At 51.5% G+C, this 57,032-nt stretch carries 46 protein-coding genes, 2 tRNA genes and 1 rRNA gene (1 of these 49 only partly in view); 12 read left to right on the top strand and 37 right to left on the bottom strand.

Annotated features, from left to right (window positions below; genetic code table 11):
- From BMX22_RS11645 to BMX22_RS11545, 21 genes are all read right to left on the bottom strand, one after another.
- Positions 1-295, bottom strand: a 16S ribosomal RNA gene (locus BMX22_RS11645); the annotation flags it as partial.
- A 274-nt stretch (positions 296-569) separates the two neighbouring features.
- The gene (locus BMX22_RS11640) at positions 570-938 is read right to left on the bottom strand and encodes a DUF3592 domain-containing protein (RefSeq protein ID WP_074742608.1); all 369 of its coding nucleotides are present in this window, start codon (positions 936-938) and stop codon (positions 570-572) included.
- Between the two features lie 10 nt (positions 939-948).
- Entirely contained in the window at positions 949-2,211 is a 1,263-nt protein-coding gene (locus BMX22_RS11635) for a dockerin type I domain-containing protein (RefSeq protein WP_143055524.1), read from the bottom strand.
- A 117-nt stretch (positions 2,212-2,328) separates the two neighbouring features.
- Positions 2,329-3,234 (bottom strand): ornithine carbamoyltransferase, encoded by a 906-nt coding sequence (gene argF, locus BMX22_RS11630; protein ID WP_074742606.1) that lies wholly within the window; start codon positions 3,232-3,234, stop codon positions 2,329-2,331.
- A gap of 21 nt (positions 3,235-3,255) precedes the next feature.
- Positions 3,256-3,744, bottom strand: coding sequence for a hypothetical protein (locus BMX22_RS11625; protein WP_074742605.1), 489 nt, complete (start codon positions 3,742-3,744; stop codon positions 3,256-3,258).
- A gap of 3 nt (positions 3,745-3,747) precedes the next feature.
- Entirely contained in the window at positions 3,748-4,923 is a 1,176-nt protein-coding gene (locus tag BMX22_RS11620) for an aspartate aminotransferase family protein (RefSeq protein ID WP_074742604.1), read from the bottom strand.
- A gap of 148 nt (positions 4,924-5,071) precedes the next feature.
- A complete protein-coding gene (gene argB, locus BMX22_RS11615; RefSeq protein WP_074742603.1) occupies positions 5,072-5,938 on the bottom strand; it encodes an acetylglutamate kinase in 867 nt (288 codons plus the stop codon).
- Between the two features lie 96 nt (positions 5,939-6,034).
- Entirely contained in the window at positions 6,035-7,333 is a 1,299-nt protein-coding gene (gene argJ / locus BMX22_RS11610; RefSeq protein WP_074742602.1) for a bifunctional ornithine acetyltransferase/N-acetylglutamate synthase, read from the bottom strand.
- Positions 7,334-7,346: 13 nt separating this feature from the next.
- Positions 7,347-7,787, bottom strand: coding sequence for a GNAT family N-acetyltransferase (locus tag BMX22_RS11605; protein ID WP_074742601.1), 441 nt, complete (start codon positions 7,785-7,787; stop codon positions 7,347-7,349).
- Positions 7,788-7,809: 22 nt separating this feature from the next.
- Positions 7,810-8,763, bottom strand: a complete 954-nt coding sequence (gene argC / locus BMX22_RS11600) for an N-acetyl-gamma-glutamyl-phosphate reductase (protein WP_074742600.1) — start codon at positions 8,761-8,763, stop codon at positions 7,810-7,812.
- Positions 8,764-8,798: 35 nt separating this feature from the next.
- Positions 8,799-9,074 (bottom strand): hypothetical protein, encoded by a 276-nt coding sequence (locus tag BMX22_RS11595; protein WP_074742599.1) that lies wholly within the window; start codon positions 9,072-9,074, stop codon positions 8,799-8,801.
- A 3-nt stretch (positions 9,075-9,077) separates the two neighbouring features.
- Positions 9,078-10,463 carry an argininosuccinate lyase gene (gene argH, locus BMX22_RS11590; protein ID WP_074742598.1) on the bottom strand — a complete coding sequence of 462 codons (1,386 nt, stop codon included), beginning with the start codon at positions 10,461-10,463 and terminating at the stop codon, positions 9,078-9,080.
- Positions 10,464-10,512: 49 nt separating this feature from the next.
- Complete coding sequence (locus BMX22_RS11585) at positions 10,513-10,833, bottom strand: four helix bundle protein (RefSeq protein ID WP_207645882.1); 321 nt, start codon at positions 10,831-10,833, stop codon at positions 10,513-10,515.
- Positions 10,834-10,906: 73 nt separating this feature from the next.
- On the bottom strand, positions 10,907-11,350 hold the full coding sequence (locus tag BMX22_RS11580; protein WP_074742597.1) for a nucleoside deaminase: 444 nt from the start codon (positions 11,348-11,350) through the stop codon (positions 10,907-10,909).
- Between the two features lie 59 nt (positions 11,351-11,409).
- Complete coding sequence (locus tag BMX22_RS11575) at positions 11,410-12,495, bottom strand: hypothetical protein (protein ID WP_074742596.1); 1,086 nt, start codon at positions 12,493-12,495, stop codon at positions 11,410-11,412.
- A gap of 43 nt (positions 12,496-12,538) precedes the next feature.
- On the bottom strand, positions 12,539-13,771 hold the full coding sequence (locus tag BMX22_RS11570; protein ID WP_074742595.1) for an argininosuccinate synthase: 1,233 nt from the start codon (positions 13,769-13,771) through the stop codon (positions 12,539-12,541).
- Positions 13,772-13,977: 206 nt separating this feature from the next.
- Positions 13,978-14,376 (bottom strand): DUF2809 domain-containing protein, encoded by a 399-nt coding sequence (locus tag BMX22_RS11565; protein WP_074742594.1) that lies wholly within the window; start codon positions 14,374-14,376, stop codon positions 13,978-13,980.
- A complete protein-coding gene (gene hydF, locus BMX22_RS11560; protein WP_074742593.1) occupies positions 14,373-15,575 on the bottom strand; it encodes a [FeFe] hydrogenase H-cluster maturation GTPase HydF in 1,203 nt (400 codons plus the stop codon). Before hydF ends, BMX22_RS11565 begins: the two co-directional genes overlap by 4 nt.
- Positions 15,576-15,654: 79 nt before the next feature.
- A complete protein-coding gene (locus BMX22_RS11555) occupies positions 15,655-16,602 on the bottom strand; it encodes an L-lactate dehydrogenase (RefSeq protein ID WP_074742592.1) in 948 nt (315 codons plus the stop codon).
- Positions 16,603-16,772: 170 nt separating this feature from the next.
- Entirely contained in the window at positions 16,773-17,576 is an 804-nt protein-coding gene (locus tag BMX22_RS11550) for a tRNA lysidine(34) synthetase (protein WP_074742591.1), read from the bottom strand.
- A gap of 443 nt (positions 17,577-18,019) precedes the next feature.
- On the bottom strand, positions 18,020-19,609 hold the full coding sequence (locus BMX22_RS11545) for a vWA domain-containing protein (RefSeq protein WP_074742590.1): 1,590 nt from the start codon (positions 19,607-19,609) through the stop codon (positions 18,020-18,022).
- Between the two features lie 388 nt (positions 19,610-19,997).
- On the opposite strand from BMX22_RS11545, the gene BMX22_RS11540 reads away from it, so the two are divergent.
- The gene (locus tag BMX22_RS11540) at positions 19,998-22,544 is read left to right on the top strand and encodes a carbohydrate-binding protein (protein WP_074742589.1); all 2,547 of its coding nucleotides are present in this window, start codon (positions 19,998-20,000) and stop codon (positions 22,542-22,544) included.
- Between the two features lie 101 nt (positions 22,545-22,645).
- Complete coding sequence (locus tag BMX22_RS11535) at positions 22,646-25,291, top strand: cation-translocating P-type ATPase (protein ID WP_074742588.1); 2,646 nt, start codon at positions 22,646-22,648, stop codon at positions 25,289-25,291.
- Positions 25,292-25,373: 82 nt separating this feature from the next.
- Here BMX22_RS11535 and BMX22_RS11530 read toward each other — a convergent pair whose 3' ends face one another.
- Complete coding sequence (locus BMX22_RS11530; protein WP_074742587.1) at positions 25,374-25,745, bottom strand: hypothetical protein; 372 nt, start codon at positions 25,743-25,745, stop codon at positions 25,374-25,376.
- A gap of 249 nt (positions 25,746-25,994) precedes the next feature.
- Between BMX22_RS11530 and BMX22_RS11525 the strand changes: the two genes are divergently transcribed.
- On the top strand, positions 25,995-28,754 hold the full coding sequence (locus BMX22_RS11525; RefSeq protein ID WP_177173024.1) for an RICIN domain-containing protein: 2,760 nt from the start codon (positions 25,995-25,997) through the stop codon (positions 28,752-28,754).
- Between the two features lie 59 nt (positions 28,755-28,813).
- On the opposite strand, the gene BMX22_RS11520 is transcribed toward BMX22_RS11525, so the two are convergent.
- Positions 28,814-29,788 carry an aldolase catalytic domain-containing protein gene (locus tag BMX22_RS11520; RefSeq protein ID WP_074742585.1) on the bottom strand — a complete coding sequence of 325 codons (975 nt, stop codon included), beginning with the start codon at positions 29,786-29,788 and terminating at the stop codon, positions 28,814-28,816.
- A gap of 604 nt (positions 29,789-30,392) precedes the next feature.
- Positions 30,393-34,238: an endo-1,4-beta-xylanase gene (locus BMX22_RS11515; protein ID WP_074742584.1), complete on the bottom strand. Its 3,846-nt coding sequence runs from the start codon at positions 34,236-34,238 to the stop codon at positions 30,393-30,395.
- A 518-nt stretch (positions 34,239-34,756) separates the two neighbouring features.
- On the opposite strand from BMX22_RS11515, the gene BMX22_RS11510 reads away from it, so the two are divergent.
- The 9 genes from BMX22_RS11510 to BMX22_RS11470 all read left to right on the top strand — a co-directional run bounded on the left by BMX22_RS11510 (position 34,757) and on the right by BMX22_RS11470 (position 41,840).
- Complete coding sequence (locus tag BMX22_RS11510; protein ID WP_074742583.1) at positions 34,757-35,443, top strand: vWA domain-containing protein; 687 nt, start codon at positions 34,757-34,759, stop codon at positions 35,441-35,443.
- 68 nt (positions 35,444-35,511) lie between these two features.
- Positions 35,512-36,039 carry a GNAT family N-acetyltransferase gene (locus BMX22_RS11505; RefSeq protein WP_074742582.1) on the top strand — a complete coding sequence of 176 codons (528 nt, stop codon included), beginning with the start codon at positions 35,512-35,514 and terminating at the stop codon, positions 36,037-36,039.
- 72 nt (positions 36,040-36,111) lie between these two features.
- The gene (locus BMX22_RS11500; protein ID WP_074742581.1) at positions 36,112-37,749 is read left to right on the top strand and encodes a hypothetical protein; all 1,638 of its coding nucleotides are present in this window, start codon (positions 36,112-36,114) and stop codon (positions 37,747-37,749) included.
- Complete coding sequence (locus BMX22_RS11495) at positions 37,746-39,374, top strand: protein kinase domain-containing protein (protein ID WP_074742580.1); 1,629 nt, start codon at positions 37,746-37,748, stop codon at positions 39,372-39,374. Before BMX22_RS11500 ends, BMX22_RS11495 begins: the two co-directional genes overlap by 4 nt.
- Position 39,375: 1 nt before the next feature.
- Positions 39,376-40,269 (top strand): SEL1-like repeat protein, encoded by an 894-nt coding sequence (locus BMX22_RS11490; protein WP_074742579.1) that lies wholly within the window; start codon positions 39,376-39,378, stop codon positions 40,267-40,269.
- 10 nt (positions 40,270-40,279) lie between these two features.
- On the top strand, positions 40,280-40,948 hold the full coding sequence (locus BMX22_RS11485; RefSeq protein WP_081349187.1) for a CPBP family intramembrane glutamic endopeptidase: 669 nt from the start codon (positions 40,280-40,282) through the stop codon (positions 40,946-40,948).
- 8 nt (positions 40,949-40,956) lie between these two features.
- Positions 40,957-41,508: a flavodoxin family protein gene (locus tag BMX22_RS11480; RefSeq protein WP_074742578.1), complete on the top strand. Its 552-nt coding sequence runs from the start codon at positions 40,957-40,959 to the stop codon at positions 41,506-41,508.
- Positions 41,509-41,655: 147 nt separating this feature from the next.
- Positions 41,656-41,732: transfer RNA gene (locus tag BMX22_RS11475), tRNA-Met, on the top strand.
- A 33-nt stretch (positions 41,733-41,765) separates the two neighbouring features.
- Positions 41,766-41,840: transfer RNA gene (locus BMX22_RS11470), tRNA-Glu, on the top strand.
- A 148-nt stretch (positions 41,841-41,988) separates the two neighbouring features.
- On the opposite strand, the gene xerC is transcribed toward BMX22_RS11470, so the two are convergent.
- The 13 genes from xerC to BMX22_RS11405 all read right to left on the bottom strand — a co-directional run.
- Complete coding sequence (xerC, locus tag BMX22_RS11465) at positions 41,989-43,233, bottom strand: site-specific integrase (protein WP_074742577.1); 1,245 nt, start codon at positions 43,231-43,233, stop codon at positions 41,989-41,991.
- A 126-nt stretch (positions 43,234-43,359) separates the two neighbouring features.
- The gene (locus BMX22_RS11460) at positions 43,360-43,554 is read right to left on the bottom strand and encodes an excisionase family DNA-binding protein (RefSeq protein ID WP_074742576.1); all 195 of its coding nucleotides are present in this window, start codon (positions 43,552-43,554) and stop codon (positions 43,360-43,362) included.
- Positions 43,555-43,643: 89 nt separating this feature from the next.
- Complete coding sequence (locus tag BMX22_RS11455) at positions 43,644-44,966, bottom strand: relaxase/mobilization nuclease domain-containing protein (protein WP_074742575.1); 1,323 nt, start codon at positions 44,964-44,966, stop codon at positions 43,644-43,646.
- Positions 44,966-45,277 carry a plasmid mobilization protein gene (locus BMX22_RS11450; protein ID WP_074742574.1) on the bottom strand — a complete coding sequence of 104 codons (312 nt, stop codon included), beginning with the start codon at positions 45,275-45,277 and terminating at the stop codon, positions 44,966-44,968. The genes BMX22_RS11455 and BMX22_RS11450 overlap by 1 nt, the downstream gene beginning before the upstream one ends.
- Before the next feature lie 298 nt (positions 45,278-45,575).
- Positions 45,576-46,706, bottom strand: coding sequence for an AAA family ATPase (locus BMX22_RS11445; RefSeq protein WP_143055523.1), 1,131 nt, complete (start codon positions 46,704-46,706; stop codon positions 45,576-45,578).
- A gap of 769 nt (positions 46,707-47,475) precedes the next feature.
- Complete coding sequence (locus BMX22_RS11440) at positions 47,476-48,258, bottom strand: hypothetical protein (protein WP_074742572.1); 783 nt, start codon at positions 48,256-48,258, stop codon at positions 47,476-47,478.
- A gap of 141 nt (positions 48,259-48,399) precedes the next feature.
- Positions 48,400-49,512 carry a nucleotidyltransferase family protein gene (locus BMX22_RS11435; RefSeq protein WP_074742571.1) on the bottom strand — a complete coding sequence of 371 codons (1,113 nt, stop codon included), beginning with the start codon at positions 49,510-49,512 and terminating at the stop codon, positions 48,400-48,402.
- Positions 49,499-51,220 carry an ABC transporter ATP-binding protein gene (locus BMX22_RS11430; RefSeq protein WP_074742570.1) on the bottom strand — a complete coding sequence of 574 codons (1,722 nt, stop codon included), beginning with the start codon at positions 51,218-51,220 and terminating at the stop codon, positions 49,499-49,501. Before BMX22_RS11430 ends, BMX22_RS11435 begins: the two co-directional genes overlap by 14 nt.
- Complete coding sequence (locus BMX22_RS11425) at positions 51,217-51,657, bottom strand: S24/S26 family peptidase (RefSeq protein ID WP_074742569.1); 441 nt, start codon at positions 51,655-51,657, stop codon at positions 51,217-51,219. Before BMX22_RS11425 ends, BMX22_RS11430 begins: the two co-directional genes overlap by 4 nt.
- Positions 51,650-51,910 carry a PqqD family protein gene (locus BMX22_RS11420; RefSeq protein ID WP_074742568.1) on the bottom strand — a complete coding sequence of 87 codons (261 nt, stop codon included), beginning with the start codon at positions 51,908-51,910 and terminating at the stop codon, positions 51,650-51,652. Before BMX22_RS11420 ends, BMX22_RS11425 begins: the two co-directional genes overlap by 8 nt.
- A 5-nt stretch (positions 51,911-51,915) precedes the next feature.
- Entirely contained in the window at positions 51,916-52,665 is a 750-nt protein-coding gene (locus BMX22_RS11415; RefSeq protein ID WP_074742567.1) for a hypothetical protein, read from the bottom strand.
- Positions 52,631-54,010 carry a radical SAM protein gene (locus BMX22_RS11410; RefSeq protein ID WP_074742566.1) on the bottom strand — a complete coding sequence of 460 codons (1,380 nt, stop codon included), beginning with the start codon at positions 54,008-54,010 and terminating at the stop codon, positions 52,631-52,633. The genes BMX22_RS11415 and BMX22_RS11410 overlap by 35 nt, the downstream gene beginning before the upstream one ends.
- 255 nt (positions 54,011-54,265) lie before the next feature.
- Positions 54,266-57,032, bottom strand: partial view of a hypothetical protein gene (locus BMX22_RS11405; RefSeq protein WP_143055522.1) — the final stretch only. It continues 4,157 nt past the right edge of the window; only the last 2,767 of its 6,924 coding nucleotides appear in the window; the start codon falls outside the window, past its right edge; it ends in the stop codon at positions 54,266-54,268.

Below are 57,032 nucleotides of genomic sequence, written 5' to 3'. Positions count from 1 at the left end.
TCCGGCTACTGATCGTCGACTTGGTGAGCCGTTACCTCACCAACTATCTAATCAGACGCGAGCCCATCTCTGAGCGATAAATCTTTGATAACAAAGTCATGCGGCTCCGTTATGTTACAAGGTATTACCATCCGTTTCCAGAAGCTATCCCTTTCTCAGAGGCAGGTTGCTCACGTGTTACTCACCCGTCCGCCACTAAGTTAATCTCAGTAAACCAAAATTAACTCCGTTCGACTTGCATGTGTTAAGCGTGCCGCCAGCGTTCGTCCTGAGCCAGGATCAAACTCTTTATTAAATAGTATATATCAGTCACTCTTTCAAGTAACCAAAATATCTTAATCCTGTTCAATAACGCTTGCGTTATTACTGCGTTTTTTTAGTCTTCTTACTTGACTTTCTTTGCTCTCGCAAAGGAATCTCAAGGGTCGTTACTTTTTCTTAGCATTGTTCAATTTTCAAGATGCTGTGCCGTCACACTCTCTCGCGGCGACTTAATTATTATAGCACGCTATTTGCGGTTTGTCAACTAAAAGAAAATCGTCTTTTTCATTCTCTTTTTGTGCAATATGCTACAAGACAAGAAACCTCATAACAAACGTCGCTCCCATGAGCGCCAAAATGCCGAACCCTATCAGGCTTAGATTCACCTCTTTCAGCGATTTACAGCGCTTCGGTTCGCTCCTCTTATATATCAGCGGAAGCTCCGAACCGCTGTCGAGCGGTCTCTCATAGGCATCGCTGTCCTCACTGATGACCTCCGCGCCGTCCGCCTGATACGCTACCTTGTGGATAAACCTGCCCTTGCTGTCCTGACGTGCCGATATGACACGCCCGACTGCCTGCTCTCCGCCAAGTCTGAAAAGAAGTGTGCGTATGAACATCACAAGTCCGATGACTCCGACTGCCGCTCCTAAAAATCCTATTATCGTGTTTTCCATTGAGCCTCCGTTACCTCTGTACGCCTTTGATGCTCGATTCTATGGGTCTGAACAGCCACAGCCAGCCCGCGTATGAGCCGTTGTTGCCGACCTCTATGCTGTATGCCTGTCCGTCTATGACGACCTCGGCGCGGAAATGCTGATTCGTGCCGTCGGGGTTGAGCCACATCTCCAGCATATACACGTCGTAGCCCATATACGCCAGCATTTCGGCAAGCGCGCCGTTGTATTGCAGGCACTGCCCCTTCTTTTTGACAAAGCAAGCCGACACCCAGCTGTCCGAAATAATGTCGTTGTAGAGATTGCCGCTCGCATAGGTGACGTTCTTGTTCAGCCAGTCCCACGTGTACTCTATCTTGTCGTAGTTCGACATATCCGCGGTGAAATGCTCCGCCGCGAAGTCGTCGAGTATCTTCTTGTCAGCCGCACTGACGTAATATGTCGCCTTGTATGCGGGCGGGCTCACCTTGATATTGTACAGATTATACGCGTCGTGCGGCGTTAGCTTCGCGTTGTTGACTATCAGCGGGAGCGTATCAAGTGCCGCAGATGACACATTCGACGCCGTGACCTCCACGCCGCCTATCTTGTAGTGTCCGCGCACCTCGACCCTGTATGTACAGCCCTTGGTCTCGATGTTCTGCGGAAGCGCCGCGCTGAATACGTCGCAGGGCTCGCGGTACTCCTCGCCGTAGAATCTGTAAACGCGCTCGCCTTTGCTTATCTTACGCACCGTCTCGGTGCTGACAAGCTCGCTTTTCTGCGTACCGTCAGCGTTTTCGCTGTTCCTGTATATGCTCACCTCATACGCGCAGGATGCCGCTCCCTCGTGATATTGCTGTTTGATATACTCGTCCGCGGAAATGTCGTTCGCCTTGATATTCACACAGCCGTTCCCCACGCGGACTTCAATATTGCTGTAGTAGCTGAAATCGCCGAAGCCTTTTGTCCTGTATTCCATGTATTTCTCGGGCGTCATCTCCGAACCCGTCGAAACTGCCGAATAATAGCTCAGGATGTACGATGCGTCGGTGGAATCGACCTTGCTGTCGCCGTCCATATCCGCGAGCCTGACTTTGGCGCTCGCCCATACGTCACCGCCCGTGGAGAGTGAGGAGTAGTATTTCAGCACGTCGGTCGCGTCTGAGGCATTCACCATTCCGTCGCTGTTGCAGTCGCCGAGAGATGCAGCCTCAGCCGCACGCGCGGAAGTTCCGTATACAGCCGAAACCGTCAGGATAAAAGCGGTCATGACCGCCATTGTTTTTCTCATAAAAGCACCCCCAATTGCTTCTTTTCTATAATTGTAGCACTCCCCCGAGACGTTGTCAAGCGCGCGGACGGCTTTGACGCGAAAAAAGGCAGTCTGAAGACTGCCTTGATATGTATCTTACGCCATCAGCTTTACCATTACTGCCTTCTGAGCGTGGAGACGGTTCTCTGCCTCCTCGAATATCTCCTTCGCGTGAGCCTCGAATACCTTCTCGGTTATCTCCTCCTCGCGATGTGCGGGCAGACAGTGAAGCACCATTGCATCTGCCTTCGCAACTGCCATGATGTCGTCGTTCACCTGATAGCCTGCGAACGCCTTTCTGCGCTTCTCAGCCTCTTCCTCCTGTCCCATGGAAGCCCATACGTCCGTGAGGATAACGTCTGCGTCCTTGGCTGCCTGTGCGGGGGATTCCGTCATCTCGAACTTGTCGCCGTATCCCGCCGCAAAGTCGAGTATCTCCTTCGGCGGCTGATAGTCATTCGGGCACGCGATAGATACGCTCATGCCTGTTTTGAGTCCGCCTACGATAAGAGAATTCGCCATGTTGTTGCCGTCGCCGATGAAGCACATCTTCAGTCCGTCGAGCTTGCCCTTGAACTCACGGATAGTCATAAGGTCCGCAAGTACCTGACAGGGGTGGCAGAAGTCCGTCAGTCCGTTGATTATCGGGATATTGCCGTACTTGGCGAGGTCCTCTACCTCCTTCTGCTCGAAGGTGCGTATCATGATGCCGCTGAGATAGCGCGAGAGCACGCGGGCTGTATCCTGTACGGGCTCGCCGCGGCCTATCTGGAGGTCGTTCGACGAGAGGAACAGCGGATAACCGCCGAGCTGGTACATTCCTGTCTCAAACGAGACCCTTGTGCGTGTGGACGCCTTCTGGAATATCATTCCGAGCGTCTTTCCCTTGAGGTGGGGATGCGGTATGCCGTGCTTGAGCTCGTACTTGAGCTGGTCGGCAAGGTCGAGTATCTCTGTTATCTCTTCTGTGCTCAGGTCGAGCATTTTAAGTAAGTGTTTCATATTTTTTGTCCTTTCAGTTCGTTATTTGCTTCTGTTCATATTGCCGAAGGTCAGGTCGACCGCAACGGCAAACAGCGGGATATAGTCGTCAAATACCTTGTCCTCTATTTCGATCTCATATTGCAGCTCGCCGCCGACTGTCAGGCGTACCTGCATCCTGCCGACGTTCAAGTCGTCCTTTAAAAGCTGGAAATCTCTGTGGTCCTTGCTCGCGATGGAATAGTTTATCTTTGTCCCCGCCGTATCCTTGCCCGAAACGGTTATGGTCGGGTCAAGAAACAGCGACTTGCAGTCGAGTTTCATTATTGAGACATCATTGTGCGTTATCGAAAATGTGGGCTTCCTGTCATCGCTCGTCTGAACGATGGTATACAGCTGATAATTGCTCGCGTCGAGCAGAACATATCTTCCGCTGCTGAACGCCTTCTTCTTTATCGTATAGAGAAGCCTTTGCTGCTTTTTATCTGTAACTGTAAATTTATTGCCCTTTACAGAGATCATCAGCTCCATTGATCATTCCTCCAGTATCTCAAACAGCAGGTCGAGCCCTGCATCTATCTCACTGACCTCAATAGTCAGCGGCGGAAGGAGCCTTACCTTCTCCTTTGCCGTCAGCACGAGCAGCCCCTTGCCGAGAGCTGCCTTTGCAACATCTGCCGCTTTCTTCGATTTGAGAGTAATTCCTATCATCAGTCCGAGGCCGCTGACTTCGGCGACCTCGCTGCATTTTTCAAGCCTTTCCCTGAAATGCTCCGCCTTGGCGCTTACGCTGTCAAGGAAGCCTTCGCTCTCTATCCTGTCAAGGACTGCCAGTCCGCCTGCGCAGGCAACGGGGTTGCCGCCGAATGTCGAACCGTGCGTGCCCGCTGTGAGCACGCCTTCCAGCTTTTCGTTCACGAGGCACGCTCCCATGGGGAGTCCGCCCGCTATGCCCTTGGCAAGAGTCGTTATATCTGCCTTTTTGCCGTAATGTTCGCCTGCAAGGAACTTGCCTGTCCTGCCGACGCCTGTCTGTATCTCGTCCGCGATGACGAGGATATCCTTCGGAGCACAGAGCTCGTATATCGCGTCAACGAAGTCTTTATCAAGCTTGTTTACGCCGCCCTCGCCCTGTACGTACTCTATCATTACCGCACATACGGTATCGTCAAGCTTTGCTTTCAGGTCTGCGATATTGTTTGCCTCGACGTTGATGAAGCCCTCAACGAAGGGGAAGAAGTAATTGTGGAAGACGTCCTGACCCGTAGCCGACAGCGTTGCTATCGTCCTGCCGTGGAAGGAGTTGACGAGGGTGATGATGTTGTGCCTGCCCTTGCCGTACTTGTCGAAGCTGTACTTCCTCGCGACCTTTATCGCGCACTCGTTTGCCTCCGCGCCGCTGTTGCCGAAGAATACCTTGCTGTATCCCGACACCGCGCAGAGCCTCTCTGCGAATTCTGCCTGAACGGCTGTATAGTAGTAGTTGGAGTTGTGCTGGAGAGTTCTTACCTGTGCGCAGACCGCATCAGCCCATTTTTCGTCGCAGTAGCCGAGGCTGTTGGTACCGATGCCGCTTCCGAAGTCGATGTACTCCCTGCCGTCCTCGTCCTTGCAGCGCCTTCCCGAGCCCTGCTCCATAACGAGCGGGTACCTTCCGTAGGACTGCATAACGTGCTCATTGAACTTTTTTATGGTATTCTCACTGCTCATAAGTATCTCTCCTTATACCATACTCCACAGATACCGTTACATTATATATTATAGCGCTGTTTTGTATGTAAAATCAATAATCATTTTAGTAATTCAGGGTAAATTTTTTGTTTACAAGTAAACTATTTTTAATAATTATGCCGAGCTATTATGTAAATTGTGTACCAATGCCCTCGTTCGACAGTATTTCTATCAGGATAGAGTGCGGTACGCGCCCGTCAATTATGACGGCTCTCGGGACGCCGCGTCTGACGGACTCTACACAGCAGTCTATCTTAGGTATCATTCCGCCCGAGATTATGCCCTGCATCTTCAGATACGGCACCTCGCTCACGTTGACCGAGGGTATGAGCGTCGACGGGTCGTCCTTGTCGCGAAGAAGTCCCGCGATATCGGTCATAAGTATCAGGTTCTCGGCACCGAGCTCCGCCGCTATGCGGGCTGCTGCCGTGTCGGCGTTGATGTTGTAGGTGTTGCCGTCATTGTCGGTGGCTACGGTCGCGATAACGGGGATATTGCCGTTTTCAAGCGCGTCGAGGATAGGCTTGGTGTTGACGCGGGTTATCTCGCCTACCCAGCCGAGGTCCTGTCCGTCGTCGGTGGTCTTCTTCTCGGCAACAAGCATCTCGCCGTCAATGCCGCAGAGTCCGACTGCGCTGCCCTTATGCTGGGCGAGGAGCTGTACGAGCTCCTTGTTGACCTTGCCCGCAAGCACCATTTTTACAACATCGACTGTTGCCTCGTCGGTGTAGCGCAGACCGTTGATGAAGCGGCTCTCTATTTCAAGCTTCTTCAGCATATCGCTTATCTCGGGTCCGCCGCCGTGTACGAGCACGACCTTGATGCCGACGAGCGAGAGAAGCACGATGTCGGTCATGACTGCGTCCTTCAGCTCCTTGTTGGTCATCGCGTTTCCGCCGTACTTCACAACGACTATCTTGTTGCTGTACTTCTGTATGTACGGCAGCGCGTCTATAAGTATCTGCGATTTATCCTGATTTGAAATCTTTTCCATATCTATCTCTCCTGTTTATCAAACCGTAGGGGCGGCGTTTCGCCGCCCGCAAATAGTCAAAGCCGACACGGGCGAGCGGAACTCGCCCCCTACAAATCAGCTTCTGTAATCACCGTTTATCTTGACGTAGTCGTAGGTGAGGTCGCAGCCCCAGCATACCGCCGTTCCGCTGCCCTCGCCGAGAGATACGATTATCTGTATCTCGTCCTCTGCAAGCACACGCTTCGCAACTTCTTCGTCAAACTCGGTCACGCAGCCCTGACGTCCGAGAGCAATGCTGCCGCCCTTTGATGCCATGTCTATGTCGACCTTGCTGATGTCGAATTCGGCGTCCGCGTAGCCTACCGCGCAGTAGATACGTCCCGCATTGGCGTCCTCACCGAATATCATCGACTTTAAGAGGCTCGAGCAGATGACGGACTTCGCGACTGTCTCGGCTGTCTGCTCGTCCTTTGCTCCCGTAACGGCGCACTCGATGAGCTTTGTCGCGCCTTCGCCGTCCTTCGCCATCATTCTTGCAAGATTGAGGAGAACGTTGTAGAGAGCATTGGAGAATGCTCCGAAATCTGCGTCCTCAGCCGTTATCTCCGCATTTCCTGCCGTGCCCGATGCCATTACGCAGACCATGTCGTTCGTGGAGGTGTCGCCGTCCACGCTCGCGCGATTGAGAGTCACCTTCACGTTGTCGCTGAGTGCGCGCTGCAACATCTCCGCGGAGATATTGGTGTCGGTCGTTATGAAGGTGAGCGTTGTTGCCATGTTCGGGTGTATCATGCCGCTGCCCTTGAGCATCGCGCCCATTACACAGGTCTTGCCGCCTACCTCGAACTCTACAGCTACTTCCTTGGGCTGGGTATCGGTGGTCATTATCGCTTCGAGAGCGCTCTTGTTGCCGCCGTAGTTCAGTCCCTCAACAAGAGGCTTGATGCCGTTTGCGATGGGCTCAATGGGGAGAACCTGTCCGATGACGCCCGTGGAAGCAACGATGACGTCCTTCTCGTCTATGCCGAGTGCATCAGCCGCGAGCTGACACATCTTCGTTGCCTTCTCGTAGCCGTCGGGATTGCAGGTGTTGGCGTTGACAGAGTTCACGATGACGGCTCTTGCCTTGCCGTCTGCGAGGTGCTCCTTCGTCACAAGGATAGGAGCTCCCTTCACCTTGTTCGTTGTATATACAGCAGCAGCCGTACATTCGGTGTCTGCCACTATCATCGCGAGGTCGTTTTTCTTTTTTGCTGTGGGGATAGCGTTGTTTGCCGCAGCATTTGCCTCTGCCATCTCCCCGAGCGGCTTGTGGGCGAGTCCGCACTGAACGCCGTTAGCCTTGAAGCCTCTTGCGGCACATACGCCGCCGTATACGAATTTTACGTTGCTTCCGATTTTTTTCAGATCCATGACCATTTCCTCCTTAGGTGTCTATTCTTACGAGCTCACGCAGAGCTAAATTGCGGTAGTTGAGGTCTTCCCTCACCGTGAAGCCCATTGCCTCCCAGAATTCGTTGCCTGTCTCGTTGTACTTGAAAACAAGCAGCGCGACCTTGCTTATGCCCTCAGCTTTGAGAGCATCCATGCAGGTCTGCACGAGCTGAGTGCCGATGCCCTGACGGCGGCAGGTCTCCCTGACACAGGCGTGGTGTATGAAGCCGCGTCTGCCGTCATGACCGCCGAGTATGACGCCCGCAAGCTCTCCGCCGCTGAATGCAACGAATGAGGTATCGGGGTTTCTTCGCAGGTACTTGTCTATGCCCTCGCGCGAGTCGTCAACGTCGTTGAAGCCCATATTCTTGCTCGACATCCACAGCGCATAGACATCGTCGTAATCGTCGATAGTCATTTTGCGTATTTCCATACCGATACCTCCTTGTATCATATCATACGAGACCTGTTGTCTCGTCTATACCCATCATAATGTTCAGGCACTGAACAGCCGCGCCGCTCGCTCCCTTGCCGAGGTTGTCGAGGCGCGCGCAGAGAAGTATCTGCTCGTCGCTGCCGAATACGAATACCTGAAGCTTGTTCTGTCCGCTGAGTGTGTTCGACGCGAGGAAGAAGCTCTTCTGCTCGTCCGCGCTCATAAGAGGCATTACCTCTACGAGTTTCGCGCCCGCATAGTGCTTGGCGTACATCTCGTGTATCTGCGCGGGTGTGAACGCCTTCGGGAGCGTTCTCGTCTGTATAGGCACGCTCACCACCATGCCGCTGAAATAGTCGCAGACCATGGGGTTGAACATCGGCTTGTAGGTAAGTCCCGATATCTTCTGCATCTCGGGAAGGTGCTTGTGCGCCTGTGAGAGAGCATACTGGCGGGGACTGTTGAACTCGTAAGGCTTGTCGTCGCCCTCATATACCGCGATAGCCTTCTTGCCTGCTCCGCTGTAGCCCGAGGTCGCATACGCGAATACGGGGTAATCAGCGGGGATAATACCGTTCGCCACGAGCGGGTAAACTATCGAATTGAAGCCGCTTGCGTAGCACCCCGGGACTGCCACTCTGTTGGACTTCTCTATCTTCGCGCGGTGCTCTGCCGACAGCTCGGGGAAGCCGTATGCCCAGTCGGGATTCGTTCTGTGAGCCGTCGAGGCGTCGATTATGCGGACGTGGTCGTTGTCCTTGTCGATGAACGAGACTGCCTCGCGCGAGGCGTCGTCGGGCAGGCAGAGGAACACGTAGTCCGCGCTGTTGATGAGGCGGGCGCGCTCGGTGCTGTCCTTTCGGAGCTCCTCGCTTATCTTTATCATCTCGATGTCGTTCCTGCCCTCGAATCTCTCTAAAATTTTGAGACCCGTAGTGCCCTCCTGACCGTCTATGTAAACCTTTACAGACATTTCTGTTACCTCCTAATATCAAAAGCTGTCAGATATCAGTCATCAGCTGTTTCGGCATTCTGCCTTTTCCGTTTATTCACCTTGCGCTCGTATTTCTCGCGCTTGGGGTCGCGGTGCTCCTCGTATTCGTCCTCCTTCAGTGAGTGTACCACGCTTATCGTCAGCGTGACGAGCACTATCCCCGCGAACCACAGGATGTGTCCCCATGAGGGAACAGCTATCCACAGTCCCATTACGACCTCGCCCGCTACCCACAGGACTCCCGTGAGCAGGGTGAGACCGAACGTGAAGATAAAGTCCTTCTTCTTCATAGCTTATCCGAGCTCCGCAAGGCGCTTCTCGGCGAGTGCTATCTGCTTCGCGACCTCCTCGGGGGAAGGTCCGCCCTCGGACTTTCTCTCGCGCACGCAGGTGTCGAGGCTTATCGCGTCGTATACGTCCTCGGCAAAGAGGTCGGTCATCGCCTTGTAGTCGGTTATGGGCAGGGTCTCGAGCGTTACGCCCTTTTCTATGCACTGAGCAACGAGCGTGCCCGTTATCTTATAAGCGTCACGGAAAGGCATACCCTTCTTGACGAGATAGTCCGCGCAGTCCGTGGCGTTGATGAAGCCGCGTGCCGCCGCGTTCCTCATGTTGTCCTTGAGCACGCGCATCGTCGCGAGCATGGGGGTGAAGGTCTTTACGCAGAGCTTTACGTTGTCAACGGCGTCGAATATGGCTTCCTTGTCCTCCTGCATATCCTTGTTGTATGCAAGGGGGAGCCCCTTCATCATCGTGAGCAGAGTCACGAGGTCGCCGTTCACTCTGCCCGTCTTGCCGCGTATGAGCTCCGTGATGTCGGGGTTCTTCTTCTGCGGCATGATGGACGAACCCGTAGCGAACGCGTCGTCGAGCTCGACGAACTTGAACTCCCACGAGCACCAGAGGATTATCTCCTCGGAGAAGCGTGAGAGGTGCGTCATCAGCAGGGACAGCGCACAGCAGAGTTCGATGCAGTAGTCGCGGTCGGACACGCCGTCAAGGCTGTTCGGCATGGGTGCCGTGAAACCGAGCAGGTCGGAGGTCTGCTGACGGTTGGTCTTGTAGGTGGTGCCTGCGAGAGCTCCGCTTCCGAGAGGACAGTAGTTCATTCGCCTGCCTGCGTCCTGTAAGCGCTCGATGTCGCGCATGAGCATCCACACATACGCCATAAGGTGGTGTGCGAAAGTTATCGGCTGGGCACGCTGGAGATGCGTATACCCCGGCATTATGGTCTCGGTGTGCTCCTTGGCGAGCTTTATCAGCGTCTCGGTCAGCTCGCGCACCATTGCCTGTATCTCGGCTATCTCGTCACGGAGATAGAGACGCAGGTCAACTGCGACCTGATCGTTTCTTGAACGGGAGGTGTGAAGCCTCTTTCCCACGTCGCCGAGCCGCTTTGTCAGCTCTGCTTCGACGAACATATGGATGTCCTCGGCGTTGGGGTCGAGCTCAAGTGCGCCGCTGTCGATGTCGGCGAGGATGCCTTTCAGCCCCTCGATAATGGTGAGGCTGTCCTCCTTGGTGATTATGCCGCAGTCTCCCAGCATGGTAGCGTGGGCGATACTGCCCTTTATATCGTGGCGGTACATACGTCCGTCAAAGGCTATGGAAGAATTGAACGCGTTGACGCCTGCGTCCACCTGCTTTGAAAATCTTCCTGCCCACATCATATCTGCCATTTTTGGCACCTAACCTTTCTGTTTGTATATTACGCTGAGCCATTAGCCGTTAGCCGTTAGCCTTTAGCTTTTTTATCAGAGAATTCAACATTCTGCAAATCTCGTCACAAAGCTGAAAAGCTTTCGTTGTATCATCTTCAGTCAAATAACCGATTCGTTGACAAATAATCAATTGTGTCTCTAATTCAAAAGCCGAGCCGTTAGCGATTTTTAAAAACCGCACAAAATCTTTTTCGGCATTTCTGCCTCGTCCCTCTGCAATATTTGAGGGTATCGAAACAGCTGAACGCCTTATTTGGTCAGCCATTGCAAATCGCTCATTAGCAGGAAGCTTCTCTAAAAGTCTATAGACCTCCTCAACAAGCTCTATCGACTTTTACCACACTGTCAATTCTCTGAACCCCTGCATTGCGTCCTCCTAAAAAGCTAACGGCTAACGGCTTTCAATAATTCCGTTTTTCCTTGATATTGCGGTACTCCTCGAACACCTCGAGGCACGCATCGCGGTCGAGTTCCTCACAGAAGTCCTCCTCAGATTCATAGAATATCTTGTCGCGGAAACCGATGCTGTCGGTATCATCAACATTGCAGCCGAAATATACCTTTCCGATATTCGCCCACAGTATAGCTCCCCTGCACATGGGACACGGAGCAGCTGTGGTGTAGAGGTCGCAGCCCGAGAGGTCGAATGTGCCGAGCTCCTTGCAGGCGTTGCGTATCGCCATTACTTCACCGTGGCAGGTCGGGTCCTTGCGCTTGACTACCTCATTGTGTCCGCGTCCGACGACTTCGCCGTCCTTCACGATAACGCAGCCGAAAGGTCCGCCGTGACCTGCACGAATGCCCTTCTGAGCCTCTGCAATAGCAATTTTCATAAATTTATCCATAACGCACCTGCTCAGTAAAAAATCATAACAGGCAGGAGGTTCGCCCCTGCCTGTCGGTATTATTCGGATATAGCGCAGCTATACTTTATGTCTTCGCCTTCGCCGCTGTGTATGATAAGATACGTGCTTTGGCTCTGCATGGGGATCACCTTATAGATAAGAGCCTGTGCATTCAGCGCGCCCATCTTCTCCTCGTCAGACAAATTATCCCAGTCAGATATATCATCCCAGTCACAGTAAATATAGCAGGTAAGATACTGTCCTAAATAGCTGTTTTTAAGACCTATCAGCTTGGAATATGTGTACGGCTTTACATTTTCAGCCTCAAGCTTGACATCGCCTTCTGCAAGGACCGGTCCGAACGCACCCTCAAGAGGCGTGATAGCGTAGGTCTGATCGTAGTAGCTGCAGTTGTCGTCATTGCCCCACGCGGGAGTCTCGTGATAGGATTCGATGATGCAATACCTGCCGTTGATCTTGTAGATGTACGGGTGCTTTATCTTGCCGTCCACTGCTTCTTCTGAATCGGAATCCTCATACCAGCACATATTCTCTGCGAAGGTCTCGAAATCGCCCTCTGTGCCGAATCCGACATCGCGTGTAACGTTGTACTCATCATCATAGCAGAACTGGAGCTTCAGATCCTCCAAAGGATATTCACCTTCAAATCTGAAGCGGTAGATCCCCCACAGTTCACCGTCTTTGTCCTTTGCACCCCAGACAGTGGAAACCTGATTCGGATGAAGGCTTACATCTTTCGCCATAAGGTCATACCAGTCCAGCTTTTTGAGATCGGTAGAATTGAAGTTGACTCCGACAGTCAGGATAGTAGCCTTGTCACTGTCGTCACTGTCTATGCCTGCTTCCTTGGGAGTGCCGACGTAGTAATCAAGCAGGCTGACCTCGAACTTTTCGAGGTATTTCATATCCTCGTCCTTGATCTTCTGTATCTCCTCGGCAGAGAGCGTAGGCTCCTCTGTCTCGGTCTCGGGTTCGGTTTCAGGCTCAGTCTCCGCTTCGGTGGTCTTAGCCGCCGTTGCGGGCTGATCGGGCTTTGAAAGTTCGGTATCGTCTTCCTTTGCGCCGCAGCTTACAGCTGATGCGGCAACGCAGAGAAATGTGAGTGCAGCGATTATCTTTTTCATTTGATCCTCCAATTATCCTTTATATCATATCTGTTTCGGCTTATTACTTGTTGTTTCTCTTCTGGTCGAGCTTTGCCTTTACCTTTATCGGGAGTCCGAAGAGGTTTATGAAGCCTGCCGCGTCAGCCTGATTGTAGACCTCGTCCTCGTCGAATGTAGCAACTTCCTCATCGTAGAGAGTGTTGGGCGATGTTACGCCTGCGTTGATGATGTTGCCCTTGTAGAGCTTGAGCTTTACGTCACCTGTAACGTTCTTCTGTGTCTCTGTTACGAATGCGCTGAGTGCCTCGCGGAGAGGTGTGAACCACTGTCCGTTGTATACGATATCAGCAAACTTGATGCCGAGATACTGCTTGATGCGAGCTGTCTCCTTGTCAAGAGTGATAGTCTCGAGAACTTCGTGTGCGTGATAGAGGATAGCGCCGCCGGGAGTCTCGTATACGCCTCTGGACTTCATGCCGACAAGACGGTTCTCTACGAGGTCAGCAAGTCCGATGCCGTTCTCGCCGCCGAGCTTGTTGAGAGCGCTTACCATCTCAACGCCGTTGAGCTCCTTGCCGTCGAGCTTTGTGGGGATGCCCTTCTCGAAGTGGATAGTGATGTATGTGGGCTTGTCGGGAGCGTCGATAGGTGATACGCCCATTTCAAGGAAGCCCTTCTTCTCGTACTGAGGCTCGTTTGCGGGGTCCTCAAGGTCGAGACCCTCGTGGCTGAGGTGCCAGATGTTCTTGTCCTTGGAGTAGTTTGTCTCACGGCTTATCTTGAGCGGGATGTTGTGAGCTTCTGCGTAGTCTATCTCCTGGTCGCGGGACTTGATATCCCATTCTCTCCACGGAGCGATTATTGTCATGTCGGGAGCAAATGCCTTGATAGCAAGCTCGAAGCGTACCTGGTCGTTGCCCTTGCCTGTGCAGCCGTGGCAGATAGCGTCTGCGCCCTCGGCGAGTGCTATCTCGGCTATTCTCTTGGCAATGATCGGACGTGCAAAGGACGTGCCGAGCATATATCTGTTCTCGTAGATAGCGCCTGCCTGTACTGTGGGATATACGTAGTCCTGAATGAACTCCTCCTTGAGGTCGGCGATGATGAGCTTGGAAGCGCCTGTCTTGATAGCCTTCTCCTCGAGTCCGTCGAGCTCGGTGCCCTGTCCTACGTCACCCGAAACAGCGATTATCTCGGGGTTATTGTAGTTTTCCTTGAGCCACGGGATGATGATAGATGTGTCAAGTCCGCCCGAATAAGCGAGAACTACCTTTTTAACTTCTTTTTTAGCCATGATAATTACCTCCTGAAATTCAAAACGCCGTTTCGGCGTGAAAAATCGTGATAATACTATTATACTCCGCTATTTTGCGTTGTCAACCCCTTTTGAATAAATATTCATTTTTCACAGGATTATTCTCGGGTTTATGAATATATATTCGCGATTCCGTGCATATTTACATACTGAAAGGGGGCGGACCGAGCATTCCTCCCCCTCTCTCATTCATTTTTACCGTCCCTGCTTCCGACTATCCTGCTGTAAACGAACACTCCCGCGCAGGCTACAGCCGTGCCTGCGGCATAGCTGAACAAGTCCTCGACCGCAAAGCTCGTGCCTATGAGAGTGCGCAGGAACGGGCTCTCTATGCCGAATTTATCCGCGAAGCCCCACTTCTGAACGAACTCCACTGCGAACGCAAACGCAAGCAGCGCGAGGTTGACGATATAGTGGTTGTTTTTCCCGCCGAGCACCGCCTGTACAAGACAGTACAACACCCACATCACGATGATGTCGCCGCCGTAGTAGCGAATGAAATTGTCGTGCTGAGTGAGCGCGATAAGCACCTCCACACCCACAAGCACCGCAAATAACACGATGTAAGGAAGACGCTTCTTCATTCGCTCAGCTCCTTTGCAAGGTCGGGGAAAATGCCGAGGCTGCGCTTTAGAATGCCGTTCATGCACGCGATAGCCGTGCCGTAGTTCGTGAACGGAACGCCTGCCGCTTTCGCGGTATTCTGCCTGTGGGACATCTCGCGCTCGTTGAGCATACAGCCTCCGCAGTGAATGACGAGGGCATATTTTCCGAGCTCTTCGGGGAAGTCGCGTCCGCTCGAAAGCTCGATGTTCAGGCTCTTGCCCGTGTACTTCTTCAGCAGGGCGGGGAGCTTGACAGCGCCGATGTCCCCGCACTGACGATGGTGGGTGCAGCCCTCGGAGATGAGAACAGTGTCGCCTTCGCGGAGCGTGCGTATTTTAGCCGCTCCCCTGACTGCCGCGTCGAGGAAGCCCTTATACCGCGCCATGAGGATAGAAAACGACGTCAGCGGAATGTCAGCGGGAACTGTTTTGCTCACCATGCCGAACACCTGACTGTCCGTGACGACCATTTTCGGCGGTCTGGCGAGTCCTGCAAGGGCATCGGCAAGCTGACCCTCCTTGGCAAAAACGGGTATGGCGTCGGCGTCGAGGATGTCGCGGAGGGTCTGCACCTGCGGCAGTATCATGCGTCCCTTCGGCGCGGAGCCGTCTATCGGCGTGACGAGGACGACGATGTCGCCCGCATTCAGCAGGTCGCCGATGATGCGGCGCTCGCTGACCGCATTCTTCGCGAGGGTGCCTATCATCTCCTTGAGCTCGAAGATGTTCTTGTTTTCAGCGGCGCTGACCGATATCTCGTTGTCTTTCGCGAACTCGCTGCCCGTGAGGTCGGACTTGTTGTAGGCGATGATGTACGGGAGTTCACGCTCGCGGAAAAGTGTGATGAGCTCTTTATCGCAGTCGGTCAGTCCTGTGCTCCCGTCGACCACAAGCACCGCTATATCGGTCTTTGCGAGTATCTGTCGCGTCTTTTTCACGCGCAGCTCGCCGAGGGCTCCCTCATCGTCGAACCCAGGAGTGTCGATTATTTCGACGGGTCCGAGCGGCAGGAGCTCCATTGCCTTGTAGACGGGGTCGGTCGTGGTTCCCTTGACGTCGGAGACGACGGCAAGCTCCTGTCCCGTGACGGCGTTGACAAGGCTGGATTTGCCCGCGTTCCGCCTTCCGAAGAAGCCGATGTGTATCCTCTCGCCCGACGGCGTATCGTTAAGGCTCATATCTCTACCTCCTAAAGTTAGAGCTCCCGTTTTTCGGGAGCTCCTTTGCTCTTAATTGGCGGGACACCGTCCCATGCATTTAGAATTCGAGCTGTTCAATCACGCTTCTGAGCGCCTTTGCACTCTCGCGGAGCTTGTCTTCCTCTTCCGCGGTGAGCTTGGGGAATACCTCCCTGCCGATGCCATTGCTGCCGATAACGCAGGGCAGGCTCAGACATACGTCGCTGATGCCGTACTTGTTGGGTACGAGCGATGATACCGTCATGATATTATTCGTGTCGCGGAGTATGGAATCGCATATCTTGTTTACGGTCATCGCGATAGCGTAGAATGTTGCGCCCTTGCGCTTGATGACCTCCGCGCCCGCTTTTCTGACCTCGTCGATTATCTCGTCTTCGTCGATGTCTGCGTGGTTCTGCTCGGCGCAGTACTCCTCCATAGGACTTCCCGCGATGTTGGTGAGCGACCACGGAATGAACGAGGAATCACCGTGCTCACCGAATACGTATGCGTGTACGCTGTTCGGGCTGAGACCGAGATGGTCGGCGATGCTCGAACGCAGACGAGAGGTGTCGAGCGCTGTGCCCGAACCTATTACCTGATAGGGCGTGAGCTCCGTACACTGCAATATAACGTATGTAAGTATATCTACAGGGTTGCTGACAACAAGGTATATCGCGTCAGGGGCAAATCTCGCTACCTGCGGCATCACGTCCTTGATGATGTTTACGTTTGCCTGTGCAAGGTCGAGACGGGTCTGACCAGGCTTTCTCGCAAGTCCGAGTGTTACTACAACGATATCGGAATCGGCGGCGTCTTCGTAGGTGCCGTCCTTTATCTCGACGTTCTGACCGAAGGATACGCCCTGTCGGATATCCATTGCCTCGCCCTTTGCCTTTTCCTTGTTTATGTCAATGAGGACAATATCGGTACACGTACCCGCTACTGCAAGGGTGTACGCGACTGTTGCGCCGACATTTCCCGCACCGAGTATGGTTATCTTTGTTCCGCCTTTATTATCTCCCATGATGATTACCTCCGATTATAGCTGTGGATACAGCTTGGTATAATATTATTATAGCATACCCGCAAAAAATATCAAGTTATATGTGTGAATATTCCGTTAAAATCGTAAAAACAGACAAAAAAGGCAAACTTTTGACAAGCTTTTGTCAACATTGCGGGATATCCGCGCGCTTATTCGTATCCGTCAAGGAAATGATGGTACTCGCCGCCGTCATGATAGGAGATGAGCGTGCGCAGATTCACGTTCTCGGGGCTGCGGAAAATGTTCATCTCTACTGCGGGATTCGTCTTCTTCAGCTGTGCTATCAGTGCCTTTATCTCCGCGCGTTTGGAGCCGTCCTCGCCCTTTTTCTCGGTCACACGGCACGCGCACTGTATGAACTCCAGACCGTTGAAGTCACGCCACGCGATGATGTCAGCCTCGCGGACGAGATACAGCGGACGTATCAGCTCCACGCCCTCGTAATTCTCGGCTCTGAGTCTCGGCATCATGGTCTGCATCTGCGAGCCGTACAGCATCCCCATAAGTATAGTCTCTATCACGTCGTCGAAGTGGTGCCCGAGCGCTATCTTGTTGCAGCCGAGCTCCTGCGCTTTCTTGTACAGCCAGCCGCGCCGAAGTCTCGCACACAGGAAGCAGGGGTGCTTCTCCTCCTTCTCTGCCGACTCGAAAATCCGCGTAGAATAGACCTTTGCAGGTATCCCGAGGAGCTCTGCATTGTCAAGTATGCGCTGCAGATTCACGGGCGTGTATCCAGGGTCCATTATGACGTACTCGACCTCGAAAGGTATCTCGTTGTTGCGCCTGAGACGGGCTATGCACTGAGCCATGAGCATCGAGTCCTTGCCTCCCGATATACACACGGCAATGCGGTCTCCTGCCTCTATGAGCCTGTAGTCGCGGACTCCGCGGCGGAATTTCGTCCATATCTGTTTATTGAAGCGGGTGGTTATCGAATCGCTTATGCTGTTCATTCGGCGCTCCTCCTGTCATTGTTCGACTCAATATCATTATAGAGTATCGTCGGGAGCTTGTCAATATCTGTAGGGGCGCCCTTCGGGCGTCCGTAAACAAACGGCATTGTTATAACGCGCGGAATAATTCCGCGGGCATACAAACGTGCAACGGAACAAGGGGACGCCCTCACTTGCAGGGCGTCCCCTCTCAGAAAACAGCCCACTGGGCTGTTTTCTGATTCACCCCTTGCGGAGCGCCTTCGTTTTGTTTCGCCGCTCTCTAAAAGCTGTGAGCGGCGACCAGAGACGCTGTCTCTGGACTCTGCAAGCCTTTGAAAAGGCTTGAGCGAAACTTTCGGGTTCGCGCGGCAGTTCGTCGGGAGCTTGTCAATATCCGCGGTGCGGGCGTGAGGCGGAAAGCAAAAGCGCCCCTGTTGGGGCGCTCCGCTGTCAGAAATATATTAATACAATGAAGAAGCTTTCTGTGCAAGGTCGCCGAGCTCGTTTATCTTCTCGTTGGTACCGCCGATAGCGAGCGCGGTCTCTCTGACGTAGTCAAACGACGAATTTCCCGCGTACTCCGAACCTTTGAGCAGCATCGCGAACTCCGCAGCGGCTCCCGCGAGCTTGATACCCTGTGTCGGGACTGCATTGTACTTCTCCATGCCGTAGAGGTCGGCGGAGTAGACTTCTTCGTCCGTGCCGATGTCCTTGTATGCGACGGAGAGCTTGATGAGCTCGTCCCTGCCGTTAGCGGAGGCGGCTGTTGTGCCCTCGTGATTGTCCGCGAATTCGAGCTCTATGCCGTGGTATGTACCCTTGGCAGGCTCGTTGGCGAGCTGCACCTCGTACAGCGCGGTAACAGCATGACCTGCTCCGACTTCGCCCGCGTCCTTGGTATCATCGTAGAAGTCCTCGGCGTTCATTATCCTGTTGTCGTAGCCGACAAGGCGGTAGCTCGTTACTGTTGCGGGATTGAACTCGACCTGTATCTTCACGTCCTTGGCTATCGTGAAAAGTGTGCCGCCCATCTCCTCGACGAGCACGCGGCGTGCCTCTGCGACTGAGTCGATATAGCTGTAGTTGCCGTTGCCGTTGTCGGCAAGAGCTTCCATTTTGTTGTCCTTGATGTTGCCCGTACCGAAGCCGAGCACCGACAGATATACGCCGCTCTCGCGCTTCTGCTCGATGAGCTTCGTGAGCTCCTTCTCGGAGCACTTGCCGATGTTGAGGTCGCCGTCGGTGGCGAGGATGACGCGGTTGTTGCCGCCCTCGATGAAGTATTCCTCGGCGAGCTCGTATGCGGTCTCGATGCCGCCCTCGCCGTTTGTGCCTCCGCTTGCCATGATGGAGCCAAGCGCCTCGGTTATCTCGTCCTTGTCCGTACCGCTCGCGCCCGCAAGCACTGTCTCGCTCGAACCTGCGTAGGTCACGATAGAGATGCGGTCGTTCTCGGTAAGGGTGTCGGTCAGCATGGAGAACGCTGTCTGAACGAGAGGGAGCTTATTGTACGAGCCCATTGAGCCCGACGAATCTATGAGAAAAACAAGGTTTGAGGGCGGGAGCTCCTCCTGAGCCATGCGCTTGCCCTGCAAGCCTATCATCATGAGCTTTGTCTCGGGATTCCACGGGCAGTCCGCGAGCTCTACATACTCGCCGAATACCTTGCCCTCCTCGGGGTCTGCATACTTGTAGTCAAAGTAGTTGATGTACTCCTCGATGCGCACGGAGTCGGCGTCGACTATCTGATGCTCGTTGAGCATACGGCGCGCATTTGTATACGAGGCGGTATCTACGTCCGCGGAGAATGTGGACAGAGGCTCGGACTTCGGGTCTTTGAAACCTGTCTCCTCTACGTGTTTGTACTCCTCGTTCGGGTTCACGGTGTTGGGGGAGTAGTTCTCCTCTGCCTCTGTCTTGTAGTTGTAAGTGTAGTTGCTGTTGCTGTTTACGCCGCTGTATGTCCCGTCGTCTCCACAGCTTGCGAATGTCGCGGCGATGAGCGGCAGCGTAAGTGACAGGGCTGCCATACGTGAAAATCTTTTACTCATAAATTTCACTCCTTCTTACCCTCGTGTTCGCCGAACAGAGGAGGGCTTTTTTCTATGATTTCATTATAGCCGAAAAATCCGACGATTACAATAACAGAAAATTGTCAGTTCCGATACAAAATATCAGAGGGATTGTAACCTCGCACAGGAAAATATTACATAATTCCGACAATTATGACCGTTCTGCGAACGGCTTCCGAAATTGCCGTGAACTGTACAGAAAAGCAGCCTGACTCTCACGCCTGACTACACTATCTTTCACATATCCCCCCAAAAAAAGCTGAAAGCTGCATAAACAAGATACGATTTGTCATTGTTTTTTGCGGCATAATAATGTATAATTTATAATAGGGAAATGTATTATGTTATCAATACAGGAGGGATATCAATGAACAAGACTTTCAGACGCATCACTGCTGCACTCACGGGTATCGTCACTGTGCTCGGCGGAGTCTCCGCGGCTGCTCCTGCGGGAAATTTCGGCTCCAAAGCCGATGCGGCGGGTAAGATGCTTGCCTTCCCAGGAGCCGTCGGAGGCGGTAAATACTCCACGGGCGGACGCGGCGGTCAGGTTTACCACGTCACAAACCTCAACGACAGCGGCGAGGGCTCGTTCCGCGACGCCGTAAGCAAGTCCAACCGCATTGTCGTATTCGACGTCGGCGGCACTATCGAGCTCAAAAGCGCGGTCTCGGCAGCAGGCAACATCACTATCGCGGGACAGACTGCCCCCGGAGGCGGCGGTATCACGCTCAAAAACTACAAAATGGCTTTCGGCGGAGACAACGTCATCTGCCGCTATATCAGCTCCCGCCCCGGTCCGTACAACGCCACGAGCTCGGGCAACGACGCGTGGGGCGGCTCAAAGGGCGCTAACTGCATCGTCGACCACTGCTCCATCGGCTGGGCTTCCGACGAGCAGTGGGGACTCTACTCGAACAATAAGAATTATACCGTGCAGTACACCATTATAGGTCCAGCAAACTCGTGGGGCGGTCACGACAAGGGTATCCACGGCTTCGGCATTATGATGGGCAACAGCGACCTCTCGTTCGACCACAACCTCATCATCCACAACGTTTCACGCAACTTCCGCGGTAAAGTGCCAGGGACGGGTGTGGCAGACTTCACCAACAACGTCATCTATGACTGGGGCTACCAGACCGCCTACGGCACGATAGGTCACACCAACTATGTGAACAACACGCTAAAAGCAGGCAGCTCCACCACGGGCGGCTATAACTACATTCATGTGGACAGCACTACCAGTCCGCAGAATTTCAAGGTCTACTGCTCGGGCAACCGCCTCATCAACAAGGACGGCTCGCTCCACGGCATAACCTACAACAACTGGGACGGCATTACCGTCAAGGACGGTATCGGCATAACCAAGGACAGCCTTAAAACGTCCGCCGCTTTTCCGATAAACAGCGACGGAGAGAATCTGTCCTCCACCGTCGGTTGTGAGAGTGCAGAGGCTTCTTACAACCACGTTATCAGCTTCGCGGGCTGCGGAGTCTCGTCGGACAAGCGCCCCGCTATCGACCGCCAGTGCGCTGACGAGACAAAGAACGGCACGGGACAGTGCTCGGGTACTGCCGCGTATAACGGCTCTGTCGGCGACCTGAACAAGTACAATATCAAGTGCGGCGTGACCTACTCCTACCCGCCCGCTGTCACCGCAAAGGAGATAACCGATACCGACGGCGACGGCATGGCCGATGAATGGGAGTCGGCTCGCGGCCTCGACCCCACCGACCCCACCGACTATGCGGGCGACTACTGCGGTCAGGGCTACATGAACATCGAGTATTACATCAACGACCTCACCGTCAACTCCTTCCCCGAGGGCGTTGTCAAGCTCTCGCCCGAGAGCGATACTCCCGCTCAGCCGTCTGTTCCCGCTGTTTCGGCGTTTGAAACGATAGAAGCTGAGTCATACTCGGATTCCGAAGGCATACAGACCGAGGACACCGCAGGCGGCGGACAGAACATCGGCTTCATCGAAAACGGCGACTGGGCAATGTACCGCAAGGTCGATTTCGGCGACGGAGCATGGAGCTTCAAGGGTAATATCTCGGGAAATGCCGCGGGTATCGAGCTCTATCTCGATTCCCTCAACGGCGAGCCTGCCGCGAAAATAAGCTTCACGGGCACGTCGGGCTTCTCGGACTATCAGCCCTTCGAGGTGAATATCCCGCAGATAAGCGGTGTCCATAACCTGTACGTGAGATTCACGGGCGGCGATGGCTACCTTCTGAACATGGACAGCTTCGTGTTCAGCAAGGAAAAGATCCCGCTCAGCGGTGAGCTCTTCAAGGACGTGGAGGTCGCAGAACAGGCGCTTCCCGACTCGTGGGCGATAGGCAGAAACGCCGATACGGGCTCGCTCATCTTCGGCGACCGAGACTTCACGATAGACCAGATACAGTCCAACCTCATAGGCGCGGAAATACTGATGACCGCCTGCTCTGCCAAAGGCACCACGGGCGACACCGTCACCTTCATTGCAGGTGACGATATGACCCTGCATATCGCGCTCGACAGCCGCGTTGAAAAGGCTCCCGACTGGCTCGCGGACTATACGCATATGCGTACCCTGCTGACTGCCACGACCGACCTCAGCTTCATGGTCTACGATAAGGATGTCAAAAAGGGCGAGAAGGTGACTCTCGGAAGCAACGGGCAGACCTATCAGTGCGTGAACTTCTTCGCACTCGCGACGCCGAAAATCCCCCCTCAGCCCGAAGCTGTCATCGGTGATATCAACGCCGACGGAGAGGCAGGCGTCGCCGACCTCGTCAAGCTGAGCGCCCATATCCTCGGAAAGGCTCCGCTCACCGCCGAGGAATGTCGGCTCGCAGACCTCGCTGCCGACGGCATCATTGATACATTCGATCTCATCGCACTTAGGAAGATCGTAACACAGCAATAATACGGCACCAAGGGCGTTCTCGCATGAGAGCGCCCTTTGCGTCATATCCGACACTTCGTCCGCATATCATTTACAGACAACCACCCAAAGGAGTGAATGATATGGGACTAACCGAAAAAGAGGCGGCTCAGCGCCTGAAAACAGAGGGCGGCAACGTCCTCGGGGATAAGAAAAAGACAGGGGCAGTTCGCATTTTCATCGGGCAGTTCAAGGACGTTATGGTGATGATACTGCTCGGCGCTACGGTCATTTCCGTACTGCTCGGCGAGGTATCGGATGCGGTCACGATAATCCTCATCGTCCTGCTGAATGCTGTTCTCGGCTTTATTCAGGAGTTCCGCACAGAGCATACTCTCGAGACCCTGCGCAGTATGACCGCTCCGACCGCGAAGTGCTACCGTGACGGCGAGCTCCGCGAGATAGAGGCGGCTCGGCTCGTGACGGAGGACGTGATAGAGCTCGAAGCAGGCGACAGAGTACCCGCGGACTGCGTTATACTGAGCTGTGCGGGATTCTTCTGCGACGAGGCTATACTCACGGGCGAGTCGGAAGCTGTCGCCAAGCGGGCAGGGCTTGCGACCGACACCGACAATTCACTGAACAAGCCCAACATCGTCTACTGCGGCACCTCTGCCGTCCGCGGGACGTGTCGGGCACGGGTCATCGCAACGGGTCGGCGCACGCAAATGGGACGTATCTCCGACCTCCTCGCCGATATAGACAAGGAAATGACACCGCTCCAGAAGCGGCTCGCGGAGCTCGGCAAAGTCGTGGCGGTAATATGCCTCGTCGTCTGCGCAGCGGTATTCGCGGCGGGTGTCCTGCGAGGCGAGGACGTCTTCGATATGCTCATGACGGGCATAACCATTGCCATAGCCGCGATTCCCGAGGGGCTGCCCGCGACGGTGACTATCGCGCTCGCTCTTGCGGTCAGCCGTATGCTGAAGCAGAAGGCGCTCGTCAACAAGCTGCACAGCGTGGAAACGCTCGGCTGTACGTCGGTGATATGCTCCGACAAGACGGGCACTATCACCGAGAATAAAATGACTGTCACCGAGCTCGCTACCGTCGGAAGCACATATTATTTCAGCGGGATGGGCTACCGAAGGAGCGGCGAGGTAACACGCGGCGAAGAGAATATCGCCGTGAATCCCCTCGCGGAGAAGGCGCTCAGCGAGGCTCTGCGCTGCGGAGTGCTCTGCTCCGACGCCGCTATTTCGGGCGGAAAGGCGTCCTCGCGCCGCCGCGGAGCCCTCAGCGGACGCGGAGACTGGGAAGTCACGGGCGACCCTACCGAGGCGGCGATACTTGTCGCGGCAGCAAAGGCGGGACTGACGAAAACTGCCCTCGAAGCCGATAATCCGCGGCTCAGGGAATATCCCTTCGACAGCGAGACACGCTTTATGGCGGTACACGTCGGCGGCAGGTCGGGCAGACGCGCCTATTTCAAGGGCGCGGAGGAGGTCATACTCCCGCGCTGTACGCAGTATATGTCCGACAGCGGAGAGCTCCTGCCGCTGTCATTCGCGGTGCGCAGCGAGATATCACGCCGCGTGACAGAGATGTCCGACAGGGCGCTGAGAGTGCTCGCGCTCGCCTGCTGTGACTGCGAGAGCTTCGACCCCGACCGCGGCGGACTCGTATTCCTCGGCTTGACAGGTATGCTCGACCCTCCGCGCGAGGAAGCAAAGAACGCGATACGCAAGTGTGCGGCGGCTTCGGTACGGACGGTGATGATAACGGGTGACCACAAGAATACGGCGGTCGCGGTCGCTAAGAAGGCGGGGCTGCTCAAGGGCGGCATGGCTGTCACGGGGGCAGAGCTCAACCTCATGTCCGACGAGGAGCTCGACCGAAATATCGGCAAATACACGGTGTTCGCGAGGGTCGAGCCGATACACAAGCTTCGTATCGTGCGGAGCTTCAAACGGCGGGGCGAGATCGTCACCATGACAGGCGACGGAGTCAACGACGCGCCTGCGGTCAAGGAAGCTGATGTCGGCGTAGCTATGGGTGTCACGGGAACGGACGTCACCAAGCAGGCGGCGGACGTGATACTCCTCGACGACAACCTCGCCACGCTTGTGAACGCGGTCGAGCAGGGACGGTGCGTTTACGCGAATATCCGCAAATTCGTGCGGTATCTGCTCTCGTGCAACATCGGCGAGGTGCTGACGATGTTCGGCGGTATCGTTATGGGTATGCCTATCGTACTGCTGCCCGCGCAGATACTGCTCGTCAACCTCGTCACGGACGGACTTCCCGCGATAGCGCTCGGGCTCGAACCGCCCGAAAAAGACATCATGAGCCGTCCGCCGCGGCGCTCGACCGAGGGCTTCTTCTCGGGCGGACTGATGTGGAAGATAGTTTTCCGCGGCATATTCATCGGACTGTCCACTCTTGCGTCTTTTTCGCTCGTGATGCGAATGGGCGGCAGCCTCAAAGCGGGACGGACTGCTGCCCTCGTTACCCTGATAATGTCGCAGCTCATACACGTTTTCGAGTGCAAGTCGGAGCGGAAGTCCGTTTTCGGGGTCGACCTGCTGAGCAATGTAAAGCTGCTGCTCGCGGTCGCCGTATCCATGGCTGCACTTGCGGCTGCGGTGCTCGTTCCGCAGCTCCGTGCCGTATTCGACACGGTCATGCTCACGCGCAATGAGCTGCTTACCGCCCTCGGACTTAGCGCGGCAGTCCCCGTGCTGAGCGGGCTGTTCGGCGCGGTGTTCAGACCGAGAGAGCGGAACTGAGCTGCGTGTGATATTTCCGCATACCAACACAAAAAGGACCGATAAGAACAAGTCTTATCGGTCCTTTGCCGTTATGTATGCGTCAATTTGATGAAGCAGCACCAAGTCCGATGCCAAGCAGGAGCATAGCTCCCACTGCAATAAGCGAAATGATGAGCACGATAAGCATCAGCAGCAGGTTAGCCTTTGCGAAGTTCTTAGCTGATTCGTCGTTCGCTGCGAGCGCCATTATAACGAGCCCGAGAACGGGAAGACAGCCGATGAGGAACATCCAGCCTATCCAGCCCAGCACGCTTGTGGAAGACACGGGAGGAGCTACCGAAACGTTCGTATATACGGGCGGTGCCATCTGGGGAGCTACACGTACGGGAGCGGGTCCGACCTGTGCCGCAGTTCCGCAGGTGGGGCAGAATTTGCCTGTGAATTCAGTCCTGCAATTGTTGCAAACAGCCATGATATAAACCTCCTAAGTATAAAGCAATGCCGAACATTGCCGAATATGATAACATTATACCATATGAAAATGTAAATTTCAATACAAATATGAAATTTTACGTGATTATTTGATGTATAAGGGCAGAAAGCGCAAAATAATGCACCTTTTTGACATGAAATGTCATTGAAATGTGTGTGAAAAAATGGTATAATCAGAAAAAAGCTGCCCGAAAGCGTGCGGAGACACATCGGGCAGAAAGGAGAAACTATGAGACTGAAAAAACTTCTTTCTCTTGTGCTTGCGGGAGCGCTCGTGTACGGTGCGTCGGCTCCCGTCGGAGCTGCGCTGCACAGAGCAGACGCGGCAGGAACAAGGGTATCGGTTCATGACCCGTCCATTATCAAGAACGGAAATACATACTACGTTTTCGGCTCGCATATAGAAGCCGCAAAATCGTCTGACCTTCAGAACTGGCGCTCGTTTGCGAACGGCTATGCGAGGACGAACAACGTCGAGTTCGGCAACCTCTCGCAGAACCTCAAAAAAGCCTTCGACTGGGCAGGCGAGGACCTTGAAGACTGTAAGGGCGGCTTTGCGGTATGGGCGCCAGATGTCTTCTGGGACGCCGAATATGTCAACTCCGACGGAAGCAGGGGCGCTTACCTGATGTACTTCTGCACCTCGTCAACGTATATGCGCTCAGTCATCGCATTTGCTACATCGAAAAACATCGAGGGTCCGTATACCTTCGCGGATACGCTGATATACTCGGGCTTCACGAACAACGACAGCTACGCAACCAGCGATACCAAGCGCGTGAACCGCAAGTACACCTCCACCAACATTGATGAGCTCATCGCGCAGGGACAGGTGACCTTCAACAACAGCTGGTTCAACAAGGATAATTTCAACAACCAGCTCTTCCCGAACGCCATTGACCCGACTATCTACACCGACACCGACGGGAAGATGTATATGTGCTACGGCTCGTGGTCGGGAGGTATATTCACGCTTGAGGTAGACCCCAAAACAGGCTATCTCATACATCCGAAGAGCGGCACTACCTCCGACGGACGCATGGTCGACAGCTACTTCGGCACAAAGATATCGGGCGGCTACGGAAAGTCGGGCGAGGGCCCGTTCATCGAGTACAACGCCGATACGGGCTACTACTACCTGTGGGTGACCTACGGCGGTCTGACCTCTACAGGCGGCTATAATATGCGAGTTTTCCGCTCGAAGAGCCCTCTCGGTCCGTTCACTGACCCCGCAGGCAGAAATGCCGTTCTGCCGACGAATCCCAACCTCGACAGCGTGGGACTAAAGGTCATGGGCAACTACAAGTTCAGCTCGCTCAACAAGGCGTATATGGCGTGCGGTCACAACTCCGTCCTCCGCGACGACGACGGCAAGTGGTACCTCATATACCATGCCCGCTTTGATGACGGCGGGGAGTTCCATGAAGTGCGCGTTCATCAGATGTTCTTCAATGCGGACGGCTGGCCCGTGGTCGCGCCGTTTGAGTACAGCGGCGACGAGAAGTCCGACGGCGGCTACAGCGAGGCTGACATCGTCGGCGAGTACGAATACATCAACCACGGCAATTCGACCGACGGCAAGATAATCAACTATCAGAAGATATCGCTCAACTCCGACGGCTCGATATCGGGTGCTGTAACAGGCAGCTGGCAGCAGGACAGCGGCACCTCCGACGCAGTTATCAGCATCGGCGGCGTGAGCTATAACGGACATTTCTTCGCCTCCACAAACGAGGCGGGAAAGAAGGTCATGACGTTCACGGCTGTCGGCCCGAACAATCAGACGATATGGGGCGCACAGACCAAGGAATTCACGGGCAGCCCCCGTGCGGGCATCCCCGACTATACCGACCACAAGTCGCAGCTCGTAATCGCGGAGGACACCCTCGGCGAGCCGAGCGCCAAGTCCACACTCAGCGGGACGGAGCTTCTGAGCGGCGTTCCCTACTACATCACCAACGTGAACAGCGGTCTCGCGATAGACCTCCCCAATGGCGCACTCGATGCAGGGACCAATATCCAGCAGTGGGATGTGAACAAGCTGTGGGCTCAGCAGTGGAGGATAGTCTCGGTCGACGATGAATGGTGCAGGATAGTTTCAATGGGCGACGAGAGCAAGTGCATTGCAGTCGCCTCCGATACCGCCGCGGACGGCACGAATGTCGAACTCCAGACCTATACGGGCGCTGACAATCAGCTCTTTAAGATAGTAAAAAGCGGCTCTTATTATGGCATAGTCTCTAAATGCTCGGACGGAAAGGGAGCACTTGATGTGTTCGAGTGGTCGAAGGACAACGGCGGAAACGTCAACCAATATGCCTATCACGAATATGAGTGCCAGCTCTGGAAGATAACTCCCGTTTATCCCGAGGTCACTTCCGGTATCCACTATGCGCTGAGGAATCCCGCGACAGGAATGTACGTGAGCATTGGCAAGGAATATGAGCTGAAAATGGACTATGTTCCGTTTGAATGGCTCATCAGCGGAGGCAATGACAGCTTCTATATCGGTATGGACATGGGCGGGGCGGTGCCGATCAATCCGATCTACGTCGGCGTTGAGAACGACAGCTCCGAAAACGGTGCGGGAGTCTCCTATATGAGAATGAGCTCGGCAGGAAAAGGCAAAATGAAGCTCGTCTGCAACAAAGACGGTACCTATTCGATACTGACTCCCTCGACCGACTACAGCTCTGCTCTTTCGGTTTCGGATACTTCATCGGAAAAGCCGATACAGCAGTGGGAATATGTCGGCGGAGACAACCAGAAATTCGTGCTCGAACCCGTTATCCCCGAGCCCGTAAGGCTTGACGGGGATATCAACCGTGACGGCGCAATGAATGTTGCCGACCTCGTTCTGCTCCAAAAATTCATCCTCGGAGCTGAAAAGGAGCTTCCTGACTGGAAAGCAGGTGACTTCAATGAGGACGGCAGGCTCGATACCTTCGACCTCATTCAGATGAGACAATGGCTCGTTGACAGAGCATAAAACAAAGGCGTACCGACAGGGTATATCCCGATCGGTACGCCTTTTCATATTTTTCGCAATTATTCCTGAGCGAGTATCTCCTTGTAGAATTCGGAGTAATCTGTTCTGCCCTGCTTCGTGAACTCTATCGCCGTTCTCGGATGCTGATTCAGAAGTCCTGTCATAAGGTACTGGAAATCATAGCCCCATACTGCTCCTGCCTCTCGGATAGCAGGCATATACTTCTCAATGAACTGGATAACAGGGTATACGTTGTACTTGGGATTCTTCAGGAAGCCCAGAAGGAGCTCCATTGCACAGTTTCCTGCGCCTCTGCCCATGCCTGCGTATGTCGCGTCGAGCCAGTCTACGCCGTCGCCGACTGCTTCGATCGTGTTCGCGAATGCGAGCTGCTGGTTGTTGTGGGCGTGCATACCGAGCTTCTTGCCGTACTTCTCGGCAACCTCGCCGTAGAGTGTGGCAACGCGCGCTATCTGCTCGGGGTAGAGCGCTCCGAAACTGTCGACGATGTAGAAGGTGTCAACAGGCGATTTTCCGAGGATATCGAGCGCTACCTTTACATCGGTCTCCTGTGCGTTCGAGATAGCCATGATATTGCAGCTTACCTCGTAGCCCTTGCTCTTTGCGTCCTCTATCATATCCACAGCCGTGGGTATCTGGTGGAGGTAAGTTGCTACCCGAATAAGGTCGATAGGGCTCTCACTGCGGTCGTGGATATCGTTCTTGTAGTTGCAGCGTCCGACGTCAGCCATTACCGCGATCTTGAGGTCGGTGTTGTTCTCGCCGACTATCGAGCGGATGTACTCGTCATCACAGAACTTGCAGGGGCCGAACTTGCTCTCGTCAAACATCTCCCTGTCGCCCTTGTAGCCGAACTCCATATAGTCAACTCCTGCGCGGAGGTTGGCGTTATACAGTGCCTTTACGAAATCGTCGCTGAATCGGAACTCGTTCACGAGTCCGCCGTCGCGGAGCGTAGCGTCAATGACCTTGATATCAGGTCTGTAATCCATAAGCTTTGATACTTCTTTCATTTTATTCAAACCCTTTCGCACTTTATACTTTTACGCTTTTAAGCTTTTATGCATTAAACTGTTTTTGTCTTTTTATAGTATAGCACACTCGTTCCCTTTTGTCAAACGTTTCTGAGATATTTTTTTCTTTAAACTAAAGAGTCTTGTACGTACACGCTGCTCCCCTCCGCTGAGGCATTTTTTCAGCGGACAGCAAAATGCGGCGCCACAGTGTGAAGCCGCATAATGAGGGATGATTAAGAAGATTTCGTTGTTTACTGCCCGCTGCCGAACCCACGGGACTTCCCACGGCCTGCAAGCCGCATCCTGTTCTGTTAATATAATATCACTTATGGGTAATAATTACAACTCATAAAATGTAGATTAGGTGGATATTTTGAAAGCATTTCCAAAATTTGTATTTACACGACTTTTTGCCCTCGTTACGTGCTTTGTCCTGACAAAGGAAAACAGCCGTGTACCCAAAAAACACGGCTGAATTCTGATTTGTCCCTACCCTTACATAATAAAGTTCGGAATTATTATAAACCCGCTGCCGCTGTAGTGCAGTCAACGGCAGCGGGTCATAATTGAGGTTTTCGGAGCTGCGCCCCTTGTCTTTTTCTTATGCGAACTGCCAGTAATCGAACTCGCAGTCACCGCTGAATATCATGTAGATATCCTTAACGCCTGATACGTCGTTCTCTGTTGCGGCGAGAGTGTTCTCGCTGCCGTTGAGCTCGCCGTAGCCGATGCAAGTGCCTGTAGTAGAGCCTACGCAGAACTTAACTACTGCATTGCCGCTTCCCTTTACTGTGATAGAGGAAACGCCCTTGCTGAGATCAACGCCGCTGACCTTGATCCAATCGCCCTTCTTGGCCTTGACCTTTGTGTCGCCGATGCCTGTGATGGAGATGTTCTTGGTCTGGTTGGACATTGTCTCTGCCTGAACCTTCTCATAAGCATTGAGGTTCTCGAGCTGTGCTACGCCGTTCTGTGAACCGTTGCACGTGATCTTGCCGTTGTTGAGAGTTGCCTTGTCGATACAAGGAGATCTGTAGTTAAGACCCTTGCCGCCGTTAACGCCCATATTCATCTCAAGTCTGCGTGAGTGATAAAGAACATAGTAGCTGCCCTTGAATTCAATTACAGAGTGGTGGTTGTTGCCGCCGTTGTCAAGTCTCTGTGTACCTGTGTTCTTGAATACAACGCCCTGATACTGGTAGCCGCCGAGCGGGTTCTTTGAAGTCATGTAACCGATATCAGCGCTGCCGAACGAATTGCCGTTCACGCTTGCGCCGCCGGGAACGCTCCAGTTGTGGCAGAATGAATAATACCATGTGTCACCGATCTTGAGCATACTCGAGTCCTCAAAGAGGTAAGGTGTGCCGGGATCGAAAGGTGTACCCTTGATAGAGATCATGTCATCGCCAAGCTGAACGATACGTCCCTGCTTTGTCTGAGCAGCCTGTCCTGACGGAACACCGCCGCCGTATGCCATGATAGCTGTATCTGTATCGGGATCGTAGTAAACGCCGGGATCGAAGAGCCATACTACGTTGCTGTTAGGTGTGTTTCTTGAAATGAGCTCGTGACCGAGAGGATCCTTTACATTCTTTGTGAATGTCGGGTCATCAGCTGAGATAACGCCGATACCTGAACCGTTGTTTGCGAAGTAGAGGAAGAACTTATCCTGTCCGTTTATCTTCTTCCAAGCAGCGTCGGGAGCCCATGCGTTGTTAGCCCATTTTGCGATAGGAGTACCGCTTACTCTTGTCTTTGCAACGGGGATCTGACCGTGGTCAGTCCAGTTTACGAGGTCTGCTGATGATAAGCAGTTGATATAACCTGAAGAATATGCATTTTCAACGAGCTGACCATTCTTGTACTCGAACTGATCAGCCGTTGTGTAAACGTAGAGTCTGCCGTCATATACGAGCCAGCCGGGGTCTGCACCGAAGCGCTGAGTGTAAAGCGGGTTGTTCTGGCCTTCCTTCTTCCAGCTCTCTGCGAGAGTTACGCCGCTGAACTTTGCCTCATACTGTGAGGGATCGAGCGTGGGAACAGCAGGCTTGTTGTTCGGGAACTCCTTGATCTTGCCGAGAACGAATTCCTGAAGGAGAACGAGGTCGTTCATCTCAACTTCGCCGCTCTGGTCAACGTCTGCGTTCTTCTTTGCCGCAGAATCTGTGAGAGTGCCGAGGACTGCCTTGCGCTCGCCGATAAGGTCGAATGCGGAGATCTTGCCGTCGAAGTCTGTATCGCCGAGGAGCTTTGTCTTAACGATGACTGCGGGCTGACCTGCGCCGGGTATCTTTGTGCCCTTTACAGCGCCGACTGCATAGTCAACGTAGAAGTCGTTAGTGCTGTCGTCATTTGTCTCAACATAAATCTGGAACGATGAACCGCCCGAAGGAAGTGTATACGATGTGTTTGCAAGCTGGATCCACTCACCTGCGGGAGCAACGCCGCTTGCGATCTCGTCGTACTTTGTCTCGCCTGAAGCATCAGTGTACTGGAGTGAGAACTTGAAGCCTGTTGTATCGCCTGTCTTGGACATAGCGTTTACGGAGAAGCTGTAAGCCTCGCCTGCCTTGAATGCCTGAGAATCGAGTGCAAGTGAAGCACCGTTCCAGGAAGCTGTTCTGCCTGTTACGTAGAGAGCATTCGAGCTGTCGTAGCCGCCGCTTGCCTTTTCTACAGAAGCGCCGCCTCTGCCTGACCAGCTGTTTGTGCCGTCCTCGAATGTGTGCTCGAACCAGTAGCCTCTCTCGTCAGCCTTGGGAGGCTCGGGAGGAGTATAGCTTCCGCCGCCGGGGCCTGTGTACGGGATACCTGTTGTCCACTGGCTGTCGGGAATGATGGACTGGATAGCTGTGTAGCACTGCTTGGCCTTATAGTCGCCTGTATAGAGAAGAGGAGCATTGCTTCTGCCGGTAGCCTTATCTGTGCCTACCCATGAGTTGTTATCTGTCGGACCCCATACCTGAACGAGAGTTACGTTAGGACCATTGGGGTGATTCTTGTTCCAGTCAACAGCGTGCTGGAAGATAGCCTTATACTTTGTAGCCTGCTGGTCGAGGGTGAACTTGCCGCCCTCTGTGGAGATATCGAGCTCGGTTACCTGAACGTCGATACCGAGGCTGAGGTAGTCATCCATTGCAGCGAGGTAGGAGTTTGTATCGCCCCATGCATTGCTTGCAGCAGCGCTGATATGCGACTGCATTCCCATACCGTCGAGCACGCCCTTCTGAGCGAGAGGCTTGAGGATAGTGTTCTTGATGCAGTTCTTCTTATCGCCTGCGAACTCGTTGTAGTCGTTGTAGTAGAGCTTGCAGTTCTTGGGAGCGTACTTTCTTGCATAGGTGAACGCCTTCTCAACGAAGGAGTTATCTCCGTAAACGGATACCCACTTGGACTGTCCGCCGCCTGTACCTGCCTGACGAACACCGCCCTGATTTGCAGTACCGTCGTTGATTACCTCGTTACATACGTCGTATGCGAAGAGGTCAAGGTTAGGATACTGTGTAGCGAAAGCGTTGAACATATTCTTGATGTAGCTTTCCATACGCTGGTCCATCTGGGACTTGCTGCACCAGTTGCCGTTGCTCTTGAAGAACCACTCGGGCGACTGGCTGTGCCATACGAGAGTATGACCTCTGAAGCCGATGCCGTTCTTCTGTGCGAAGTCACATATAGCAGCACAGCTGTTGAGGGATACCTTGATATTTGTATCGGTAGAGCCGTTCTGAACGAGCGTAGCATCAGGCTTTGTCTCGTTCTCACACTCTATCGCGTTGTGGTCCTTGAGGATGATACCCTTGATAGCGTCGTTTCTGATCGTGCCGCTGTTAAAGATATTACCTACGCGGAAATAAGCACCGAATTCGTCCTTGAGTCCCTTTCCTTCGGGAGCTGCAAGTGCCTCGGCAGTAGACTTCTTTGTTGTGATCTTGAAATCATCGAACATGAAGTCGTTGGTGCTGTTGGTCGTGATAGTGAGAGTGTCGTCATAAGCGCCCGCAGGAGCCTTGTACGAACCCGAAAGCTCTGTCCACTCGCCTGCCTTCACTTTCTTGGTAGCGAGCTCGACAGTTGTGGGCTTCTCTGTCTTTCCATCGTAATAGAGAAGTGAGAGGTGGAAAGTCTCATCGGTCTCGCTGTAAACGTTGACGGAATAGTTGTACTTTACTCCGCCGAGCAGATACAGACCCTTCATGGACTGAGCACCCTCTGACGCGTCCTTACGGTTCGTCACAGCCATTGCTCTTGTGCCGCCGATACCTGCACCCTCTGCGGGGAGGATATCATTTGCGGGGTCGGTGCCGTGCCAGCCGTCATAGCTTATGTCGAAGCTATCGTAGGTGACCTCGGCAGCTTGTGTTGCAGTCATGAACTGCGGCATCGAAGCAAATGTTGTTGCAAAAGTAGCCGCAGCAGTCAGAGCTGCATACAGTTTTTTCCTGTTCATAAAGATCATCTCCTCATTTCCTTAGATTTGGGTTACCCCTACTTATTCATTTTATCTCATTATACCTTGTTCACTGATTGTTCACAACCCACAATTTGAAGATTAGGTGGAAAAAATGAATGGACAATCCCAAAAAAAGCGTACAAATTTCGTAAAAGTTGTTACATCCGAGGCGCGGCGTGTCTGTACAAATTTGAAGTTGTATTATTAAATTCATATTTTCGCTACATTTATTATATTAATGTCGTCCGCGGTCAATTCTGTCTTTATCCGTGCCGCCTCCTGCGGTGTGCCTCTGTACTTGTACGCGTCGGCGGACACCGAGCTCTGACGGCTTATACGTACAATCTCTCCTCGCGATACAGAGCAGCCCTGAACCCTGTTCGCTCAAAGAAAAACAGGTTTTTGAGATGCCATGTAGGTATTGACTTTTTCGGGAATTTGTTATATAATATTCCCGTAGCGGTCAGCCGCTCTAAAATGTATCTAACTTCTATCAGTATCAAGGAGGATGAAAAATGGCAGGACAGGGAATGGGCGAATACTGCGTAGACATCGTTATGTGTATCGACGCTACGGGCAGTATGGCTCCTATCATCGACGAGGTAAAGAAAAACGCTATCTCTTTCTATGAGAAGTTCATCGAATCCATGGAGGAGAACGATAAAGAGGTCGAGACCCTCAGAATAAAGGTCATCGCTTTCAGAGACTACGGCTGCGACCAGGACCCTATGGTGGAATCCGACTTCTTCAAGCTCCCCGAGCAGAACGACGACTTCCGCAGATTCGTTGACAATATCGAGGCTAAGGGCGGCGGAGACATCCCCGAGAACGCTCTCGAGGCCATCGCTCTCGCGCTCAAGTCCGACTGGACGACCGACGGTTCCAAGCGCCGCCATGTCATCCTCGTATTCTCGGACGCCCCCGCTCTTCCGCTCGGAGCACGCGCAGGCTCTTCGGGCTATCCCTCGGGTATGCCCGCCGATATCGCGCAGCTCGGCGCGTGGTGGGAGGCTACAGACCAGACTCTCGGCAGCAACTATCAGGCTAAGGCAGGTCGCCTTGTTGCGTTCGTGCCCAATGCAGAGCCGTGGACAGAGCTCCAGGCGTGGAACAGGTACTGGCCTGCATTCTCGCCCGCGGGAACAGGTCTGCCCGATGTAGACATACAGTCAGCCATCGACCTCGTTGTAGGCTCGTTCTGACCAATAAAACCATATATGAGCGGTGCAGAGCATTTCTGCTCCGCTTATTTCTTTAGGAGGTATGAACTATGAGCGATACTATTTTCACCACCGAGCGTCTTTCCGTAAGACGATTCACCCCCGCAGACAGCGACGACCTCGCGGATATCCTGTCCGACCCCGAGGTCACCTACTTCGAGCCCTACCCGACATTCAGACGCGAGGACTGCGCCGACGAGGCTGTGAAGCTCTCCGAGAGCGAGGAGTTCTACGCTGTCGTGCTCGGAGATAAGGTCATCGGCAAGATCTATTTCTCACGCAAGGGCGCAGGCACGTATGAGATCGGCTACACCTTCGCAAAAGCTTATCAGCGTCAGGGCTACGCTACCGAGAGTATCCGCGCATTCTTCGGCTATGCCTTCTCGGAGCTCGGAGCACGTCGCATCATCGCCAACATCGACACGCGCAACGTAAGGTCGTTCTGCCTCGCCGAGAGGCTCGGTATGCGCCGTGAAGCCCTTCACAGAGAACTCTACCCCCGCAAGGAGGACAAAAATGTGTTCAGCGACTTCTACGTGTACGCTGTCCTCAAAAGCGACCTTGACGGCGAGGATTGAGCTGTCACCGATATCTGTGCGGACATTTTCCGCCCCTCCCTTCACAAACCAAGCATTCCCGAGGTGAACAATATGGAACTCACTGTTTACAGACAAGCATCAAAGACCCGTCCCGACGGGACGGTCGTTTATAAGGGCGAGGACGCGCTGCCGTATACGGACGGTCAGCTCGTTATGGTCGCGGACGGTCTCGGCGGAGCTGCCGCCATACGCCACACCTCGATAAAGCCCGGGCTCTTCGACGAGGATAAGCTCCTCGATACTCTGTTCGAGGGCGTGTATGACGACTATTCCGACCCCGTTTTGCAGGACTACGTCAGGCGCTCGTTCTTCGAGCTGCGCGCAGTCAAAGACTGCTACACCGACAACGTCAACAACATCAAGAAAAGCGGCTATTTTGCGTCGCGTATCGTAACAGCTATCGTGCTCAGGGAGTTCCTCTGCAACGAAAAGCTCGCCGCAAAGAACCTGTTTGCGGCTCTCGGGAAGCTCCCCTCGGAGGAGAAGCGCGCCGAGGCTGTTGCCAAGGTAGGCACGCACTTCACCGAAAAGATAGCGGATAAACTCCGTGAAACAGCCAAAAACGCCAACATCTTCTACGAGTCGTCCTACGCGGGGCTCTCGCTGCTCGGCACAACTCTCACCGCCATGCTCTACCGCGAGCTCGGCAGCGAGACCGAAGTCATCCTCCTCACCGCGGGCGATTCGCGCCCCTATGTGTGGACGGAAAAGGGCGGGCTCTGTCAGCTCGTCCGCGACGAAGAGCGCCCCGACGGCGGTATGACCAACTACATCAAAGCCAACGACGGCGAGACATTTACCATAAACAGCAAATATATGAGATTCCCGCGGCAGTGCGTTATATTCGCCGCAAGCGACGGCTGCTTCGATTCGAGTGCTTTCCTCTCCCCTCTCGCTTTCGAGAAGACCATTCTCGAAGCGGCGCGGGATTCGTCATCGCCCGAGGAGATGAGCAAGCGTCTTTACGGCTTCTTCCTCGAACACGGCAGACATGACGACAGCTCCACCATTGCGATGAAGCTCTCGGGATTCTCGGATTTTGACGAGTTCAGACGCGCTGCCGAACGCCGTCTCGCAGAGATAGATAAGCTCTATATCTCGCAGATGCCGCAGCTCCTCGACGAGGACTTCATCGGCGAGTATGAGCGCAGTCTCAATGACGCTCCCGACGAGATGTCTCTGCTTGTATCTTCGCTGAAAACAAATGAAACAGTTCGCTCCTTCTGCGAAGATGCGGTCAGGGACGAAGCCGAGGAGCTCACCAATAACGACACGGGTATCAAAAATGCCGAAGAGCTCCGCCTTTCCGCAAGGAGCGAGGTGCAGAGACGCGCCGCCGACATCGCTGCGGACGAGGACGAGCTCGACGACCTCGACGGAATGGTCGATGCGGTAAAGAGCCTCAGCGCGGCAAAGGAGACCTACGAATCCATGCGCGGGGAGAAGTACGCCGCAAACCTCAGAACGGCAGCCGATAAATACTGGTCGGAGCACGCCCGCGCCATGATAGCAGATATAAAGGACGGCAAGGGCGGATATCCCGATGAATTGACAGCAGAGATAAAGTCCGCTGCGGATGCGCTCAGCAAGAAGCTCGCAAGCCTCGGCAGCTCAGCCGAGAAGCAGAAGGCTCTCTTCGACAGCTATAATGCCGCTTACACTAAATATATCGGAGGTGAACAGGCATGAGATTCCACGGATATGAACTCGTGACCGACTGGAAAAACAGCCAGTGCGGTCAGACTGCCACTGCTACAAGAACAGGCAAGAAATACTTCCTGAAAAAGTATCAGACGCCCGTTGCGCCCATAAACAACGGCACTCTCGATGCCAAGACCTTCAAGCACAACGAGAAGCTGTTCAACGACTTCGTCGACACCCGCAAGCGCGTCAATCAGGCGATACGCACGATAGCGGGCTCGGGCGGAAATATCGTCATCCCCTGCGATGAGTTCATCGAGGGCAACCAGTACGTCGAGGCGGCTGAGTTCGTCAACGGCGCTATCGACGACGACGAGACAGAAGGCGTCCTCGCGAGCCTCTCCGTCGACGTAAAGAAGCTTCTCATGCAGACCGCCGCGGGAGCTCTGTTCAGCGTCCACAGCAAGGGCATTATCCACAGCGACCTCAAACTCAAAAACGTGCTGCTCGTGCGCAATACTACGGGAAATTACGTCGCCAAGCTCATCGACTTCGACAGCAGCTACTTCGTAGACGAGAAGCCCGACGAGATAGTCGGCACGATAGACTACTACTCCCCCGAGCTCGGCGAGTACGCCGACAGCGAGGACGACCGCGAGGAGATAGGCAAGAAAATAACCGAAAAATCGGACATTTTCTCGCTCGGGCTCATATTCCACTTCTATCTCGCGGGAGCTCTCCCCGAGCCGATAAACCTCACGGACAAGCTCAAAAAGCGTCAGGAAAAGGGCAAGGTCATCTACTGCTGGATAGCTCTCAACAGCGGCTGCGAGCTGAAACTCAGCCCGCTGATAAAGAGCCCGAAGTATACCTCGCTGATACGCGATATGCTGCAAAAAGACCCCGAACTGCGCCCCTCTGCATCAGATGTGCTCAAGCGCCTGCGTGAGGCTGAGCCCGTCATCGAGGAACCGTGGCCCGAGCACAGCATCGTCCTCGACAGGGACAAACTCGAGGCTGCCGATATCGCGGGACTGAAAAAAGTCACCGCCGACGGCGAAAAGGCGTACGAGCTCATATACTTCGACGGCACCAGAAAGCCCGCCTCCAAGGACGAGCTCTACGCTATGGGGCTGCTCAAGATAACCGCTCCCAAGGGCTTCTGTACACCGTGGGACGAGCACGGTCTCGTGTTCGACATCGACAAGATAAAGAGCCGCGGCTTCATCTCCTGCGAGCAGAAGATAATGGCGGGCATCAAGGGCTATCAGTTCTACCGCAGCGACTCTAACTCCATGTTCTTCAAGCCCGAAACTCTCCTCGCGATGAAGTACGCGAACAAATCGGACGGCTCCCCTGCCCCTGCGGCGGAGGCTCCCGCAAGCACGCCTGCTCCGACAATGACGGAGGTCAAGGCTCCCGAGGCGGTGGCTCCTGCTGAGGCTCCCGCACCCGTTGAGGCGGCTCCCGCGCCCGCTGCTGCATTCGCAGAGGCGTGGGACGAGCACGGTATTGCCTTCGACGCGGACGGCATCAGGGCAAAGGGCTTCGTGCGCTCCGAGAGAGCAGAGCTCGGCGGAGTGAAAGGCTACAACTTCTACACAGCCGACGGTGCGTGCAGATTCATACGCGCGGAAATGGCTGTGATACAGAAACTCGCAAAGAAGGTATAAGATGAGCTGGATATGTCCGATGTGCTCTACGTCGAACGACGACAGCACGGAGACGTGCATGGTCTGCGACGCGGTGAGGGACATGAAATTCACCGCGGAGGCATCTCCCGAACAGCAGTACAGGAACGGGCTCGCTGCACGCGAATCGGGCGATGAGTCGCTCGCTTTGCAGTGCTTCCTCGCCGCGGCGGAAAAGGGCTACGCGCCCGCGGAAAATGAGTACGCGAGCTGCCTGTACAGCGGCAAGGGCGTCGAACGTGACCTCCGCACCGCCTTCGAGTATTTCGGGCGGGCTGCCTCGCGCGGATACTCAAAGGCGCAGTACAACCTCGCCTGCTGCTTCCTCTACGGACACGGCACGGAGGTCAACAACGACATGGCGGTGAAGTACCTGTCCATGGCTTCCGCAAGAGGTCACGCGCAGGCGAAGTACCTCCTCGGAACGTGCTACTACTACGGCAAGGGCGTCGAGCAGAACTACTTCACAGCATTCAGCTTTTACTCGGCAGCGGCTTCGCTGGGAGTCGCTGCGGCACAGTACAACATGGGCTTCTGCTGCGAGAACGGTATCGGCACAAAGCGCGATTTCTCGCAGGCTTACGACTGCTACTCCCTCGCCGCCGCAAAGGGACACGCTGCCGCGCTCAACGCTATGGGCAACTGCTGCTTCTACGGCACGGGCACAGAAAAGGACGTGGACAAAGCAGCTGTTTACTACCGCAGTGCGGCGAACAAGGGATTTGCCTCCGCGCAGTATAACCTTGGGGTCTGCTACGAAAAGGGCTACGGCGTGGAGATGAACATTTCTACCGCAAAATCATGGTACAAGCACGCCGCAGACGGTGGTAATCAGGGAGCGGCGGAGGCTCTGAAACGACTCTCGCGAATGACATAAAGGAGGAAAAATGTCCAAAACTAAAAATATCGCCGCACTTATAATAAGCTTTTTGGCAAGTATCGCTATACTTTTCGGTGTTTATTTATTCGATAATTATCTGTTGATGTCGTTCCCGCTGACAGCACGTATGGTCCTGGCGATAGTGACCTACTGGCTGATTGCGGCAGTATCGGCTGCGGCACTGCTGTTCTGCGGTCACAAGCTCTCAGACTACGGCTGCACTAAGGAAAAGCTCCCCGCGCAAATAGGCACGGGGGTCGCGCTCGGAGCGGCAATGTCACTCGTGCTTACCGTAATACCGCACCTTGCAGGCTTCGGAGGTTACGTCAGCAGCGACAAGCAATACACCCATTTGTGGCAGTTTATCTACGAATTTGTATTCTGTATCATCGCCGTCGGTCTCGTCGAGGAACTCGTTTTCCGCGGCACCATCTACGAATATGCAAAGCGCATCTTTGGCAGCGATATCGGCGCGGTCATCCTGTCCTCGCTGCTGTTCGGAGCCTTCCACATCCTCAGAGGAAACATCGCTCAGCTATTCGTTACCGCATTCATCGGAGCGCTTTTCTGCCTGTTCCGCCTGAAAATCAAGAACTGCTCGCTCCTGTCACTGATCATCGCTCACGGCATATATGACGCTCTAATCGTCGTGTGGACATTCGTTTTTGGAAAGTGAGGTATACAATGAAAGCACTTGTGATGAACTGCTCGCCCGTCAGAGACGGCGCAACCGCCGAAATAGCACGCATTGCCGCAAAACAGCTCGCGGGAGACTTCGACGTTAAGTCCGTCTGTATCGACGACTACAGCTTCGCCTTCTGCAAGGGCTGTCGGAGCTGCCATAACACCGCGAAATGCGTAATGACCGACGATATCCCACGCATTATAGCCGAATTCGAGCGAGCGGACGTTATAGTTGCTGTGTCTCCCTCATACTGGGCGGATATCCCCGGACAGTTCAAAGCTTTCATCGACAGATGTACTCCGTGGTGTAATACCCACGAGCCGCACGCCTCGATAAGCCGCGGAAAGAAGGGCTTCGTCATCGCGCAGCGCACAGGTCCAAGCATGAAGGAGTGCGAGAGGGTCATCGGCTCCGTCGAGCACTTCTACGGTCACCTCGAAATCGAGTGCTGCGGTCATCTTGGACTGTGCTCCGTCGAACGAAAAGACGATGTGCTTCCGCACACAGACGAAATTGCAGAGTTCTGCCGCGGCATCTCTGCATCGCTCTGACATCGTGCATTTGTCACATTTGCCGTGCTTGTCCAAACCTGCATTTGGCTGATTTGACGAAAATGACTCCTCGATAATTTTTTTCTTGACTTTTCGCACACATTATAGTATAATAAATTAGTCGCAGGTTTTTCCTGCGACCTGCATGGCGGCATAGCTCAGTTGGCTAGAGTACTCGGTTCATACCCGATTGGTCGTTGGTTCGAATCCTACTGCCGCTACCAAAAAAGCGTTATCTCTTCGATAACGCTTTTATCGGCCCGTTGGTCAAGAGGTTAAGACATCGCCCTTTCACGGCGGAATCATGGGTTCAATTCCCGTACGGGTCACCATTTCACAATCCCACAGATGGCTTAAAATAGCCGTTTGTGGGTTTTCTTTTTTCTTAAAAATAGCATTTGGCACTTATTTGGCACTTATTATCTTTTAACTATTAATCTGAGTATCCGCAGAGCTTTCGCTCTGCGGTACTTTTTATGCTCACAATGCCAGTGCCTGCTGCTCAGTCTCGACTTCGGTTTCGTCCTCGTCAGGACTTTCTTTCTCTGTACCGATTTCGTTGGTGAAGCTCAGGGCATTGCTTATCGCATCGCAGTTGCGAGCCTTCGCCTCCTGAAACATATGAGAGTACAAGTTCAGAGTTGTTCCTACGACGCTGTGTCCCATATCCGCTGAGACTGCCACTACGTCCACGCCCTCGAATATGAGCAAGCTCGCGTGTAAATGACGGAGTGAGTGTATATTTTTGAAGGGCACTCCGATGCGCTCGCAGTAGCCTTTCAGCCACTCAAACGGCGTCTGCGGATTCATAGGCTCGCCGTTCCACTTCGTGAACAGTCTGTCGTGATCCTCCCACTTCGTACCGAGCTGCTCAGCTTCTGCACCCTGTTCCGCCTTGAACTGTTTGAGCAAATTCATTATAGAAACAGGCATTTTGGAGACTCGCTTCGACTTCCTCGTTTTCGTGGTATCGGTATAAATGCCCTTTTCAGCGGTATACTGTGATGTGCGGCGGACATGGATAATGTTGTGTTCAAAGTCGATGTCCTTCCACTCCAAGCCGAGCATTTCACTGCGGCGGTATCCGCTGTATATTGCAAGCAACAGGTAGACCTGATACTTCAGCGGCTCATTTCTCAGGCTCTCATACAGCTTCTTCACCTCGTCTAAGGTGTAGATCTCCTTTTCGTCCTGTTCCTGTTTCGGAATGTACACTCGCCTGCAAGGGTTGTCCGTCAGCATTCCCATGCGTATCGCATAGCTGAACACGTCGCTGATGAAGCTCAGGTGATGCACTGCCGTTTTCCTCGACAGCGGCTTACCCGTGTTCATATTCTTGCCGTTGACAAGCATATCGGTTACGAACTTCTGAATATCCCGAGCCGTTATCTTGTCGAGCCGCTTGTGACCTATGGCAGGATAGACACGTTTTGTGAGCTGTTTCATTCGTGCGTATGAGGTCGGTCTAAGGTTAACTTTGGCATATTCCTCAAACCACTGCTCTGCGAATTTCTCGAACTTGACAGCCGAGGTTATCTGTCCCCTCTTGCATTCTTCCTCGAACAGGACAGCCTGTCGAGTGAGTTCCTTTTCGATTTGCTTCGGTGTCATACCTGGCTCAGGCTTGTAGCTCTTGAACTGATTTCGCTGCTTGCCGTCTACACCATAGCCGCATGACACTCTTATCTGGTATGTTCCCTCGGAACGCTTTCTGATTGTCGCCATATATTTAAAAACCTCCGTTTCAAAACTATGGCGCATTTCCTCCACCGACATTATACCACAGGTCTGCGGAAATGTCTATCGGAAATGCGCCGTTCGTGTCAAGAATTTACTTTACTGATGAATCGCTCACGCCGTTTCTCCACGGAGGTATCTGAGGAAAAGGTCTCTGTTGATGAGATACTTTTTTCCCGCCATTATGTGCGGTACTTGATTGTTAATGCACATCTGACGTACTCTATATTCGGTCAGCCCTTCCACAAGAGCTGCCGCCTCCTTTATGGTCAGCATTACGATTTTGGTTTCTGTTTTGTTTTCAGCCATTCGATCATACTCCTTCTATTTGTCTTGTTCATGTTTCCTATGAGATTTACATTGTTCATTTTTAAAAGTCCTTTCGTATTAGATTTGGGTTATCCCATGTGTATTCCAAGCTCTTCCTTTTTACGGAGCTCCTTTGCGAGAGACTTTCGGTCAACGTGCTCCCGAGCGTACTCGGTATCGTCGGCAGGCTCGTCCTCAATTATCGAAGCCACAGCAGCAATGCCGCCGACAATATCATATGCAGCGCTTCTATTATCGCCACTACTGTGAGTAGTTCGAAGCCGCGTTTCCTGTTCTGCTCGTCGGAGCATTTCAGCTGTGATAAGGTCTGCTCGTTCAGCTTCCCAGCCTGTAATGACAGGTTCACCGCCGCCTGATCCAGCTTCGATACCTCTGCCGTCACGTTCTGCGACGTCAGCTCCCGTATCTTCTCTGCGCTCTCCAGCACCTGATCGAATATCACTTTCTGATTCCGCAGGTGCTGTTTCATCTGCTCGTATGTCATAGTCTCGTCGGCTCTCGCCTTCGTTTCTATAGCCAGATCCGTCAGCAATGTCAGCTGTGATATCACCGCCTGCCAGTTGCTGTCGGGGACGCAGACCATAGTCGGTATGTCCTGTGCCTCCCGCATATTCTGCTTGGAGGCTGCTCTCATTTCTTCGTATTTCGAACTCATACTCCATGTTCTCCTTTCTGTATTTTGCTTCGTGAAGCTTATTGTCACGGCAGCGTCTGCCGTTGGGACAGGTGTATGTGATGTACTTTCGACTGTCTTCCCATTTCACATCGTAGCCGTACTGCTTCATGTAGAAGCGGAATTGTTTCTTCGACTTTGCTCTTTTCATGACTGCGTCAATGGTATTGATGAGATCCATTTTCCAGCTCTCTCTGCGCATTGCACTCCTGTACTCACCTGTGGTCACACCGTGAGTCTGCTTCCCGAGCTCGGGCTGCTTGAGTGTTGTCACTCCGTACTTCTGACAAATTTCATCGCTGAGCTGCCGCAGGTCTTGAAGTGTAAACTTGTTGGAGTGGTACTTCAAACCCGTGTCGGCGTTGACTGCGTTCAGTATAAAATGTGAATGCACATGGTCAGCATCGAGGTGAGTTGCCACCACAACCTCATGACCTTTGAAGGCTCGCTCTGCAAAATCAACTGCTATTTTATGAGCAAGTGCAGGGTCAATATCATAGCCGCTCGGGTGAGACTGGACGAAATGATAGTAACGAATGCCGCCAGTCTTGTTGTACATCTCCCTTGTATTTTTGAATTCCTGATACGCTGTGGGCAGCGAACAGTTAAGAGCTGTCACGAACTTTTTGTTCTCCGTCTTATCGTCGCGGCAGATGTACTCGAGGCTTCTTTTGCCACCGCCGCCGTGCTTGGTGCTTATAGCTGTGACTGTTGCCACTATTTCACCTCCCGAAGCAGCTGACCTATCATCTCCGTGACCTTCCTGTGCTCATCGAGTAGCGGTTGAAAGTTCACGGCGGTCAGCCTGTCCATGTTGGCAAGCGTAGCTATCTGATTGAGGTTGCGCCCGATAGCTTTCTGCTGCTTGACTATCTCGTCGATTCCATTGGCGACTACGATTTTCTTGCCAAGAGCGCACCTCATAACAAAGTCGTTCAACTTCAAGCCGTGTCTCTCGGCGAGTTCATGGATACGTCTGCTTTCTTCATCTGTACAGCGTATCGCTATTGTCGTGTTTCGTTTTCTCATGTCTCTACCTCCTTTTTTCTTATGCCAATTGAAGTGGGTTCGGGCTTCTGCCCGACAAGCAAGGCGGCAGGCGGAATGCCAGCTGCTATGCTTGCCTTCCCAGAAGGGAAGATTTTTCTCGGGTACAGCCGCTTTTCTTCTCTGTCGATAGTATCTGTGCAGTATCGTCACATTCGCTCCACTTTGCGCCACAATCGCTTCTGTGGGTGCAGGTGGGATACCTGTCCGCTTTTGGTATCGGCGGCAAAAATGGTGCGTTTTGTGCGTGATTTTACCGTCACCCGAGAGCATTATGCCGTCACCCTGAACCGCAAATGCCGTCACCCGTATTTTTACCGTCACCCGCATCAAACAAAGGTAAATAAACGTTTTCAGAACTTCGGGTGCCAGCATGGTCTGCAATTTCTACACACAGCAGGCTTCCGTTTTTACTGTCACCCGACTGGTCGTAAACAAGCTCCAGAATTCGTGCACCGTGACTTCTGCGAGCTGTGAACAGCACTCCATAAGTTTTGAGTTCATTCATATGCTGAACAAGATTTCTCGTTATCCAGTTTGGAGCATACTCACGACCGAAGTGTTTGTACATCATCTTGCAGAGTTCAGTTGCAGAACCAGTGAATCGTTTCTCATCTACCATCAAGTCATGTATGGCGAAAGAAAAAAGGTCTGGCTGACGCTCAGGCACATCGTCAACCACATTCCACCTGTGATTTGCAAACTCCAAACTCAATTCGAGGTGTTCAATGTCACGACCTGCGCAGTGCAGCTTTGCTTTACCGCTGCCGCGACGCTCTTCGATCATAACCATGATACCGTCAACGCTGCCTATGATTCCAGTCGAGCCCGACACCATATTGAACGGGTCGCTGTCATAACATTTGCGTGTATGATGCACGACAAGTATCGCAACTCTCAGCTTGTCCGCGAGTGCTTTCAGCACAGAGAGCTCCTTGTAGTCAGAGCCGTAATTGACATCGGTACTGCACCGAACCTTTTGCAGAGTGTCGATGACAATCACTTTCAGATTTGGAAGCTCCTGTTTACTCTTTTCAAGTTCTTCCTCAAGACCATTGCCGATAGATTTCGCTTCGATTGCGAAGTTCAAGTTCTCACAGGGTTCGTCTGTGAGTTCGTATATCCTGTTCTGCAAGCGCAGGAGGTTGTCCTCGAGACTCAGATACAATACCTGACCTGTATTCGTATCATGCTTGAGGAACTGCTCGCCGTTAGCAACTGACATACACATATCAAGTGCCAACCATGACTTTCCTATCTTCGGAGCACCTGCAAGGATATACAGTCCCGGATACATCATTTTGTAGATGATGTATTCCTGTTTTTCCAGCGGAGTTGTCATAATGTACTCGCTGTTGTAGATCGTTAATTTGTTTCCTATAAAACCATCTCCTTCTTTTTTCTTGGACACAGCCGACAGCTTTTTTCGTTATGGGCAACTGCTCGATTGAAAAATTTGTAAGGGCTGTGTCGGGCGGATATTTGCTCTCCCAAGTGAAAAAATGTGGGAGCAGTATCCTTTTTGCAATTTGAACTGTTTTTGGCACATAGTCAGACACATCACGAATGGGTCAGTACAAAAGTGCGCGACACATCACGGACCTGCTGCGACTTCACAGTGGTATCCGCCGCACTCCTGCCTGACCGAATCAGAAGCCGCCCGACTGCACATCGGACTCATAGGCAGCTTAAATGCTCGGCTGCCCTGGCACACTCCCATTGCCTGCGACGGTTTTATCACGCTCGGACTGTGGCTGAGTGTAAGTATCCGTTCCCGACTTTCATCGCTTATTCACACCTGCGCTGTGTGAAACCGAAGATGTTACCGCTCGGCTTTCGCGTCATCGCGCATCTTCGGGCTGGTACGGCTCACCACCTCACCATCGGAAACAACGTAACTCCTGATCCCATATTCAATTGTCAAGTTACTGTTTGAATTTTACTTGTTCATTTCAGGTCACCCCTTTGTATCATTCACTCGTAATATGTTATATCGCATATCATATTACACAATTTAGAGAAGAATGAGCAGCGTTACTAATTGAACTCTGCTCTGCTTTACATTAACCGTAATTGCATATCCAATATATGCTATTACTTGTTCCCGGTTATATTATAACACACTATTTTTATTTGTCAAGGCCTCCTCAAAAAATTTTTGAAACAAAAAGAGCAAAGCGTCAATGCTTTGCTCGGGACTTGTACACGTTATATTGATTTCGACAGCGAGCTGAACAGAACTCGCTGCGTATGTCGGCTGCGTAGAACAACTTTCCACAGTGCTTGCAGGTGCGGAGCGGCTTCTTATCGTCGGTTACTGCTTTTGCGAAGGCGAGATCAATCATCGCCTTGAGCGAATCGTACTCGCACAGCAGATTCAGACCGTTCCTGTCATCTATCTTGTAGGTCAGGCGAGGAGGTATGAACTCCGTCAGCTTTGATTCTTTGCCTATAATGAAGCTGTACAGATACTTGAAGTATTTCTTCACCCATTCAAGCGGCTCACAATATCTATACTTCCGCAGGAACATCGTCGAGTATATCGGGCTGCGGTAGTAGAGCCTCAGCTTGCCTTTCTGGTTGGATTTAGCCAGTATGTCGATGTTATCGAGAGGAAATAATGTCTTTGCGAACTCATTTACATCAGCTATACCGCTGTCAGTGAAGATATTGTCGCGGACAATAACTCGCTCATTTTTACCTATATCCGAGCCTGCGATGTCAGGCATTATACCCAGCAGACCGTATTTGTGAACAAAATCAAGAACCATTTCATTCTGTCCGAGGTCGTTCTCGGTCAGGTACTTGCCGAGGTTCAAAGCGTCAGTCATCATTCCATTTTCACTCTTTATCGGATCGTACACCGATCCATATTCGCATGGAACGATGTACTCCGTGCCGTCTATGCTCTGTATTTCGTATCTTGTATTCTTATGCCAATGGCTTACTAATAGCTGGTCCATACGCTTCTCCTTGTAATTGCATTGATACATACTTATATTACTAGCTAATCATAGTCTAACACACTATTCTTTGTTTGTCAAGTCCTGATGAATATAAAAAGGCGCTGCTACAAACAGCGCCTTATACCATTATTATGCGTATTATTGTTTCCCAAGCTGTTTGAACTCGTTGCCGACTTTTTTCCTGTTGACAGTTGCACCACGGAAGAAACGGTACAAATATGCCGCGGGTATAAGCAGCTTACTCTTTTTGACCCACGGAACAGAGCCTTCAAGGAAGCTAATCGGCGGGAAGAATCGATATAATAAGTATCTTAGCTTAGAACCGTTTCCGCGATTCTTTACTCCGTTTTTAACTAAATTATCTATATTGCCATATGTTTCTGACATAACATAATAGTCAAGTAGTTTTTTATCTTCAAATGAAAGCGGCTGCATTGAAAATACTCTTATTGCAAGCTCGCGGTTATTACGCTCAAAGTCCGCAATACCAAGTTTATCAAGTTCTGCGTTAAGATAATCCCAGTCGAGGGAGTCTTTGAATTTTCGTAGGAATATATAAGTATCCACAAGTGAGCGAACACCTGTACCGCCACCTGAGAAATGCTTGTATTCGTGTGCCATCATGAACAGGAAGAAGTCCTCATGACTGAAATGATAGCCATAATCACAGCCGTCATCGTGGATAAGCCTGTTTTTTACGTCTTTGAAATAAGGATATAGATTTCCGATGTGAGTGGGATTGAAAAGTCCGCTGTGCATCTCGAAATTGAGTACAGGCTTTTTGAAATAAACATCGTGATTACCTTTACCGAAATGCTCACATATATACCCTTTATCAAGAAAAATATCGCGTACCTCAGCCATTTTGTCGCTGTCAACGAGAATGTCATTGTCCGCCATCTGTCTCATACCGAGCTTTGGATACCAGTCATGGAGCAGAGAGCCTTTCAGCGGCATATACCATATCTTCTCGGCTTCGAGCTTACGAAGTATCGTTCTCCGCTCGGCATCAAGGAGGATATTCTTGCGGATAGCCTTTTCCTTTGCCTGTGTGAAGTCATTATCCTTAACGCCTGCCGATTCAAGAGCATAAGCAACGCAGGCTGTAAGAATATGCTTCTGGCAGACCTCAAACAGCTTCGGCAGATCTAGGCTGTCAATACGCTCCTGTTTCGGCTTTTTATTATTTATCGCACAAGCGGTAAGATATATCATATCCGCAGCGTTCTTACGAAATTCACTTTTCTCCATTCTCTATCACTCCGTTTTCAGTAAAATGCATTATCCTGTCGCAGATGTCGAGCGCAGCAGGACGGTGAGTAACAATAACAACGGTCTTGTCGGTCATATTTTTGAGGTTTTCAAGAACCTTTTGCTCGGTAGCCTCATCAAGAGCGCTTGTAGCTTCGTCAAGAAGCAGTATCGGACATTTCGAGAATATAGCCCTTGCAATAGCTATTCTCTGCATCTGTCCCTCGGAAAGACCTGTTCCGCGCTCACCGAGGAGAGTATCAACTCCGTCGTCAAGCTCACTTACAAACTCGTCTGCACAGGCTATTTTCAGTGCTTCATTTATACGTTCATCATTGTTAAGTTCGGACTTATCGGCAAAGCACACGACCTCGCGTATAGTTCCGCTCATAAGCTGATTGCCCTGCGGAACATATGCAAAAAGTCGGTGGAATTTCGCGGAGAGCTCTTCGGTATTACCGCTTTTATCGGTTATGTAACGTCTGCCGCCGTCGAGCTTGTAAATGCACATCAGCAGCTTCAGTACGGTGCTTTTACCGCAGCCGCTGTGACCTGTAAACGCGACATACTGTCCCTTTCCAATTTCTACGCTGATGTCTTTCAGCACAACTGGCATTGTATCCTTGCTGAGCAGACGAACGCTGTCGCCGGACGGATAATAGGCAAATTCGGCGCTATCAAGTCCCATAGACTTGAAGCTGCTACGGTAATAGTCAAGAGTTTCGTCAATATCCATAGGCTTAACATCGCTGTCATTCTCGAAATCCTCGATTTCCATAAGGCGTTCCGCACTTGCAGTCATAGCGTAGAACTTCGGCAGATAGCCCGTAATATTGGCAAACGGAGACTGTATCTGCGAGATGAGCTGAGTGATCGCTGTGAGCGTGCCGTAGCTGATAGCGCCCGTGAGAATGCCATAGCCGCAGTAGATAACTCCGCCGACATACATTCCCTGCATACCGGTCTGGAAGCCGATATTGCAGAAATTTGAGAATCGGACGCGCTTCATTCGCGTATCCTTATGGTCGCACATCTTGTCAAGAGCCTCGGCTTCGGTCTGCTTTTCAGCTGCAAAGGAGCGTATCATCATCATGCTTCCGAGACGTTCCTGCAAGTAAACACGGAGTTTACCGTCGCGTTCCTGAATGTTCTTGTGGAGTTTTTTCAACACCTTGCGGAAGCCGTATGTGGCGAAAAACAGGACTATACCAACTGGCAGCAGCACAAGTGCAAAGCGGTAATCGAGGACAATCATCATCACCATTGCGCTGACCATTTTCACTATCATTCCTGCAAGTCCCGGCATAATTTCAACGCTGTTCTGAGCAACAACAACCGTATCATTCGTCAGACGATTCAGCCACTCTCCTGAGTGGACTGCGGTGACAGTTCCGAAGTCTTTGGTGAGGATATTGTTAAGCAGTCGCTGCTTGAAAAGGTTTTCAAGAGATGCTCTTGATAATTCCTCAAGCCAGCGAATTATCGCCCTCATTGCTACCTGTGCCAGAACGAGCAGAATGATGTACAGGACGTTCAGCTTGAAGCCGCTCCTGTCACCGCCAACTGCGTTGTCAACGATATTTCTGAGCAAAAGAGCGTAAAGAACTCCGCTGCCGCCGTGGAGCGCCTGCACTATCATCAGCCATAGGATATTCCACTTTTTTCTGCCCGTGACCGAATAGAGCCATTTTACTGCGTTATTTTTCATCGTTTTAGTCTTCTTTTGAGCCATTTTGGAAAAGCCTTTGCTTTTAGAAAAAGTTCTCGAACAGGGAAAAAGTCGCACCATAAGTGAACATATAGCCTGTACTTCCAGTCGTTCACAGAAATTTCCTTACCGTTGCGGACAACCGCAGTAAGTACGCCGATTATGTGCCTGTCACGGATACCATACTCCTTGACCCAGCGGTTATCTCCGCAGATAACGTAATCTTTTTTGCGGACTTTGAGAATACGATGAAGCACATACTGTCCGCTGTCTCGCTTGTAAAGCGGAACATCGTACTTTTTCAGTCTGCCATGAACAGGCTTGATAATGAGCAAGTCCCTGTTCTGTTTAATGAGCGGCATCATGCTGTCGCCCTTGTTTGTATAGATGAGCTTGCCGTTTTTTGCAAGCTGTTCCTCAAAAGTCGATTTAGTCATCTATCGCTCCGATTTTTCTGAGCTGGTCTACTACCTTCTTTACATCGCGCTCCATAGCATCTTTCGGACCATCGTACTTCTTCTGCATTTTAGCGACTATCTCAGCCTCTGTGGTATCCGTTTCAAGGCAGCTTATAATAAATCCTGCTGTCTCATTGCTGCGTACAAGTCCTGAGAACTTGCTTGCTCCTGTGGAAACGAGCAGCTTCTGATCACCATCGTCATGTGTTAAAAATGCTTTATTGAGTTTCATAATGATTATCCTTTCATTCCGTTATATGCGACTTCTGCCGCTTCAATATCCATATTGCAGGCGAGCTTGTATAGTTCAACATTTTCTGCCAGCTTGTCAACAAGTTTTAAAGTTTTAGCCATTTGCAGAGGATCCTGCGGACGGTAGACCTGCTGCAAAAGCATTGCGTAGGCTTCTGATTTATCAATGCGAACGATACTGTTTTTCTCGCCGCGGGTAATTATACATATAGCTTTTAAAGGCACCGACATATTACAGCCGAGGTGATGTTTTCCGTTGTAAGGGGTACCATAAGCAATAACTCCATTGTCTGTGATTTTCAGCATGGGTTTATCATCATTGACCATTACTGCCTTATCACCGAGATATTCCCGCCACAGAGCCGTATGCGTGGACTTTCCTGTGCCCGATTTAGCAGTGAACAGGAATCCATGTCCGTCAACTGCGATAATCGAACCGTGGAATATTACCGTATCATAGTTCGGCATTTTTTCTCCGATTTTCCGATAAACTGCTGTTTCCTCAAGAGTACCTTGCGAGAAATTTGGCAATGTCTTTCCCTCATAAGCATACTCAGAATCGGACTTTTCTTTCTCCTTGATTATATCTTCCGGAGTGGTACATACTGAAAAATCAGCCGGCTCGTTCGTGAGATAGTCCTTGCAATATTCATGGACTTTTTCGTATATTGAGGTCACTTCAATGACCGTATCAGCCATTTTATAATTCTTCGTCATCATCTTCTGCTTCTGCATTCACTCCCTTTAACAGATTATGCATATCATGTTCCGTTTTCAGGCAATGATATTCATAACATTTCTCAAACCACCCAGGGCAACCGTTTTTATAGAAGGGCGTACACTCAGGCAAGAACGGACATTTAGCGCACTTTTCATCGACTTTTGCAGGCTGATTCAGTTCATCGAATTTCGCTTTATCAGTTACTCCGTCAAAAATATTGCCCCAACTCTGCGCTTCGGGAAGATGCTCACAGTTATTAAAAACACCGTCAGGTGTTATGACGATGCAGTTATCGACGTTGTCTGCCATACAATAATTCGTCCTTATTCTGAATGTCTGATGCTCGCCATTTGTGCTTTTAGGTATATCCAGTTCATTTTGCAGATCAGTGAGTTTGAATATCTCCTGATAAAGATCAATGCAGTGCTCTCCGTGCTGCTCTTGAAACAGCGGTGCAATATATAAATATATATTCTCCATATCATCGAACTCTTTTTCTATATCCTGCAAGAATTCGGAAATGTGCTCAATATTATTCAAATCAACATTAACACGAAGGTTAACCTTTATACCCTCATCAGCGAGATAGTGTATTGCTTTCATAACAACGTCGTAGTTGTGTTTTTCAGGGTTATAGTAGTTCTTTCGCAGAGTATAGTCCTCTTTAGCGCCGTCAAGTGATACCTGCACCTTTTCCAAATGCCATAGTTCTTTCGCTTCGTTTGCGAGTTCTTTCGTCATCAAACTTGCATTCGTTGTCATAGTGGACCTATAAGGGATACCTTTTTCATACAACGCTTTGCATATATGACGTATTATATTTAAGCCCGCAAGGGGTTCGCCTCCGAACCATTTCAATTTGACAGTATCATTATATCTTGTTTTTGAAATAAAGTCAACAAGCCGGTCTGCCGTTTCCGTAGTCATCGTTTTAACAGCATATCCTTCTTCGTAGCAGTAAATACATCTTGCATTGCAGCCTGTTGTTGGAAAGATAGTATAGCTTCTTAAGCCTTTTTTATTACCTGCCATAGTTTTGAGAAGAAACACTGTTTCTTGATACTGCTTAATTTCATCATAATCCATCTCAACTATATATCGTGACATTGCAAGCTGCTCTATTACGTTTTTAACTATATAATCATAACTGACGGGCATAATCTTAATTTTCTGAACGGCGTTCCATTCCTGTTCAGTAAGTTCAATAACCTCAAAAGTAAGTGTATTTTGTATTAGATATCTACCCTTTTCAGAATAAAGATATGTGTATATAGAGAGGCGATATTCCGCCTCATCGTTCAACTTTTTCTTGTTTATTATCTTGGTGACTCTGCTGTCACCGTTTTTTATTATATTCATACTTCACCTTTTACATAATAGCGTTAAGGCTGTGCGACTATTTTTAGTCGCACAGCCTTTGTCGGATTACTCTCCAAGACAATCATCTGTTCCTGTGCAGGATGTTGTAATAACATCTTCTGCATCGAACCTGATTATCTCAAGCTCTGCTTCAATGTACTGCATCGTTAGGCACCTCTTTTCTTTATAATAGATCGATCTATGTAATAAATCAAACTGCATTAAGTCTGATTATTACCGGAAGATAATTAAAACTTAAAGCTCAGAATACTTAACAAATACCTGTTCGCCATATTTATAGGTGTTACCAATCTTGATATAAGGTCTTACATAAATGCCATTACCAAGATCCTTTGCACGGAAATCATCAACTGCTGCACGATTATCAGAGTTTGTTACCCCTGCTGTGTTGACAGTTAATTCATCATTAAGAACGCCGTTCCTATAAATCAGAACTCCATGAACAGCAGTTTCATTACCAGAATAATTATTACTGTAGTGGAATCTTATTCTGCCTTCATTGTCTGCTTTTTCATAACCGGTAATAGTTGCTGTTGCATCTCTGAATGCTACCAAATCTGCATAACGAACGAATACTGTATCGCCATACTTATACTTGTCACCAATCTTGATATATGCTCTTACATAAATACCATTGCCAGTATCTTTAGCACGGAAAGAATCAACTGCTGCACGGTTTGCAGAATCTGTTGCTCCTAATGTATTTACTGTCAGTTCTTCATTCAGTTCACCGTTTCTGTAAATCACAACTCCATTAACAGCGGTTTGAGTACCTGTGTATGTATTACTGTAATTAAACCTAATTCTTCCTTCGTTATCAGCAACTTCATACGATGTTATATCGGCTGTTGCATCTCTGAATGCTACAAGATCTGCATAACGAACAAATACAGTATCACCATACTTATACTTGTCACCAATCTTGATATATGATCTGACATAAACACCATTTCCCGTATCCTTTGCACGGAAAGAATCAACCGCTGCGCGGTTTGCTGAATCTGTTGCGCCTGCTGTTTCTACTGTCAGGACATCGTTCAGTATGCCGTCTCTGTAGATCACAACACCATGAACAGTATCTTCTGTACCGGTGTATGTGTTGCTGTAATTGAATCTGATCCTTCCATCATCATCAGCGATCTCGTACGATGTTATATTGGCTGTTGCATCTCTGAATGCTACAAGATCTGCATAACGAACGAATACTGTATCGCCGTAAATATATGATGTTCCAACCTTGACATATGGTCTTACATAAACGCCATTACCAAGATCCTTTGCACGGAATGAATCAGATGCAGCACGGTTTGCTGAATCTGTTGCACCTGACGTATTTACTGTCAGTTCTTCATTCAGTTCACCGTCTCTGTAAATCACAACGCCATAAGTTGCAACTGCATCTCCGTCATACTTGCTGTTATACATGAAACGGATTCTGCCCTCATCATCAGCTATTTCGTAACCAGTAACCTCTGAATATGCAGATACATATGCAGTATTATTTACGATCTTGGATACAGAATACTCATCATCACCAAGAGCAACTGTTGCAGTATACTGAGTACCGCCTGCGACAGCCTCCGATGTAACAACTGCATTCACATTTGTCGTTGTACCACAAGTCTCGCATGTAAATACAGCAAATGCTCCACTGTTATCAGTAGTCCAGTACCACTGGATATCCTCTGTATTATAGTCATGAGCACCGGTTGCGGGTATAGCAAGTTCAGCAGCTGTTGCAGCAACATATTCTTCGTTTGTATTCTTGAGGTATGACGCGCCGTTTTCATCGATCCAGTGTGCCTTTACGCCAGTTGTTGAACAACCTGCAGATGTTGCTAGAACCTCTGTGTATCTATGACCGATCTCAAATGTACCAGTCTTTGTACCAGTGTAGTTTGTACCGTCCTTTGCGGTAACAACGATAGTTGCTGTACCAGCCTTGATGTTGTTGACAAACTCAACATTGTAATTAGCTGCATCAACAACTGCACCGTTTTCATCCTTCACTAAGAGTGTAGGAATTATAGCTTCACCAGTATATGCATAAGTACCAGAAGCGCTGACGCTTGCAATACCAGCCTTTGCTATATTGAATGTAGCAGAAGCTGAACCTGTGTAGCCTTTATCAGTATTACCAGTGATTGTAACTGTAGCTGTACCTGCGTTAATATTATTGCTGTAGCTTACTATGTAATTAGCAGCATTTACAACAGCTCCTTTATAAGTAACTGTCACACCAGGAGTTTTAGCTGTGCCGTTATATTTGAATGTACTGTTTACAGTTACAACTGCATCTGACAAATCTGTACCTATAGTGAATGATTTTCTTGCTGTTCCGCCGTAATTGCCTGTACCTGTGATTACCACTGTAGGTGTATTTGCGCTTATCGACGTATTGTTCTCATAATCCACATCATAGTCAGTTGCTTCAAGCAGTGTATTGCCTACGATAACATATGTTACTGCCGGTTTATAAGTTGTATCAGATACCTCAAAGTGATCCTTATCGAGAACGATTATTGCATCCTCAATCGACCTTTGGTTGATAGTGACAGGAATACATACCGGATTGGTATTATTATGGTTCGCATCGCCCTCAACATAATACCATACATAGTATGTATTAGCATTTGTACCCGTGAGTGTGGAAATATCGGTTGTCCACTCAGTTCCTGCCACATCGGCCGTACCAAGCGAATACTTTACTGTGCCGGCGGCTGATGTGCCTTCGGTAACGAGTACCTGTGCAGAGCCGCTGTAAGTCAGTGTGTTTGCGGTCGGAGCAGTAACAGTTGCATATGGCGTGTGAAGAGGAACAGCAGTATACGGATCGTTCTCAGTTCCGCTACCCGAAATTGAAACGCCATAAACAGGCTGACCAGACTTTCCGTCATTGTTCAGGTTGAAATCACATACGCCTTCAATCACAAACCAATAATGATCTGTGTAAAATCCGCCATAACCTAACTTATGTTTGCCAGTCAGATGCCATTTGCCA

Origin of the sequence: Ruminococcus sp. YRD2003 (assembly GCA_900109435.1) — a bacterium.
Classification (GTDB): domain Bacteria; phylum Bacillota; class Clostridia; order Oscillospirales; family Ruminococcaceae; genus Ruminococcus; species Ruminococcus flavefaciens_G.
Note: the sequence above shows the minus strand (reverse complement) of the source record. Positions and strands in the feature narration are given on the sequence as shown.

What these genes read in the sequence shown, in the direction of transcription:
- BMX22_RS11640 (WP_074742608.1), bottom strand. Translation starts at nt 938, where the DNA reads ATGGAAAACACGATAATAGGATTTTTAGGAGCGGCAGTCGGAGTCATC.
- BMX22_RS11635 (WP_143055524.1), bottom strand. Translation starts at nt 2,211, where the DNA reads ATGAGAAAAACAATGGCGGTCATGACCGCTTTTATCCTGACGGTTTCG.
- argF (WP_074742606.1), bottom strand. Translation starts at nt 3,234, where the DNA reads ATGAAACACTTACTTAAAATGCTCGACCTGAGCACAGAAGAGATAACA.
- BMX22_RS11625 (WP_074742605.1), bottom strand. Translation starts at nt 3,744, where the DNA reads ATGGAGCTGATGATCTCTGTAAAGGGCAATAAATTTACAGTTACAGAT.
- BMX22_RS11620 (WP_074742604.1), bottom strand. Translation starts at nt 4,923, where the DNA reads ATGAGCAGTGAGAATACCATAAAAAAGTTCAATGAGCACGTTATGCAG.
- argB (WP_074742603.1), bottom strand. Translation starts at nt 5,938, where the DNA reads ATGGAAAAGATTTCAAATCAGGATAAATCGCAGATACTTATAGACGCG.
- argJ (WP_074742602.1), bottom strand. Translation starts at nt 7,333, where the DNA reads ATGGATCTGAAAAAAATCGGAAGCAACGTAAAATTCGTATACGGCGGC.
- BMX22_RS11605 (WP_074742601.1), bottom strand. Translation starts at nt 7,787, where the DNA reads ATGGAAATACGCAAAATGACTATCGACGATTACGACGATGTCTATGCG.
- argC (WP_074742600.1), bottom strand. Translation starts at nt 8,763, where the DNA reads ATGTCTGTAAAGGTTTACATAGACGGTCAGGAGGGCACTACGGGTCTC.
- BMX22_RS11595 (WP_074742599.1), bottom strand. Translation starts at nt 9,074, where the DNA reads ATGAAGAAGAAGGACTTTATCTTCACGTTCGGTCTCACCCTGCTCACG.
- argH (WP_074742598.1), bottom strand. Translation starts at nt 10,463, where the DNA reads ATGGCAGATATGATGTGGGCAGGAAGATTTTCAAAGCAGGTGGACGCA.
- BMX22_RS11580 (WP_074742597.1), bottom strand. Translation starts at nt 11,350, where the DNA reads ATGGATAAATTTATGAAAATTGCTATTGCAGAGGCTCAGAAGGGCATT.
- BMX22_RS11575 (WP_074742596.1), bottom strand. Translation starts at nt 12,495, where the DNA reads ATGAAAAAGATAATCGCTGCACTCACATTTCTCTGCGTTGCCGCATCA.
- BMX22_RS11570 (WP_074742595.1), bottom strand. Translation starts at nt 13,771, where the DNA reads ATGGCTAAAAAAGAAGTTAAAAAGGTAGTTCTCGCTTATTCGGGCGGA.
- BMX22_RS11565 (WP_074742594.1), bottom strand. Translation starts at nt 14,376, where the DNA reads ATGAAGAAGCGTCTTCCTTACATCGTGTTATTTGCGGTGCTTGTGGGT.
- hydF (WP_074742593.1), bottom strand. Translation starts at nt 15,575, where the DNA reads ATGAGCCTTAACGATACGCCGTCGGGCGAGAGGATACACATCGGCTTC.
- BMX22_RS11555 (WP_074742592.1), bottom strand. Translation starts at nt 16,602, where the DNA reads ATGGGAGATAATAAAGGCGGAACAAAGATAACCATACTCGGTGCGGGA.
- BMX22_RS11550 (WP_074742591.1), bottom strand. Translation starts at nt 17,576, where the DNA reads ATGAACAGCATAAGCGATTCGATAACCACCCGCTTCAATAAACAGATA.
- BMX22_RS11545 (WP_074742590.1), bottom strand. Translation starts at nt 19,609, where the DNA reads ATGAGTAAAAGATTTTCACGTATGGCAGCCCTGTCACTTACGCTGCCG.
- BMX22_RS11540 (WP_074742589.1), top strand. Translation starts at nt 19,998, where the DNA reads ATGAACAAGACTTTCAGACGCATCACTGCTGCACTCACGGGTATCGTC.
- BMX22_RS11535 (WP_074742588.1), top strand. Translation starts at nt 22,646, where the DNA reads ATGGGACTAACCGAAAAAGAGGCGGCTCAGCGCCTGAAAACAGAGGGC.
- BMX22_RS11530 (WP_074742587.1), bottom strand. Translation starts at nt 25,745, where the DNA reads ATGGCTGTTTGCAACAATTGCAGGACTGAATTCACAGGCAAATTCTGC.
- BMX22_RS11525 (WP_177173024.1), top strand. Translation starts at nt 25,995, where the DNA reads ATGAGACTGAAAAAACTTCTTTCTCTTGTGCTTGCGGGAGCGCTCGTG.
- BMX22_RS11520 (WP_074742585.1), bottom strand. Translation starts at nt 29,788, where the DNA reads ATGAAAGAAGTATCAAAGCTTATGGATTACAGACCTGATATCAAGGTC.
- BMX22_RS11515 (WP_074742584.1), bottom strand. Translation starts at nt 34,238, where the DNA reads ATGAACAGGAAAAAACTGTATGCAGCTCTGACTGCTGCGGCTACTTTT.
- BMX22_RS11510 (WP_074742583.1), top strand. Translation starts at nt 34,757, where the DNA reads ATGGCAGGACAGGGAATGGGCGAATACTGCGTAGACATCGTTATGTGT.
- BMX22_RS11505 (WP_074742582.1), top strand. Translation starts at nt 35,512, where the DNA reads ATGAGCGATACTATTTTCACCACCGAGCGTCTTTCCGTAAGACGATTC.
- BMX22_RS11500 (WP_074742581.1), top strand. Translation starts at nt 36,112, where the DNA reads ATGGAACTCACTGTTTACAGACAAGCATCAAAGACCCGTCCCGACGGG.
- BMX22_RS11495 (WP_074742580.1), top strand. Translation starts at nt 37,746, where the DNA reads ATGAGATTCCACGGATATGAACTCGTGACCGACTGGAAAAACAGCCAG.
- BMX22_RS11490 (WP_074742579.1), top strand. Translation starts at nt 39,376, where the DNA reads ATGAGCTGGATATGTCCGATGTGCTCTACGTCGAACGACGACAGCACG.
- BMX22_RS11485 (WP_081349187.1), top strand. Translation starts at nt 40,280, where the DNA reads ATGTCCAAAACTAAAAATATCGCCGCACTTATAATAAGCTTTTTGGCA.
- BMX22_RS11480 (WP_074742578.1), top strand. Translation starts at nt 40,957, where the DNA reads ATGAAAGCACTTGTGATGAACTGCTCGCCCGTCAGAGACGGCGCAACC.
- xerC (WP_074742577.1), bottom strand. Translation starts at nt 43,233, where the DNA reads ATGGCGACAATCAGAAAGCGTTCCGAGGGAACATACCAGATAAGAGTG.
- BMX22_RS11460 (WP_074742576.1), bottom strand. Translation starts at nt 43,554, where the DNA reads ATGGCTGAAAACAAAACAGAAACCAAAATCGTAATGCTGACCATAAAG.
- BMX22_RS11450 (WP_074742574.1), bottom strand. Translation starts at nt 45,277, where the DNA reads ATGAGAAAACGAAACACGACAATAGCGATACGCTGTACAGATGAAGAA.
- BMX22_RS11440 (WP_074742572.1), bottom strand. Translation starts at nt 48,258, where the DNA reads ATGGACCAGCTATTAGTAAGCCATTGGCATAAGAATACAAGATACGAA.
- BMX22_RS11435 (WP_074742571.1), bottom strand. Translation starts at nt 49,512, where the DNA reads ATGGAGAAAAGTGAATTTCGTAAGAACGCTGCGGATATGATATATCTT.
- BMX22_RS11430 (WP_074742570.1), bottom strand. Translation starts at nt 51,220, where the DNA reads ATGAAAAATAACGCAGTAAAATGGCTCTATTCGGTCACGGGCAGAAAA.
- BMX22_RS11425 (WP_074742569.1), bottom strand. Translation starts at nt 51,657, where the DNA reads ATGACTAAATCGACTTTTGAGGAACAGCTTGCAAAAAACGGCAAGCTC.
- BMX22_RS11420 (WP_074742568.1), bottom strand. Translation starts at nt 51,910, where the DNA reads ATGAAACTCAATAAAGCATTTTTAACACATGACGATGGTGATCAGAAG.
- BMX22_RS11415 (WP_074742567.1), bottom strand. Translation starts at nt 52,665, where the DNA reads ATGCAGAAGCAGAAGATGATGACGAAGAATTATAAAATGGCTGATACG.
- BMX22_RS11410 (WP_074742566.1), bottom strand. Translation starts at nt 54,010, where the DNA reads ATGAATATAATAAAAAACGGTGACAGCAGAGTCACCAAGATAATAAAC.